Origin of the sequence: Streptomyces sp. NPDC052682, assembly GCF_040678435.1 — a bacterium.
Lineage (GTDB): Bacteria > Actinomycetota > Actinomycetes > Streptomycetales > Streptomycetaceae > Streptomyces.
Window position 1 is genome coordinate 393,970 of the sequence record NZ_JBFATS010000003.1, and the last position, 56,321, is coordinate 450,290.

General features: G+C 72.5%; 54 protein-coding genes (2 of these 54 only partly in view). 21 read left to right on the forward strand and 33 right to left on the reverse strand.

Annotated features, from left to right (window positions below; translation table 11 throughout):
- Positions 1–822: the 3' portion of a sigma-70 family RNA polymerase sigma factor gene (locus AB0K80_RS06640; protein ID WP_365666478.1), read on the forward strand. It extends 192 nt beyond the left edge of the window; only the last 822 of its 1,014 coding nucleotides appear in the window; the start codon falls outside the window, past its left edge; its stop codon occupies positions 820–822.
- Here the strand turns inward: AB0K80_RS06640 and AB0K80_RS06645 are convergent.
- The 9 genes from AB0K80_RS06645 to AB0K80_RS06685 all read right to left on the reverse strand — a co-directional run bounded on the left by AB0K80_RS06645 (position 706) and on the right by AB0K80_RS06685 (position 11,381).
- The gene (locus AB0K80_RS06645) at positions 706–1,092 is read right to left on the reverse strand and encodes an STAS domain-containing protein (protein WP_365666480.1); all 387 of its coding nucleotides are present in this window, start codon (positions 1,090–1,092) and stop codon (positions 706–708) included. The two genes, AB0K80_RS06640 and AB0K80_RS06645, sit on opposite strands and share 117 nt — an antisense overlap.
- A 95-nt stretch (positions 1,093–1,187) precedes the next feature.
- Entirely contained in the window at positions 1,188–2,471 is a 1,284-nt protein-coding gene (locus AB0K80_RS06650) for a thymidine phosphorylase (protein ID WP_365666482.1), read from the reverse strand.
- A gap of 65 nt (positions 2,472–2,536) precedes the next feature.
- Complete coding sequence (locus tag AB0K80_RS06655) at positions 2,537–2,932, reverse strand: cytidine deaminase (protein ID WP_365666484.1); 396 nt, start codon at positions 2,930–2,932, stop codon at positions 2,537–2,539.
- Entirely contained in the window at positions 2,929–4,206 is a 1,278-nt protein-coding gene (locus AB0K80_RS06660; protein ID WP_365666486.1) for an ABC transporter permease, read from the reverse strand. The genes AB0K80_RS06655 and AB0K80_RS06660 overlap by 4 nt, the downstream gene beginning before the upstream one ends.
- Positions 4,203–5,327, reverse strand: a complete 1,125-nt coding sequence (locus tag AB0K80_RS06665; protein ID WP_365666488.1) for an ABC transporter permease — start codon at positions 5,325–5,327, stop codon at positions 4,203–4,205. The genes AB0K80_RS06660 and AB0K80_RS06665 overlap by 4 nt, the downstream gene beginning before the upstream one ends.
- Positions 5,327–6,955, reverse strand: coding sequence for an ABC transporter ATP-binding protein (locus AB0K80_RS06670; protein ID WP_365666621.1), 1,629 nt, complete (start codon positions 6,953–6,955; stop codon positions 5,327–5,329). The genes AB0K80_RS06665 and AB0K80_RS06670 overlap by 1 nt, the downstream gene beginning before the upstream one ends.
- 162 nt (positions 6,956–7,117) lie before the next feature.
- On the reverse strand, positions 7,118–8,164 hold the full coding sequence (locus tag AB0K80_RS06675) for a BMP family ABC transporter substrate-binding protein (protein ID WP_365666490.1): 1,047 nt from the start codon (positions 8,162–8,164) through the stop codon (positions 7,118–7,120).
- A 660-nt stretch (positions 8,165–8,824) separates the two neighbouring features.
- Positions 8,825–9,871 carry a BMP family ABC transporter substrate-binding protein gene (locus AB0K80_RS06680; RefSeq protein ID WP_365666492.1) on the reverse strand — a complete coding sequence of 349 codons (1,047 nt, stop codon included), beginning with the start codon at positions 9,869–9,871 and terminating at the stop codon, positions 8,825–8,827.
- 277 nt (positions 9,872–10,148) lie between these two features.
- The gene (locus AB0K80_RS06685) at positions 10,149–11,381 is read right to left on the reverse strand and encodes a M20 family metallopeptidase (protein ID WP_365666624.1); all 1,233 of its coding nucleotides are present in this window, start codon (positions 11,379–11,381) and stop codon (positions 10,149–10,151) included.
- Between the two features lie 329 nt (positions 11,382–11,710).
- Here AB0K80_RS06685 and AB0K80_RS06690 point away from each other — a divergent pair, with 329 nt between their 5' ends.
- The gene (locus AB0K80_RS06690) at positions 11,711–12,373 is read left to right on the forward strand and encodes a class I SAM-dependent methyltransferase (protein ID WP_365666494.1); all 663 of its coding nucleotides are present in this window, start codon (positions 11,711–11,713) and stop codon (positions 12,371–12,373) included.
- An 84-nt stretch (positions 12,374–12,457) separates the two neighbouring features.
- Here AB0K80_RS06690 and AB0K80_RS06695 read toward each other — a convergent pair whose 3' ends face one another.
- The 4 genes from AB0K80_RS06695 to AB0K80_RS06710 are packed head-to-tail and all read right to left on the reverse strand — an operon-like array spanning position 12,458 to position 17,199.
- Positions 12,458–13,555, reverse strand: coding sequence for a hypothetical protein (locus AB0K80_RS06695; protein WP_365666496.1), 1,098 nt, complete (start codon positions 13,553–13,555; stop codon positions 12,458–12,460).
- Between the two features lie 47 nt (positions 13,556–13,602).
- The gene (locus tag AB0K80_RS06700; RefSeq protein ID WP_365666498.1) at positions 13,603–14,541 is read right to left on the reverse strand and encodes an N-acetylneuraminate synthase family protein; all 939 of its coding nucleotides are present in this window, start codon (positions 14,539–14,541) and stop codon (positions 13,603–13,605) included.
- A gap of 13 nt (positions 14,542–14,554) precedes the next feature.
- Entirely contained in the window at positions 14,555–15,820 is a 1,266-nt protein-coding gene (locus AB0K80_RS06705) for an N-acylneuraminate cytidylyltransferase (protein WP_365666500.1), read from the reverse strand.
- A gap of 38 nt (positions 15,821–15,858) precedes the next feature.
- Positions 15,859–17,199: a DUF6716 putative glycosyltransferase gene (locus AB0K80_RS06710; RefSeq protein WP_365666502.1), complete on the reverse strand. Its 1,341-nt coding sequence runs from the start codon at positions 17,197–17,199 to the stop codon at positions 15,859–15,861.
- Positions 17,200–17,397: 198 nt separating this feature from the next.
- On the opposite strand from AB0K80_RS06710, the gene AB0K80_RS06715 reads away from it, so the two are divergent.
- From AB0K80_RS06715 to AB0K80_RS06730, 4 genes are all read left to right on the forward strand, one after another.
- The gene (locus AB0K80_RS06715; RefSeq protein WP_365666504.1) at positions 17,398–18,378 is read left to right on the forward strand and encodes a glycosyltransferase family 2 protein; all 981 of its coding nucleotides are present in this window, start codon (positions 17,398–17,400) and stop codon (positions 18,376–18,378) included.
- The gene (locus AB0K80_RS06720; protein WP_365666506.1) at positions 18,375–19,709 is read left to right on the forward strand and encodes a polysialyltransferase family glycosyltransferase; all 1,335 of its coding nucleotides are present in this window, start codon (positions 18,375–18,377) and stop codon (positions 19,707–19,709) included. Before AB0K80_RS06715 ends, AB0K80_RS06720 begins: the two co-directional genes overlap by 4 nt.
- Before the next feature lie 249 nt (positions 19,710–19,958).
- Positions 19,959–21,062, forward strand: coding sequence for an acyltransferase (locus tag AB0K80_RS06725; RefSeq protein ID WP_365666627.1), 1,104 nt, complete (start codon positions 19,959–19,961; stop codon positions 21,060–21,062).
- Between the two features lie 83 nt (positions 21,063–21,145).
- Positions 21,146–22,063 carry a class I SAM-dependent methyltransferase gene (locus AB0K80_RS06730; protein ID WP_365666508.1) on the forward strand — a complete coding sequence of 306 codons (918 nt, stop codon included), beginning with the start codon at positions 21,146–21,148 and terminating at the stop codon, positions 22,061–22,063.
- Positions 22,064–22,180: 117 nt separating this feature from the next.
- On the opposite strand, the gene AB0K80_RS06735 is transcribed toward AB0K80_RS06730, so the two are convergent.
- The gene (locus tag AB0K80_RS06735) at positions 22,181–22,831 is read right to left on the reverse strand and encodes a TetR/AcrR family transcriptional regulator C-terminal domain-containing protein (RefSeq protein ID WP_365666510.1); all 651 of its coding nucleotides are present in this window, start codon (positions 22,829–22,831) and stop codon (positions 22,181–22,183) included.
- A gap of 69 nt (positions 22,832–22,900) precedes the next feature.
- On the opposite strand from AB0K80_RS06735, the gene AB0K80_RS06740 reads away from it, so the two are divergent.
- Positions 22,901–24,352 (forward strand): FAD-dependent oxidoreductase, encoded by a 1,452-nt coding sequence (locus AB0K80_RS06740; protein WP_365666512.1) that lies wholly within the window; start codon positions 22,901–22,903, stop codon positions 24,350–24,352.
- Here the strand turns inward: AB0K80_RS06740 and AB0K80_RS06745 are convergent.
- Positions 24,328–25,908 (reverse strand): methylmalonyl-CoA mutase family protein, encoded by a 1,581-nt coding sequence (locus AB0K80_RS06745; protein WP_365666514.1) that lies wholly within the window; start codon positions 25,906–25,908, stop codon positions 24,328–24,330. The two genes, AB0K80_RS06740 and AB0K80_RS06745, sit on opposite strands and share 25 nt — an antisense overlap.
- Positions 25,909–26,138: 230 nt before the next feature.
- Here AB0K80_RS06745 and AB0K80_RS06750 point away from each other — a divergent pair, with 230 nt between their 5' ends.
- Positions 26,139–27,011, forward strand: a complete 873-nt coding sequence (locus tag AB0K80_RS06750) for a L,D-transpeptidase family protein (protein WP_365666515.1) — start codon at positions 26,139–26,141, stop codon at positions 27,009–27,011.
- 261 nt (positions 27,012–27,272) lie between these two features.
- On the opposite strand, the gene AB0K80_RS06755 is transcribed toward AB0K80_RS06750, so the two are convergent.
- From AB0K80_RS06755 to AB0K80_RS06775, 5 genes are all read right to left on the reverse strand, one after another.
- Positions 27,273–28,352, reverse strand: a complete 1,080-nt coding sequence (locus AB0K80_RS06755) for a hypothetical protein (protein ID WP_365666517.1) — start codon at positions 28,350–28,352, stop codon at positions 27,273–27,275.
- Positions 28,352–29,026, reverse strand: coding sequence for an RNA polymerase sigma factor (locus AB0K80_RS06760; RefSeq protein WP_365666519.1), 675 nt, complete (start codon positions 29,024–29,026; stop codon positions 28,352–28,354). Before AB0K80_RS06760 ends, AB0K80_RS06755 begins: the two co-directional genes overlap by 1 nt.
- Before the next feature lie 346 nt (positions 29,027–29,372).
- The gene (locus tag AB0K80_RS06765; RefSeq protein WP_365666521.1) at positions 29,373–30,239 is read right to left on the reverse strand and encodes a hypothetical protein; all 867 of its coding nucleotides are present in this window, start codon (positions 30,237–30,239) and stop codon (positions 29,373–29,375) included.
- A 447-nt stretch (positions 30,240–30,686) separates the two neighbouring features.
- Positions 30,687–31,304: an RNA polymerase sigma factor gene (locus AB0K80_RS06770; RefSeq protein WP_365666523.1), complete on the reverse strand. Its 618-nt coding sequence runs from the start codon at positions 31,302–31,304 to the stop codon at positions 30,687–30,689.
- A 118-nt stretch (positions 31,305–31,422) separates the two neighbouring features.
- Complete coding sequence (locus tag AB0K80_RS06775; RefSeq protein WP_365666525.1) at positions 31,423–31,854, reverse strand: hypothetical protein; 432 nt, start codon at positions 31,852–31,854, stop codon at positions 31,423–31,425.
- Positions 31,855–32,133: 279 nt separating this feature from the next.
- Between AB0K80_RS06775 and AB0K80_RS06780 the strand changes: the two genes are divergently transcribed.
- Positions 32,134–33,285: a peptidoglycan recognition protein gene (locus tag AB0K80_RS06780; RefSeq protein WP_365666527.1), complete on the forward strand. Its 1,152-nt coding sequence runs from the start codon at positions 32,134–32,136 to the stop codon at positions 33,283–33,285.
- On the opposite strand, the gene AB0K80_RS06785 is transcribed toward AB0K80_RS06780, so the two are convergent.
- The 3 genes from AB0K80_RS06785 to AB0K80_RS06795 all read right to left on the reverse strand — a co-directional run bounded on the left by AB0K80_RS06785 (position 33,282) and on the right by AB0K80_RS06795 (position 36,215).
- The gene (locus tag AB0K80_RS06785; protein ID WP_365666529.1) at positions 33,282–33,683 is read right to left on the reverse strand and encodes a hypothetical protein; all 402 of its coding nucleotides are present in this window, start codon (positions 33,681–33,683) and stop codon (positions 33,282–33,284) included. The genes AB0K80_RS06780 and AB0K80_RS06785 overlap by 4 nt on opposite strands.
- Before the next feature lie 130 nt (positions 33,684–33,813).
- On the reverse strand, positions 33,814–34,377 hold the full coding sequence (locus AB0K80_RS06790) for a hypothetical protein (protein ID WP_365666530.1): 564 nt from the start codon (positions 34,375–34,377) through the stop codon (positions 33,814–33,816).
- A 176-nt stretch (positions 34,378–34,553) separates the two neighbouring features.
- The gene (locus tag AB0K80_RS06795; protein WP_365666532.1) at positions 34,554–36,215 is read right to left on the reverse strand and encodes a glycoside hydrolase family 20 protein; all 1,662 of its coding nucleotides are present in this window, start codon (positions 36,213–36,215) and stop codon (positions 34,554–34,556) included.
- 183 nt (positions 36,216–36,398) lie between these two features.
- Here AB0K80_RS06795 and AB0K80_RS06800 point away from each other — a divergent pair, with 183 nt between their 5' ends.
- The 5 genes from AB0K80_RS06800 (at position 36,399) to AB0K80_RS06820 (ending at position 40,541) form a co-directional block, all read left to right on the forward strand.
- Positions 36,399–36,914 (forward strand): 2-oxo-4-hydroxy-4-carboxy-5-ureidoimidazoline decarboxylase, encoded by a 516-nt coding sequence (locus tag AB0K80_RS06800; protein WP_365666534.1) that lies wholly within the window; start codon positions 36,399–36,401, stop codon positions 36,912–36,914.
- Positions 36,915–37,134: 220 nt separating this feature from the next.
- Complete coding sequence (sdhC, locus tag AB0K80_RS06805; protein ID WP_365666536.1) at positions 37,135–37,515, forward strand: succinate dehydrogenase, cytochrome b556 subunit; 381 nt, start codon at positions 37,135–37,137, stop codon at positions 37,513–37,515.
- 5 nt (positions 37,516–37,520) lie between these two features.
- Complete coding sequence (locus AB0K80_RS06810; RefSeq protein ID WP_365666538.1) at positions 37,521–38,006, forward strand: succinate dehydrogenase hydrophobic membrane anchor subunit; 486 nt, start codon at positions 37,521–37,523, stop codon at positions 38,004–38,006.
- Positions 38,007–38,025: 19 nt separating this feature from the next.
- The gene (gene sdhA, locus AB0K80_RS06815; RefSeq protein WP_365666539.1) at positions 38,026–39,780 is read left to right on the forward strand and encodes a succinate dehydrogenase flavoprotein subunit; all 1,755 of its coding nucleotides are present in this window, start codon (positions 38,026–38,028) and stop codon (positions 39,778–39,780) included.
- The gene (locus tag AB0K80_RS06820) at positions 39,780–40,541 is read left to right on the forward strand and encodes a succinate dehydrogenase iron-sulfur subunit (protein WP_365666540.1); all 762 of its coding nucleotides are present in this window, start codon (positions 39,780–39,782) and stop codon (positions 40,539–40,541) included. The genes sdhA and AB0K80_RS06820 overlap by 1 nt, the downstream gene beginning before the upstream one ends.
- 86 nt (positions 40,542–40,627) lie before the next feature.
- Here AB0K80_RS06820 and AB0K80_RS06825 read toward each other — a convergent pair whose 3' ends face one another.
- Positions 40,628–41,095, reverse strand: a complete 468-nt coding sequence (locus tag AB0K80_RS06825; RefSeq protein ID WP_365666541.1) for a DUF1877 family protein — start codon at positions 41,093–41,095, stop codon at positions 40,628–40,630.
- 314 nt (positions 41,096–41,409) lie between these two features.
- Between AB0K80_RS06825 and AB0K80_RS06830 the strand changes: the two genes are divergently transcribed.
- Together AB0K80_RS06830 and AB0K80_RS06835 are read left to right on the forward strand one after the other, a co-directional pair.
- A complete protein-coding gene (locus tag AB0K80_RS06830) occupies positions 41,410–41,820 on the forward strand; it encodes a VOC family protein (protein WP_365666542.1) in 411 nt (136 codons plus the stop codon).
- 40 nt (positions 41,821–41,860) lie between these two features.
- On the forward strand, positions 41,861–42,613 hold the full coding sequence (locus tag AB0K80_RS06835; RefSeq protein WP_365666543.1) for a TetR family transcriptional regulator: 753 nt from the start codon (positions 41,861–41,863) through the stop codon (positions 42,611–42,613).
- 7 nt (positions 42,614–42,620) lie between these two features.
- On the opposite strand, the gene AB0K80_RS06840 is transcribed toward AB0K80_RS06835, so the two are convergent.
- From AB0K80_RS06840 to AB0K80_RS06850, 3 genes are all read right to left on the reverse strand, one after another.
- Entirely contained in the window at positions 42,621–44,174 is a 1,554-nt protein-coding gene (locus AB0K80_RS06840) for an ABC transporter substrate-binding protein (protein ID WP_365666544.1), read from the reverse strand.
- Between the two features lie 205 nt (positions 44,175–44,379).
- Positions 44,380–45,831 (reverse strand): metallophosphoesterase, encoded by a 1,452-nt coding sequence (locus AB0K80_RS06845; RefSeq protein WP_365666629.1) that lies wholly within the window; start codon positions 45,829–45,831, stop codon positions 44,380–44,382.
- A 92-nt stretch (positions 45,832–45,923) separates the two neighbouring features.
- Positions 45,924–46,163: a hypothetical protein gene (locus tag AB0K80_RS06850; RefSeq protein WP_365666546.1), complete on the reverse strand. Its 240-nt coding sequence runs from the start codon at positions 46,161–46,163 to the stop codon at positions 45,924–45,926.
- A 91-nt stretch (positions 46,164–46,254) separates the two neighbouring features.
- Between AB0K80_RS06850 and AB0K80_RS06855 the strand changes: the two genes are divergently transcribed.
- Complete coding sequence (locus tag AB0K80_RS06855) at positions 46,255–47,553, forward strand: D-alanyl-D-alanine carboxypeptidase (RefSeq protein WP_365666547.1); 1,299 nt, start codon at positions 46,255–46,257, stop codon at positions 47,551–47,553.
- Here AB0K80_RS06855 and AB0K80_RS06860 read toward each other — a convergent pair.
- The 4 genes from AB0K80_RS06860 to AB0K80_RS06875 form a co-directional block, all read right to left on the reverse strand.
- On the reverse strand, positions 47,501–48,418 hold the full coding sequence (locus tag AB0K80_RS06860) for a YihY/virulence factor BrkB family protein (RefSeq protein ID WP_365666549.1): 918 nt from the start codon (positions 48,416–48,418) through the stop codon (positions 47,501–47,503). The genes AB0K80_RS06855 and AB0K80_RS06860 overlap by 53 nt on opposite strands.
- Entirely contained in the window at positions 48,406–48,846 is a 441-nt protein-coding gene (locus AB0K80_RS06865; protein ID WP_365666632.1) for a GtrA family protein, read from the reverse strand. The genes AB0K80_RS06860 and AB0K80_RS06865 overlap by 13 nt, the downstream gene beginning before the upstream one ends.
- 749 nt (positions 48,847–49,595) lie before the next feature.
- A complete protein-coding gene (locus AB0K80_RS06870; RefSeq protein WP_365666551.1) occupies positions 49,596–50,573 on the reverse strand; it encodes a decaprenyl-phosphate phosphoribosyltransferase in 978 nt (325 codons plus the stop codon).
- Complete coding sequence (locus AB0K80_RS06875; RefSeq protein ID WP_365666552.1) at positions 50,570–51,142, reverse strand: phosphatase PAP2 family protein; 573 nt, start codon at positions 51,140–51,142, stop codon at positions 50,570–50,572. Before AB0K80_RS06875 ends, AB0K80_RS06870 begins: the two co-directional genes overlap by 4 nt.
- A 133-nt stretch (positions 51,143–51,275) precedes the next feature.
- Between AB0K80_RS06875 and AB0K80_RS06880 the strand changes: the two genes are divergently transcribed.
- Together AB0K80_RS06880 and AB0K80_RS06885 are read left to right on the forward strand one after the other, a co-directional pair.
- Positions 51,276–52,631 (forward strand): FAD-binding oxidoreductase, encoded by a 1,356-nt coding sequence (locus AB0K80_RS06880; protein WP_365666554.1) that lies wholly within the window; start codon positions 51,276–51,278, stop codon positions 52,629–52,631.
- Positions 52,632–52,650: 19 nt separating this feature from the next.
- Complete coding sequence (locus tag AB0K80_RS06885) at positions 52,651–53,406, forward strand: decaprenylphospho-beta-D-erythro-pentofuranosid-2-ulose 2-reductase (RefSeq protein ID WP_365666567.1); 756 nt, start codon at positions 52,651–52,653, stop codon at positions 53,404–53,406.
- 9 nt (positions 53,407–53,415) lie between these two features.
- On the opposite strand, the gene AB0K80_RS06890 is transcribed toward AB0K80_RS06885, so the two are convergent.
- The gene (locus AB0K80_RS06890; protein ID WP_365666569.1) at positions 53,416–53,994 is read right to left on the reverse strand and encodes a 2'-5' RNA ligase family protein; all 579 of its coding nucleotides are present in this window, start codon (positions 53,992–53,994) and stop codon (positions 53,416–53,418) included.
- Positions 53,995–54,160: 166 nt separating this feature from the next.
- Positions 54,161–55,174: a tryptophan--tRNA ligase gene (gene trpS, locus AB0K80_RS06895; protein ID WP_365666572.1), complete on the reverse strand. Its 1,014-nt coding sequence runs from the start codon at positions 55,172–55,174 to the stop codon at positions 54,161–54,163.
- Positions 55,175–55,305: 131 nt separating this feature from the next.
- Between trpS and AB0K80_RS06900 the strand changes: the two genes are divergently transcribed.
- Positions 55,306–55,875 (forward strand): sigma-70 family RNA polymerase sigma factor, encoded by a 570-nt coding sequence (locus AB0K80_RS06900; protein WP_365666575.1) that lies wholly within the window; start codon positions 55,306–55,308, stop codon positions 55,873–55,875.
- Positions 55,868–56,321: the 5' portion of a hypothetical protein gene (locus AB0K80_RS06905; RefSeq protein WP_365666578.1), read on the forward strand. It continues 452 nt past the right edge of the window; the window shows 454 of its 906 coding nt (coding positions 1–454); the start codon lies at positions 55,868–55,870; its stop codon lies beyond the right edge, outside the window. Before AB0K80_RS06900 ends, AB0K80_RS06905 begins: the two co-directional genes overlap by 8 nt.

Below are 56,321 nucleotides of genomic sequence, written 5' to 3' on the forward strand. Positions count from 1 at the left end.
CGCATCGCGACGAACGTCTGCCTGGACATGCTGAGCGCGGGCAACAAGCGCGCCCGGCCCATGGACCTGACCGAGTCCACCCCGCTCGCCCAGGCGGCGCTGTCCCCCCGCCCGGACAACACCTGGCTGGAGCCCATGCCCGACGCCCGCGTGCTGCCCACCACCGACGACCCGGCGGAGGCGGCCGTCGCCAAGGAGTCCGTGCGGCTCGCCTTCATGGCCGCCCTGCAGAAGCTGCCGCCCAAGCAGCGGGCGGTGCTGATCCTGCGCGAGGTGCTGGCCTGGAAGGCGAGCGAGGTCGCCGAACTGCTGGGCACCTCGGTCGCGTCGGTCAACAGCGCGCTCCAGCGGGCCCGGGCGACCCTGGCCGAGCAGCGGGAGCCGGGCGCCGACGCGGCTGTCTCCGACCCGCTGGACGAGGAGCAGCAGCGGCTGCTGGAGCGGTACGTCGCGGCGTTCGAGGGCTACGACATGACGGCGCTGACCGCGCTGCTGCACGAAGACGCCGTCATGACGATGCCGCCGTTCGACCTGTGGCTGACCGGCGTGCGGGACATCACCGGCTTCATGACCACGCTGGGCGCGCCCTGCGCGGGCTCCCGGCTGGTGCCGGTGCAGGTCAACGGGCTGCCGGGCTTCGCGCAGTACAAGCCGGACCCGGAGGCGGGCGGCTTCGCCCCCTGGGCGGTGCAGGTGCTGGAGATCTCAGCGGGCCGGATCACCGGGTTCCACTGCTTCCTCGACACCAAGCGCTGGTTCCCGCTGTTCGGGCTGCCCCTCCACCTCGAAGCAGAGACCGACCAGGTCGAGCAGGGCCAGTAGGGCGGGAGCGGGGTCGCGCAGCCGGATCCGGCCCCCGGCCCGGCGGGCGGCCAGCTGCAGACGGGCCAGCAGGTCGACGGCACCGAGCCCCGGCGGCCCCAGCCCTCCCACATCGCACACGAGCACCCCGCCGCCGCTGGTGAGCAGCAGTGCCCGTGCCTGCTCGCCCAGCCCGCTCACCTCGTCCCGGGTGACGGGTCCGGCCAGCACGAGCACGGGGGGTGTCATCGCGTCCACGATCGGTAGACCGGGCGGGTGGGCGGAACTCATCGGGGCGTGGCCCGGACCTGCCCGGCAACCCCAGCAGGCCGAACGGGACCGGCGCAGGTGCCGATCCCGTTCGCCCGAGAGAAACGAACCCCAGGTCAGGCGATGCGCTCCAGCACCACCGGCGACGGTGTGAAGTCCGTGCCCGGGGCGGCGATGTCGTAGGAGCCCTCCACCGCCTCCAGGGCGTAGGCGAACCGCTCGGGGGTGTCCGTGTGGAGGGTCAGCAGCGGCTGGCCCTCGGTGACCGTGTCGCCCGGCTTGGCGTGCATCTCTACGCCCGCCGCCGCCTGCACCGGGTCCTCCTTGCGGGCCCGGCCCGCGCCCAGGCGCCAGGCGGCGATGCCGATGTCGTAGGCGTCCAGGCGGGTGAGGACACCGGAGGAGGGGGCCGTGACGACGTGCTGTTCGCGGGAGGTGGGCAGGGGGGCGTCCGGGTCGCCGCCCTGGGCCGCGATCATGCGGCGCCAGACGTCCATCGCCGAACCGTCGGCCAGGGCCTTCGCCGGGTCGGCGTCCTTCACCCCGGCCGCGTCGAGCATCTCGCGGGCCAGGGCGAGGGTCAGTTCCACGACGTCCGAGGGGCCGCCGCCCGCCAGGACCTCCAGCGACTCGCGGACCTCCAGGGCGTTGCCGGCGGTGAGGCCGAGCGGGGTGGACATGTCCGTCAGGAGCGCGACCGTTCGCACGCCGTGGTCGGTGCCGAGGCCGACCATCGTGGAGGCCAGTTCGCGGGCGTCGTCCAGCGTCTTCATGAAGGCGCCGCCGCCGACCTTCACGTCCAGCACCAGGGAGCCCGTGCCCTCGGCGATCTTCTTGGACATGATCGAGGAGGCGATGAGCGGGATGGCCTCGACCGTGCCGGTGACGTCCCGCAGGGCGTAGAGCTTCTTGTCCGCGGGGGCCAGGCCGTCGCCCGCCGCGCAGATCACCGCGCCGACGCCGTCGAGGACGGAGAGCATCTCCTCGTTGGAGAGCAGGGCGCGCCAGCCGGGGATCGACTCCAGCTTGTCGAGGGTGCCGCCGGTGTGGCCGAGGCCGCGGCCGGACAGCTGGGGCACGGCCGCGCCGCAGGCCGCGACCAGCGGGGCCAGCGGCAGGGTGATCTTGTCGCCGACACCGCCCGTGGAGTGCTTGTCGGCGGTCGGGCGGGACAGCGACGAGAAGTCCATGCGCTCGCCGGAGGCGATCATCGCGGCCGTCCAGCGGGCGATCTCACGGCGGTTCATGCCGTTGAGCAGGATGGCCATCGCGAGGGCCGACATCTGCTCGTCGGCCACCTCCCCGCGGGTGTACGCGTCGATGACCCAGTCGATCTGCTCGTCGCTGAGCTCACCGCGGTCCCGCTTGGTGCGGATGACGGAGATGGCGTCCATGGCCATGGTTTCCTTCCAGGGTCCAGAAGCGGTGCGGCCCCCCTGAGCTGCTCAGAGGGGCCGCACCGGAGTTACTTGGTGAGATGCCCGGGCCCGAAGGCCTGCGGCAGCATCTGCGACAGCGGCAGGATCCCCGCCGGGGTCTCCAGCAGCAGGTCCGGGCCGCCGAACTCGTACAGCAGCTGACGGCAGCGGCCGCACGGCACCAGGATGTCGCCGTTGCCGTCCACGCAGGTGAAGTGCGTCAGACGGCCGCCGCCGGTGTTCTGCAGCTCCGAGACCAGCCCGCACTCGGCGCACAGGCCGAGGCCGTACGAGGCGTTCTCGACGTTGCAGCCGGTGACGGTGCGGCCGTCGTCGACCAGGGCCGCCACGCCGACCGGGTAGCCGGAGTACGGGGCGTAGGCGCGCGACATCGCGTCCCGGGCCGCCTCGCGCAGCTTGTCCCAGTCGACCTGGCCGGTCACTTGCCCTGTCCCTTCCGGTAGGGCAGGCCGTCCGCCTTCGGCATGCGCAGCCGCTGCGCGGACAGGGTCAGCACCACCAGGGTGACCACGTACGGCGTGGCCGAGACGACCTGGTTGGGGACCTCGTTGGTGCCGGCGTACCAGGCGAAGACCAGGGCGCCGACGACCAGGGTGATCACGGCCCCGAGGAACTTCTTGCGGATCGCCAGCCAGACCGCGCCGATGATCAGCAGCAGGGCGCCGAGCAGCAGCAGCGCGTGGACGTTCTCCGAGCCGCCGCGCAGGTTGAGGCTGTCGGTGTAGCCGAACAGTCCGGCGCCGAGGGCGAGGCCGCCCGGCATCCAGTTGCCGAAGATCATCGCGGCGAGGCCGATGAAGCCGCGGCCGCTGACCTGGCCCTCCAGGTAGAAGGGGTTGGCGACGATGGAGAGGAAGACACCGCCGAGGCCCGCCAGGCCACCGGAGATGATCACGGCGAGGTACTTGTACTTGTAGACGTTGACGCCGAGGGACTCCGCCGCGACCGGGTTCTCGCCGCAGGAGCGCAGGCGCAGGCCGAAGGCGGTGCGCCACAGGACCCACCAGGTGCCCGGGACGAGGGCGACGGCGATCAGGGTCAGCCAGGAGACGTTGGTGACCAGGCCGCCGAGCAGGCCGGCGATGTCCGAGACGAAGAACCAGCCCTTGGCGTTGAGGTCGCGCAGGACGTCCGACAGGCCCGGGATCGTGAAGGTGCCGAGGGATTCCACCGCCGGGGACTGCTTGGCGGAGCCGCCCGGGTGGCCCTCGAAGGCCAGCGGGGCGAGGTAGCGGGTGGCGCCCAGGGCGAGGATGTTGATGGCCACACCGGAGACGATGTGGTTCACGTTGAAGGTGACGGTCACGAGGGCGTGCAGCAGCCCGCCGACGCAGCCGCCGATGACGCCGACGACGACACCGGTCCACGGCCCCCACTGGAAGCCGGCCCAGGCGCCGAACCAGGTGCCGAGGATCATCATGCCCTCGAGGCCGATGTTGACCACGCCCGCGCGCTCGGCCCACAGGCCGCCGAGACCGGCCAGGCCGATCGGGACGGCGAGCTGGAGGGCGGTGGACATCTGGCTGACGTTGGTGATGCCGTCGGCCCCGGTGATGATGCGGACGATCGAGGTCAGCGCCAGGGCTCCGGCGATGACCAGCAGCAGGGTCTGCACCGACAGGCGGCGGCCGGTGGGCGCCGTGGGCGTCAGCGTGGGCTGGTTGACGTCGGTCGCTGAGGTCTGCGGGGTGGTCATCGGCCAGCCACCTCCTTCGTGGTGTTGGTGTCGGCGCCCAGGACGTTGCCGGCGGCCAGTTCGGCGCCGACCCGGCGCTGCTGGCGGCGCAGGCCCCACTCGCGGACGGCCTCGTAGGAGACGACGACCGAGAGCACGATCAGGCCCTGCATGATGACCGCGATCTCCTTGTCGTAGCCGTGGAAGTCCAGCTCGGGCGAGGCCTTGTCGAGCCAGGCCCACAGCAGCGCGGCGAAGGCGATGCCGACGGGGCTGTTGCGGCCGAGCAGGGCGATGCCGATGCCGAGGAAGCCGATGCCGGTGGGGAAGTTCAGGCTGTAGGTGTGGGTGTCGCCGAGCAGGATCGGCAGGCCCGCGAGACCGGCGATGCCGCCGGAGATGAGCATGGCGGTGAGCACCATGCGCCTGGGGTCGACGCCGGAGGCCGCGGCGGCCGTCTCCGAGGCGCCGGAGGCGCGCAGGTCGAAGCCGAAGCGGGTGCGGTTGAGGACGACCCAGTAGCCGATGCCGAGGAGCACGGCGAGCAGGACCAGGCCGTAGATCTCGCCGGCGGCGCCCATGTCGATGCCGGGGATCCAGCCGGAGGAGTGCATCTCGCCGGTGGTGTTGTTGTTGCCGACCTTCACGCCGAAGACGCTGGGCAGCCACAGGTAGGCGATGACCGAGGTGGCGATGGCGTTCAGCATGATCGTCGCGACGACCTCGCTGACGCCCCGGGTGACCTTCAGGACACCGGCGATGCCGGCCCAGAACGCGCCGGTGCACACGGCGGTCAGGAGCAGCAACGGCACCTGGAGGAACGCCGGCAGGTTCAGGTGGGCACCGACCACGGCGGCCAGCATGGCGCCGAGCTGGTACTGGCCGTCGACACCGATGTTGAACAGGTTCATCCGGAAGCCGATGGCCACCGCGAGCGCGGCGATGTAGTACATCGAGGCCTGGTTGATGATCAGGACCTGGATGTCGGAGAACGACGCCTGCTCAAACATGATGGCGAACGGCTCGGCCGGGTTCTTGCCCGACGCGAGCAGCACGATCGCGCTGAGCACGAAGGCCACGGCGAGCGCGATGACCGGCCCGGCCACCGCCAGGAGCAGGCGCTCCTTGTCGAACTTCTTCATCAGCGGGCCTCGTCTTCCGGGGACTCGGGGGTGTGGGCCGAAGTCCCGGGGGTCTCCTCGGGGGTCTCTTCGTGCGCGAGGTGGCCGGTCACGGCACCGGTCATGGCCGAGCCGAGCTCCTCGGGGGTGATGGTGGCCGGGTCGGCGTCGGCGACCAGCCTGCCGTTGTAGATCACGCGGAGCGTGTCGGACAGGCCGATCAGCTCGTCCAGGTCGGCGGAGATCAGCAGCACGGCCAGGCCCTCGCGGCGGGCCTCGCGGATGTGGTCCCAGATGGCGGCCTGCGCGCCGACGTCCACACCGCGGGTGGGGTGGGCGGCGATGAGGAAGCGCGGCTTGTGGCTCATCTCCCGGCCGACGATCAGCTTCTGCTGGTTGCCGCCGGACAGGGAGGCGGCGGTGACGTCGATGCCGGGCGTGCGGACGTCGTACTCCGTGACGATCCGGCGGGTGTCCTCCTGGGCCGCCTTCGGGTCCAGCCAGACGCCCTTGGCGTTGGGCCGCTCGGTGACGTGGCCGAGGATACGGTTCTCCCAGAGGGGGGCCTCCAGGAGCAGGCCGTGGCGGTGGCGGTCCTCGGGGATGTAGCCGATGCCCTGCTCGCGGCGCTTGCGGGTGGGCCAGGCGGTGATCTCCTCCTCGGCCAGGGTGATGGTGCCCGAGTCGGGGTGCCGCAGGCCGATGAGCGCGTCGACCAGTTCGGTCTGGCCGTTGCCCTCGACGCCGGCGATGCCGAGGACCTCGCCCGCGTGGATGGTGAAGCTGATGTCGTCCAGCAGGGCCTTGCCGCCGGGGGCGGCCAGGCGGAGCTTGTCGACCGTGATGACCGGGCGGTCGGTGACCGTGGACTCGGCCGTCTCGGGCGTGGGCAGCTCGCTGCCGACCATCATCTCGGCGAGCTGGCGCGGGGTGGTCTCGGCGGGGACGGCCGTACCGACCGTCGTGCCGCGGCGGATCACGGTGATCTCGTCGGCGACGGAGAGGACCTCGCCGAGCTTGTGGGAGATGAAGATGACCGACAGGCCCTCGGACTTCAGCTCGCGCAGGTTGGCGAAGAGCGCGTCGACCTCCTGCGGCACCAGCACCGCGGTCGGCTCGTCCAGGATGAGGGTGCGGGCACCGCGGTAGAGGACCTTGAGGATCTCCACGCGCTGGCGGGCGGCGACGCCGAGCTCCTCGACCAGGCGGTCGGGCTCCACGCCGAGGCCGTAGCGCTCGGAGATCTCCTTGATCTTGCGGCGGGCCTTGGCGCCGATGCCGTACAGCTTCTCGCTGCCGAGCACCACGTTCTCCAGGACCGTGAGGTTGTCGGCGAGCATGAAGTGCTGGTGCACCATGCCGATGCCGCGGGCGATGGCGTCCGCCGGGGACGACAGGCTGACCTTCTCGCCGTCGATCGCGATGGTGCCCTCGTCCGGCTTCTGCATGCCGTAGAGGATCTTCATCAGGGTCGACTTGCCGGCGCCGTTCTCGCCGACGAGGGCGTGGACGGTGCCCTTGCGGACGGTCAGGTGGATGTCGTGGTTGGCCACGACACCGGGGAAGCGCTTGGTGATCCCGGCGAGTTCGACGGCGGTCTGCTGACCGTTGACCGCCGCTCCGGCCGGAGGGCTGCTGGACGCGTTGATGGCGCACTCTCCTGGGGACGGGGGTCGTCTACGCGCGTAGCGCCCCTACGGCATACAAAGGGGACGACGCACCGCGACAACGGGGTACGGGGAGCAGCTCCCCGTACCCCGTCGAGCGGGCGCAACCCCACGGTTACACGGTGCTCAGGGTGGAGCTGTGGGTCAGCTGCTCTTGACCTTGATCTCGCCGCTGATGATCTTCTCCTTGGCCGTCTCGATGGCTTTCTGGAGCTCGGCGTTGGCCGCGAACTTCGGGTTGGAGTTCGACAGGCTCACCTCGCCCGTCTTCAGATCGCCCCTGACGATACCGGTCTCGGGCTTGCCGTCCTTCACCGACTTCGCCAGGTTGTACACCGCCTTGGCGACGCCCTTCATCGCCGAGGTGAGGATCGAGTCCTTGTACTTGGCGAGCGCTTCCTGCTTGTACTGGTCGGAGTCCACACCGATGGCCCACACCTTGTGCGTGGCGGCGGCCTCGATCACGCCCTGACCGGACAGACCGGCGGCCGCGTAGACGACGTCGGCCTTCTTCTCGATCTGGCCCTCGGCAGCCGTCTTGCCCTTGTCGGGGCTGGAGAAACCGCCCTCCTCGGCCGTCTGGGTCAGGTACTGCGAGAGGACCTTGACCTTGGGGTCGGTGTCCTTGACGCCCTGCTCGAAACCGGCCTGGAACTTGTGGATCAGCGGAATGTCCACGCCGCCCACGAAACCGACCACGTTCGTCTTGGTGCTCTTGGCGGCGGCGACACCGGCCAGGTAGGACACCTGTTCCTCGGAGAAGACCAGGTCGGCGACGTTCTTGGCGTTGATGGTGGCGTCGTCCACGATGCCGAAGGTGGTCTTCGGGAACTTCGCGGCCGCGGCCTTCACCGCCGGGGCGTAGGAGTAGCCGATGCCGATGATCGGGTTGTAGCCCTGGCGGGCCAGGGACTCCAGGCGCTGCTGCTTGTCGGCGTCGGTCTCGCCCTCGGTGGGCTCGATGTCGGCGGTCTTGTAGCCGAACTCCTTCTGCGCCTGCTCCAGACCCGCGAACGCGGCGTCGTTGAAGGACTGGTCGCCCTTTCCGCCGACGTCGTACGCGATGGCGAGACCCTTGTCGCCCTTCGAGTCCGACGACCCGGAGGTCGACGTGCCGCCGCAGGCGGTGAGAGCGAGGGCCAGGGAGGCGGTCGCTGCGCCTGCGACCGTGATCCGGGAAATCCGGCGCATGTGTGGTGCTCCTGAGTCGGTTACGAGCGGGTCCGGAAAGGTGCGGTCGCGTTCCCGCGCCCGCCGCGGCAGCGGCTGGTGTCACAGCCGGTGCGTGCTCTCGGCGTGCTGGACGAAGGCCCTCGTAGCCGAGCTGCTCGGGCCCTTGACCGGTGCGGTGACAGTGCGTGCCGGGCGGCGTGGGGACGTGCCCGTACTTCTCCGGGGTCGCGCAGCGCCGCAGGCTTCAGCATCGGCGCTGGCTTCGCCGCAGATTAACGCGCGTAGACCTGCCTGAAAACCCCTTCTGTCCACCTTGTTATCCGCCCGTGGCCAAGGCATCACGAGTCCTTGGCCGGGGCGTTGCCGAGTGCGAACGGGGGGTGGCGGTGGGTGATGTCGGGGCCTCGAGGGCCGCGCGCCGCCCGGGGCTCCGAACCGCAGGCTTGGCCCCCGCTCGGCGGCAGCATGCGCGGGACAGCGCCCCGGTCCCCCGCGCAGGAGCACCCACCCAGGCCCGGCCGGCACCACGGGCTCGCCCCCCACCCGCTGGCAGAGAGCGGGTGACGTCCATGACGGCACGGCAGCGCCGCGGACAGCGCGGAAGCGGGCGGCCCTGGTAGGGGCCGCCCGCTTCCGGGTGTCGGGGTGGTGCGTCCCGGGCGTGGCCGGGTGAGGCGACTACTCGGTCTTCACCTTGATGGAGCCGTCGACGATGCTCTGCTTGGCCTTGTCCACGGCCGCCTTCAGGCCGGAGATCTTGGCGTACTCCGGGTTGCTCTCGGCGAGGCCGACGCCGTTGACCTTCAGGTCGAAGGTCTGGACGCCGCTGAGGGGCTTGTCGTCGTGGACCGACTTGGCCAGCGCGTAGACCGCGCCGCCGACGTCCTTCAGGGCCGAGGTGAGGATGGAGTTCTTGTACTTGGCGAGGGCGGCCTGCTTGTACTGGTCGGAGTCGACGCCGATCGCCCAGACCTTGGCCTTGGCGGCGGCCTCGATCACGCCCTGGCCGGACAGACCGGCGGCCGCGTAGAGGACGTCGGCCTTCTTCTCGATCTGGCCCTCGGCGGCGGCCTTGCCCTTGTCGGGGCTGGAGAAACCGCCCTCCTCGGCCGTCTGGGTCAGGTACTGCGACAGGACCTTCACCTTGGGGTTGGTGTCCTGCACGCCCTGCTTGTAGCCGGCCTCGAACTTGTGGATCAGCGGGACGTCCACACCGCCGATGAAGCCCACCACGTCCGTCTTGGTGGCCTTGGCCGCGGCGACGCCGGCGAGGTAGGAGGCCTCCTGCTCGGCGAAGACGAGGGAGGCGACGTTCTTGCCCTCGACCACGGAGTCGACGATGCCGAAGGTGGTCTTCGGGTACTTCGCGGCCACGGCCTTCATCGCCGGGCCGTAGGCGAAGCCGATGCCGATGACGGGGTTGTAGCCCTGGCGCGCCAGGGAGGCCAGGCGCTGCTCCTTGTCGGCGTCGGTCTCGCCCTCGGTGGGCTCGACGTCGTCGGTCTTGTAGCCGAACTCGTTCTTGGCCTTCTCCAGACCGGCGAACGCCGCGTCGTTGAAGGACTGGTCGCCCTTGCCGCCGACGTCGTAGGCGATGGCGAGGCCCAGGTCCTCCTTCTTGCCGCTGCCACCGTCTTCACTGCTGGTGCCGCCACAGGCCGTCGCGGCGAGTGCGAGCGACGCGACCCCCACCGCGACGCGGGTCAGGTTGGATATCCGACGCATCTGAGGTTCCCCATTCTCCAAAGCCCCGCACGGGTGCTCGGTTCGGCGCACATTAACGCGCGTAGACCCTCCTGGGAACGGGGTTCCGCGGGGCCGTTATCCATTCGTGCCGATGGCCGGTTACGTCCTTGTGAACCATGAGAGCGAAAGGTGTGTAGTCGGGGCACGGTGCGCATGCCTGATCGGCACGCGCACCACGTTGCCCCGCACCCGCTTGGGGCGCAACCGGAGGAAACCGGAAGGGTCCGGAAGAGAAGCCGGACGTGTGAGGTGCCGGCTAGCGGACGGAGTGCAGCAGGGCCGCCGCGGTGAACAGTTCCACGCCCACGGCGATCGCCGACTCGTCGACGTCGAAGTCGCCCTGGTGCAGGTCGCGCACGATCCGCTCACCGGGCGTACGCACACCGAGCCGGGCCATCGCGCCGGGCACGTGCTCCAGGTACCAGGAGAAGTCCTCGCCGCCGAGGCTCTGCTCGGTGCCCTCGACGGAGTCCGCGCCGCGCCGGGCGATCATGGCGTCGCGCAGCAGTTCGGTGACGCCGGGCTCGTTGACGACGGGCGGGACACCGCGGACGTAGTTGATCTCCGACTTGGCGCGGTGCAGGTTGGCGATCTCGTCGATCGCCGCGACGACCACGTCGGGAGCCTGCCGCCACGCCTTGAGGTCCAGGCACCGTACGGTGCCGGAGAGCTCGGCGTGCTGCGGGATGACGTTGGGGGCGTGGCCCGACTCGATCCGGCCCCAGGTCACGGCGAGCCCGCTGCGGCTGTCGAAGCGCCGGGCGACCAGGGCGGGTACGTCGGTGACGACGCGGGCGGCGGCGGTGACCAGGTCGGTCGTCAGATGGGGCCGGGCGGTGTGGCCGCCGGGGCCGTCGAGGGCGATTTCCAGCCGGTCGCAGGCGGAGGTGATGGGGCCCTCCCGCAGTCCGATCTTGCCGGCGTCCACCCGCGGGTCGCAGTGCACGGCGATGATCGCGCCGACCCCGTCCAGCGCGCCGCACTGGATGGCGTCGGCGGCACCGCCGGGCAGCACCTCCTCGGCGGGCTGGAAGATCAGCCGTACGGGGCGGGGCAGCCTGCCCTGCCGGTGCAGTTCGGCGAGGACGATGCCGGCGCCCAGGACGACGGTGGTGTGCACGTCGTGGCCGCAGGCGTGGGCGCGGTCGGGGACGGTGGACCGGTAGGGGCAGTCGGTCTTCATGTCCGGGATGGGCAGGCCGTCGATGTCGGCCCGCATGGCGAGCATGGCGGGCTCGCCGTCCGCCCGGTCACCGTCGACGCCGATGTCACAGACGAGGCCGGTCCCGACAGGAAGCACCCGCGGCTTCAGGCCGGCCCGCTCCAGGCGTTCCTTGATCGCGGCTGTCGTGCGGAACTCCTGGTTGCCGAGCTCCGGGTGCATGTGCAGGTCGCGGCGGAACGCGATGAGCTCGGCGCGCAGCGCGTCGGGAAGCGCGCCGGGAAGCACGGCTCCCTCGGGCAGTTCGACCTCGGACTCCAGTGACATCAATTGCTTCACCCTCTGAAGGGTAGGGCGCCAGGGTGGTCACCTGACCGGCGATCAACAGAATTTCAGTCCCTCAGGGGAAGAAAATCTGATCGCCTGACGCATACCAGTCGAGCGAGATGGGTAAACTCGCCCGCTTTTACGGCCGAGCAGGTGGCCGCCTCCACGGCGTGTGAGATCGGCCACACCGGGCCACCTCACCCGGTCCCCTCTCCTTCTCCACGCATACCACGCGCCGCGCGGGGAATGCTCACCGGTTCATCTGGCGGACGGTTGCCGGGGGCTTCGTCGGCGCCTCTGTTCGGGATGCTCCCGATAGGGTGCGGGCCGTGCCCACCGACCGCCCGGACTTCGTCGACGCGACCCGGACCTCGTACGACGCCATCGCCGAGGCGTACGCCGAGCGCCACCCCGACAGCCTCGCCGGCCGCCCGCTCGACTGTGCTCTGCTCACCGCCTTCGCCGAGCTGGCCGGCGGGACCGGTGCGACGGCTCCCGTCGCCGACGTCGGCAGCGGGCCCGGTCATGTGACCGCGCGGCTGCACGGCCTGGGACTGCCGGTGTTCGGGGTCGACGTCTCCCCGCGCATGGTGGACCTGGCCCGGCGGGCCCACCCCGGGCTGCGGTTCCGGGTCGGTTCGATGACGTCCCTGGACGAGCCGGACGGGACGCTCGGCGGCATCGTCGCCCTGTACTCGATCATCCACGTCCCGGACGACCGGCTGGCCGCGGTCTTCACGGCGTTCCACCGCGCCCTGCTCCCTGGCGGCCCGGTGCTGCTCGCCTTCCAGTCCGGGGAGGAGGAGGGCCGTCTCCGCCTCACCGAGCGGTTCGGACAGGCGGTCTGGCTCGACTACCACTGGCACACGCCCGAGGCCGTGGCGGGCCACCTGGCCGGGGCGGGGCTCGAATTGCGGGCCCGTGTCGTGCGGGAGCCGGACGACGACGAGGCCCGGCCGCGGGCGTTCCTGCTGGCGCGCAGGCCGCGGTGAGGTGAACGGCGGCCGGCGCCTCCCGCCCGTCGCCCGGCGGACGCCGAGGGGGCCGCGGGGCCGTACGGAAACGGCCGCTCGGCGTCAGCGGACCGCCGGCGCCGCCGCGCCCCCCGCTGCCGCCGCCGTCACCGCCGAGAGCCGGTAGACGTCCCGGGCCGTGCCGGTCACCCCGGACAGGAAGCCCTGGGCCCGGGGTGAGGCCGTCTCGGTGAGCCACCCGGGGTCGATGTCGCAGACCGCGACCCGTACGTCCGTGCCGGACAGGGCCAGGGGCAGGGTGTGGACCACCGTCGAGGGGAAACTGAGGATCGTACGGCCGATCGGGCCGCGGCGGGCGACCAGTTCCAGCGGGAGCTCGGGGCGGACGATCTCCAGGCCGGTCTCGACGGCGAGGCGGTGCAGTTTCCCGGCGCTCTCGCGGCGGTGGGCGAAGTAGCGGGTCGCGCCGTGGGCCCTGGCCAGGGCGCGGACGGCCTCCAGGTAGCGGTCGCCGTCCACCACGCCGGTCTCCACCAGGGAGGTGCCGACCATGTCGGCGCCCTTGGTGATGCGGGGCGGGCCGAAGCGGGCACGGGTCCAGGCGAAGGTGTGGGCGGACACCGTGACGCCCTCGGGCGTGTCCTGCATCGGCATGGCGGAGAAGATCTCCACCCGGCGCCGCCCGCCGGGCGTCAGGCGGCGCCGGGCCGAGGACGACACCGGCGCGAAGAGCAGGTCGCGCGGGCCCGGACGGCCGCCCTTGCGGTGCCAGCGCACCAGGCGCTCGCCCCGGGCCAGCTGGCCGACGAACTCCATCGTCGCCGTACCGTCGTCGACGACGATCAGGTCGCGGGCGCGTGTGATGGTCAGCAGCAGCTGCACATAGCGAGAGAAGGGGTCCCCTAGGACCACCCGGCGCGCGCGGCGCAGCAGGCCCGCCAGGGAGCCGATGGTGTGGAACGGCGCCGCCGGACCGCCCCGCGCCTCCTCCCAGCGGACCTCGTACCCCTCGTCGCGGGCCAGCTCGGACATGCGCCGCAGCTGGCCGCGCGTCATCGGGTCGACCGGGGAGAGCACCACGAGGGTGAGCTCCGCCCCGGGTGTGTGCGCGTGCGCCCACTCCAGCACGTTCAGCAGCTGTACCGGGCTCTCGACGAAGGCGAGAGTGTGGGGGCCGGCCTTCCCGGCGCGGGGGCTCATCGGCGTACGACCGTCCCGTCCTAAGGGGCTGTGAGGGGTGGGGTGGGTCAGACGGTCACCGGCTCGCCCGCCGCCGCGGCGATCTCCGCCTCGGCGACCACGCCGGTGACGCGGCGCAGCTTCTTCATCGGGCCGAGCTCGGACTCGTAGACCTTCTTCACGCCGTCGCCGAGGGACGCCTCGATGGTGCGGATGTCGCGCACCAGGCGCGTGAGGCCCTGCGGCTCGACGGAGGCGGCCTGGTCGGAGCCCCACATGGCGCGGTCGAGGGTGATGTGCCGCTCGACGAAGACGGCGCCGAGGGCGACGGCGGCCAGGGTGGTCTGCAGGCCGGTCTCGTGGCCGGAGTAGCCGATCGGGACGTTCGGGTACTCCTTCTCCAGCGTGTTGATCACGCGGAGGTTCAGCTCCTCGGCCTTGGCCGGGTAGGTGGAGGTGGCGTGGCAGAGCAGGATGTTCTCGCTGCCCAGGACCTCGACGGCGTGACGGATCTGCTTCGGGGTGGACATGCCGGTCGACAGGATGATCGTGCGGCCGGTGGCGCGCAGGGCGCGCAGCAGCTCGTCGTCGGTCAGGGACGCGGAGGCCACCTTGTGGGCGGGGACGTCGAACTTCTCCAGGAAGGCGACGGCCTCGGTGTCCCACGGGGAGGCGAACCAGTCGATGCCCTTCTTCTTGCAGTAGGCGTCGATCTGGCGGTACTCCTCCTCACCGAACTCCACGCGGTGGCGGTAGTCGATGTACGTCATCCGGCCCCAGGGGGTGTCGCGCTCGATGTCCCACTGGTCGCGCGGGGTGCAGATCTCCGGCGTGCGCTTCTGGAACTTGACCGCGTCGCAGCCGGCCTCGGCGGCGGCGTCGATCAGCTTGAAGGCGTTCTCAATGTCGCCGTTGTGGTTGATACCGATCTCGCCGGTGACGTAGACGGGGCGGCCGGGGCCGACCTCGCGGGTACCGAGCTGACGGATGCGGGAGTTGGTGCTCATGGCAGGAGGTTCCTTACGTGGTGAGGGGGTCGAGAGAGTCGAGCGAGGGTCCGAGAATCCAGCCGGCGATCTCCCGGATCGCGCCGTCGCCACCGGGGAGGGTGGTGACCGCGCGTGCGGCGCCGCGTACGACGTCGTGGGCGCTCGCGACCGCCACGGGCCAGCCGACGAGGGCGAAGCACGGGAGGTCGTTGACGTCGTTGCCGACGTAGAGCACGCGCTCCGGCGCGATGCCCTGCTCCTCGCACCACTGCTTCAGCGCGAGGTCTTTCCGGTCGATGCCGTGCAGCACCGGGAGCTGGAGCTTCCGGGCCCGGGCGGCGACGACCGGGTTCACTTCCGTGGACAGGATCAGCATCTTCAGGCCGCTCTTGCGCAGGGCCGCGATGCCGAGGCCGTCTCCGCGGTGCACGGAGACCAGCTCCCGTCCATCGGCGTCGATCAGCACCCGGTCGTCGGTCTGGGTGCCGTCGAAGTCCAGTACGACCGCGTCGATGTCGTCGGCGGTCGGCAGCGAACCGGGCCGGTCCGCGTCGAGGAGGGGCGCGAGGGCCCGGGCCCGCGCGAGGTCGTGCGGGTCGTCGACCTCCAGCACCCGCGCGGGGTCGGTGCGCACGAGTTCCGTACGGCCGAAGAAGCGGTGCCGGTGCGTGCGGAAGCCGGGCGCGTCCATCGCGTAGGCGGCGCCGGTCTCCAGGTAGTCCTGGGGGCGGTCCTGGCGGCGCGGGCGGAAGGACTTGTCGTGGTTGACGCCGTAGCCGCCCCCGGGGCGGGTGCCGGCCCCGGCCTCGACGGCCTCGTCGTCGGCGTCGCGCCACACGAAGCCGTGGAAGGGGGCCACGGTGAGCGCGGTGTCGGCGCCGCCCTCGACGACGGCGGCGACGACCGCGTCCACGTCCTCGCGGACCAGGAACGGGCTGGTGCACTGCACGAGCAGCACCACGTCCACGGGCGTGCCGTGCCGCGCCTCGTGGGCGTCCAGGGCGTGCAGCACGGCCGCCTCGGAGGTGGCGGTGTCGCCGGCGATGGCGGCGGGGCGCAGTACGACCTCGGCGCCGGCCTCCCGGGCGGCGGCGGCGATGGCCTGGTCGTCGGTGGAGACCACGACGTCGGTCACCAGCCGGGCCGCGCGGCACTCACGCACCGCGCGGGCCACCAGGGGCACTCCCCCGACGGACGCGAGGTTCTTCGCGGGCACCCCCTTGGAGCCGCCGCGCGCGGGGATCACCGCGAGCACCCGGCGCACCGTCGCGCCGTGGCCCGCTTGCGGGTGGGACATGGGATCTGCTCCTTGGGCGGTGAGGGGGGCGGCGGCGCTCACAGCTCGCCCATCCGCCGGATGACGGGCGCCACGCGCTGCACGCCGTGCCGGTAGGCGCCGCGCGCCGCCCGGCGCACGATCTGCCGGACCGGTCCGGGGTCCTTGTCGGCGGCCGGGGCGCCGGGCAGCGGCGTGCCGTCGGGGCCGAGGTGGTGGCGGGCGAGGATGCCGGGCAGGTAGCCGGGCGCGGTGCCGGGTGTGTAGTACGGGGTCAGCGGCGGCAGGCCGCCGGGCCGGTGCAGCAGCTTGGCGATGCGCTCGCGGGCGGCGTCGAAGGCGGTGGCGTACGAGCCTTCCCCGCCGGGGGAGCCCCCCGCCGCGACGCCCTGCCGGGAGACCCACTCCTCGTCGGGCACCGGCCGGTGCCCGGCGTCGAGCTGGTCCCAGGAGGCCAGGCAGCCGGAGCCGACGAAGTGGTGGTTGCCGAGGGCTTCCCGGATGCCGAGGTCGGTGAGGACGACGGTGGGGATACGGCGGTGCAGCGCCTCCAGCGCGGCCGTGGAGCTGACCGTGACCAGCAGGTCGGTGCGGTCGAGGACCTCGCCCATGTGCCCGTACACCAGGCGGAGGTTGGGCGGCAGGTCCCGCTTCTGCGCCAGCTTCTGGTAGGGCAGTTCCTCGATGTGCGTGGTGTGTTCGCCCGGCTTGGAGCGCAGCTTGAGCAGCACCTCGCGGCCGGGGTGCAGCCGGGCGTGCCGGACCAGCCGGTCGAGCAGGTACGTACGGTCCCTGCGGCTGTCCGGGACGGAGGGCTGGGCGGCGAACACCACGGTGTACGGGTCGTGTTCGCCTTCGTAGGGCGCGCCGCCGAGGAACGGCAGGGCGACCTCGGTGACCGCCGAGGCGTCCGCGCCCACTCCCTCGTACACGGCGCGGAAACGCTCCGCGTCCTGGCGGGAGTTGGCGAGCACCACGTCGGCGCCGTGCCGCAGCAGCAGGCCGTCGGCGAGCTTCTCGTAGACGACACCGACGTAGCCGGTGACGACGACGGGACGGTCGGTGCGGTCCTCCCAGAGCCGCTTGAGGCCGTGCAGCATCGCCTGCACCCCGCCGCCGACCAGGGCGAGGACCAGGATGTCGTACGACTCCCGCGCCATGGACCGCAGGAACTCGACGGCGGTGACCTCGCGGAGCGAGTCCGCCTGGACGCCGACTTCCTTCAGCTGGCGGGCGGTGGGGGTCGCACGGCCGCGCAGGAGATAGCCGTCCAGACGGATGTCCGTTTGTCCCGCGTTTTCCGGGGCGATGCGGTGCGCGGTGAGCGCGCCCCATTTCCAGCGGGTGTCGGAATCCGCGAGAACTGCCACTCGCAGGGCCTCAGTTGCACTTTCTGGCACGTCCCCGACGCTAGGAAGCCATTTCTAGGTTCCGCCCAACCTGAAAGCAACAAACGGTTAACAGCAGCCCGCCGGACGGCGAATCCGGCCCGGGCGCGCCCGGAAAAGCACTCGCTTCACCGCATCGTCACGCGGCGTTCACTGGTGATCAAACCGCAGGTAAAGACGCGGGCCGGGCCGCGGCCTAACGTCATCCCCGTGGTCAAGCTCTCCGTCATCGTGCCGTTCTACAACGTGCAGCAATACGCCCCCGACACCCTGAGGAGTCTGCGTGCGAACGCGCGTGACGACTTCGAGTTCATTCTCGTCGACGACTGCTCGGCCGACGGGACACCGGACCTCCTCGCGCGCGCGGAGCGCGAGCTGCCCGGCGCGGTGCTGGTCCGACACGAGCGCAACGGCGGCCTGGCGACCGCCCGCAACACCGGCATCGACCGGGCCCGCGGCGAGTACCTGACGTTCCTGGACGGCGACGACTGGCTGGCGCCGGGCTACTACCCGAAGCTTCTCGGCACGATCGAGGAGCTGGGCTGCGACTTCGTCCGGGTCGACCATGTGCAGTGCACGGCCCGCGCCCGCTCGGTGCACCGCGTCCCGCACGGTCCCCGCAACACGGTGCTCAGCCCCCGCGACGCGATCCTGCCCGCCCACCGCTCCACCTCCGTCGACTACGCCTACGCCTGGGCGGGCGTCTACCACCGCCGGCTGGTCGACCGCGGGCTGCTGCACTTCACCGACGGGCTGCGCACCGCCGAGGACCGGCCGTGGATCTGGAGACTGCACCGGGAGGCGGAGTCCTTCGCGGTGTCCGGGCTGCTCGGGGTGTTCTACCGGCGCGGGGTGGCCTCGTCGCTGACGCAGATCGGGGACGCCCGGCAGCTGGACTTCATCCGCGCCTTCGACCAGGTCGTGAAGGAGACCGCCGAGGACCCGGACGCGGTGCGGCTGCTGCCGAAGGCCGTGCGCACGTACTGCGCGATCATCTCCCACCACCTTGGATCCATCGAAAGGTTCGAGCCTCCCGTGGCCCGGAAACTGAAGCAGATGAGCGCCGCCGCGCTGCGGCGCATGCCGCAGGACGCCCTGGAGGAGGTCCTGGACTCGATGGACACCGAGCGGGCCACGCGCCTGCGCCGGCTGCGCCGCCGTCCGGTGCCCGCCACGGAGGTGGCCGCGTGACCACGCAGATCTTCCTGGCGTCGACGCTGTACGGCACCGCCACGCTCGCCGCCGCCCTGGACTCCGGCTGCTTCGACGCCGCCGACCGGCGCATCCTGCTGGTCTCCAACAACGCCACGACGCCGGAGACGTCGATCCCGGTGGACGCGATGCCGGGGTTCGACACGCTGCGCGGCCGGTTCGACGACGTGGTGTCGTGGAACGAGACCATCTTCCCCTTCCACCCGGGGGGTTGGGGGCCGCGCCCGGACGACACCCCGATGTGGGAGCGGTACGTACGGCTGGCCTGGGGCCTCGGGGACGACGACGTGGCCCTCGCCGTCGAGTCGATCCAGGTCAACCCGGCTCTCGGCGTGGCGCAGATCTTCACCGACGCGCCCGTCACGGTCTACGCCGACGGCCTGATGAGCTACGGCCCCACCCGCAACAAGATCGACCCGCTGGTCGGCACCCGCGTCGAGCGCCTGCTGCACCTGGACCTGGTACCCGGGCTCACGCCCCTGCTGCTCACCGAGTTCGGGGTGGAGCCGGAGATCGTGCCCACCGCCGCCTTCACCAAGGTGCTGGCCGAGCTCGTCGACACCGGGGACGAGCTGCCGCGGATCGAGGAGCCCGCGGTGCTGCTCGGCCAGTACCTGTCGGCGCTCGGCATCCTCTCCCCCGAGGAGGAGGAGAAGCTGCACGTGCGCATGCTGCGGGGCGCGGTGAACCTCGGCCACACCCGGGTGGTGTTCAAGCCGCACCCCTCGGCCCCGGCGCGCTGGTCGCGCGTCCTGGAGGCGGAGGCCGACAAGCTCGGCGCCGACCTCACCGTGCTGGACACGCCGGTGCTGGCGGAGGTGCTGTACCAGCGCATGCGGCCGGAGCTGGTGGTGGGCTGCTTCTCCACGGGCCTGCTCACCGCGTCCGCGCTGTACGGCCTGCCCGTCGCCCGGGTCGGCACCGAGCTGCTGCTGGAGCGGCTGACGCCGTACGAGAACAGCAACCGGGTGCCCGTCACCATCGTCGACGCGCTGCTGCCCGAGCTGACCGACCGGGCCGCCGTGCACGAGCAGCGCGCCTCGATGCAGGCCGGGGCGCTCGGTGAGCTGGTGCGGGCCGTGGGGTACGCGATGCAGCCCAAGGTGCTGCCGGAGCTGCGCGGCGAGGCCGAGCGTTACCTGGCGCGGCATCTGAATCCGCACACCCGGCGGTATTTCAAGAAGCGGCGCCTCACCTCGCTGGCGCTGCCCGGCGGGGTGCCCTCCCAGCTGTCGTTCCTGCCGCGTAACGCGACCGTACGGCGGGTCGCGCGCAAGGCGCGCAGCCTGAAGCGGGCGGTAACCCGCTGACCCTGTTCCGGGGCCGCTTCCATGCCTATTCCGGAATCGGAAACGACGTCCGGATGAACGCGCGGAAACCAGGTGGCGAATCGTTACGCCGGAATCGAATTCGGGTCCGGAACGCGGACTACCGTGCTGTCACATCCACAGGAGGGTGCTGTTCCGTCCACCGGAGAGACGGAAAAGGCAGCACGGCCCACACCACCCGCGAGGGGAAAGTCCGTGACCAGCACGACGGTTCGCCCGGCTCCCGATGTCATCGTGCGGACGCAGCCCGTACGGCCGCCGCGGCGCCAGGCGCGGCTGCGCGCCCTGGACGGGCTGCGGCTGGTCGCCGCGCTGATGGTGGCGGCGTACCACTACGGCGGGCGCGACGGCGAGGTCGCCGAGGCGTGGGGCAGCTCGCCCCGGGAGCAGTTCCCCACGCTCCACTCGTTCTTCGCCTACGGCTGCCTCGGCGTCCAGGTCTTCTTCGTGATCAGCGGGTTCGTGATCTGCATGAGCGGCTGGGGGCGGCCCCTGCGGTCGTTCTTCGCCTCCCGCGCCGCCCGCCTGCTGCCCGCCTACTGGGTGGCGGTGGTGCTGGTGACCGCGGTGTTCGCGCTGCCGGTGGTGGCCTACCAGGCGGTGTCGCCGAGCGACGCGCTGGTGAACCTGACGATGCTCCAGATGCCGCTGGGCGCCGACCGGGTGCTCGGCGTGTGCTGGACGCTGTGGGCGGAGATCCGCTTCTACGCGCTGTTCGCGCTGTGCGTGGTGCTCCCCGGGGCGAACCGGCGGCGCGTGGTCATGTTCTGCGCCTGCTGGACGCTGGGCGCGGCGCTCGCCCAGGCCGCGCACGAGCCCCTGCTCGACCTGGTCCTGATGCCCGAGTACGCCCCCTTCTTCATCGGCGGCATCGGGCTGTACCTCGTCCACCGCGACCACAGGGACGTGTACGCCTGGGGCATCGTGGCGGTGAGCTGGCTGATCGGCCAGCACTACGCGGTCAGCGCGCTGTGGCACGCGCCGGACGCGGGCGGCTTCTCCTACCGCTCCTCCCTCGGCATCGTCCTGGTCGTCACCGCCGGGTTCGTGGCGGTCGCGGCGATCGCGCTGGGCCGGCTCGACTGGGCGAACTGGCGCTGGCTGACGGTGGCGGGGGCGCTGACGTACCCGTTCTACCTGGTCCACGAGCACCTGGGCTGGGTGGTGATCCACGAGCTGCACCAGCGGCTGGGCCTGCCGTCGGCCGCGGTGTTCGTCCTGACGGCCGGCTCGATGCTGGGGCTGGCGTGGCTGCTGTACCGGTTCGTCGAGAAGCCGCTGACGCCGCTGCTGCGGTCGGCGCTGTCCAGGCCGCTGCCGGACGCCCGTCACTGATCCCCACCCGTTTGCGCCCACTTCTTCACGACACGTTCAGTTCGGTGCCGGATTGCCCCGCTTCCACGGAGCAGGCTCGTCACATGGCCAACGCACAACCCACCGACACACCCCCGGGCACCCTCGCCGACGTCCCCGGCTGGTTCCCGCCGCTGGACCAGGTGCTGTTCACCTGGTTCCTGGAACAGCAGGAGACCCACGCGGTACGCGGCGATCTCCTCGAACTCGGCGTCTACCTGGGCAAGAGCGCGATCCTGCTGGGCCGTCACCTGCGGGACGGCGAGAGGTTCACGGTCTGCGACCTGTTCGGCAGCGACGCCCCGGACGACGCCAACCAGGCCGAGACCTCGAAGTCGTACGCCTCCCTCACCCGGCAGGCCTTCGAGCGCAACTACCTCGCCTTCCACGACACCCTGCCCACGGTGATCCAGGGCCCGAGCTCGGTGATCCCCGCGCACGTCGCCCGCCGCACGTGCCGCTTCGTCCACATCGACGCCTCGCACCTGTACGAGCACGTCCAAGGCGACATCGCCGCCGCGCGCGACCTCCTGCTCCCCGAGGGCGTGGTCGTCCTCGACGACTTCCGCTCCGAGCACACCCCGGGCGTCTCGGTCGCCGCGTGGGAGGCCGTGCTCAACCGCGGGCTGCGCCCGGTCTGCCTCAGCACGCAGAAGCTGTACGGGACCTGGGGCGATCCGGCGCCGCTGCAGGAGGCGCTGCTCACCATGCTCCAGGAGCGCACCGACATCGGCATGAGCGTGCAGTGGGCCGCCGGCCACCGCCTGGTCCGCGCCCACGCCCGCCGTATGCAGCCGCCGCCGTTCCCCCACTCCCGCCACTACGCCCCGCCCGCGCCGGAGACCGCCCCGGTCCCCCGCCCCGCCCCCCGCACCGAGCCCTCCCGCACCCAGCCCTCCCGGGCCCGGCGCCTGGCGAGAGACCTGCTGCCGCCGATGGTGACCCGGGCGGTACGACGGGCCAGAGCGGCGGGCCGGGCGTAGGCGAGCGGCAGGGCGGGCCCGGGGCTGCCCCGGGCCCGCCCTGCGGCGCCCCGGCATCCGGCCCGGGGTCAGACGGCGTCCGGCAGCCCGTCCGGGCACTCCCCCTGGTTCCTGGAGTCAGGTGATGCCGTACCGGGCCCCGATGCCCGTGATCACCAGGGTCAGCCCTTCCTCGAAGTGCCGGTCGTAGTCGTCGAAGATCTCCGGGCCCGCCGCGGCCGACAGGGGGAAGTCGGCCATCCGGCGGGCCCGTTCCGCCATGTCGTAGCCCTCGCGCCGCTCACCCGGCAGCGGCCGGACGCCCTGCTCCTCGGTGACGAAGCCGAGGGTGTACAGGTACGTCGTGGTCAGCGCCCGTACCGCCTGGGACAGGGTGAAGCCGGCCCGGGTGAACAGGCGCAGGTTGTCCTCCATCTGCTCGGCGTGCTCGATGCCGGTGAACCTCGAACCGCTGAACACCTTCGCCCCGTCGCGGTAGCCGCGCAGCGCGTCCCGCAGCCCCCGGTTGGCCTTCAGCAGCCGTTCCTGCCAGGTGTCGGCGGGGTCGAGGTCCGCGCCGGCGACCATCCGGCGGTACATCTCCGTCGCCATCTCGTCCAGCAGGGCCTGCTTGTCCTTGAAGTGCCAGTACAGGGCGGGTGCCTTGACGTCCAGCTCCCGGGCGAGGGCGCGCAGGGTCAGGCCCTCGAGGCCGGCCTCGTTCAGCAGCTTCAGCGCCGTGTCGACGACCCGTCGGCGGTCGAGGGGGGCGCGGCGTTCCGTGCTCACCTTGACAGCTTAACAACGTTAAGGGCACGATCGGCCGCAGCGGAACTTAACAGCGTTAAGGGGGCGATCGTGCACACCGAAGTCCTGATCGTGGGGGCCGGCCCGACCGGGCTGGCCCTCGGTATCGACCTGGCCCGGCGCGGCGTGGACGCGCTGGTCGTGGAACGGGCCGACGGGCTGTTCCCCGGCTCGCGCGGCAAGGGGATCCAGCCGCGCACCTGGGAGGTCTTCGACGACCTCGGCGTCCTGGCCGCCCTGCGCGCGGCGGGCGGCCGCTACCCCGTCGGAATGCTCTGGCGGGACGGGCACCAGGCCGGCGAGCACCGGATGTTCGACCCGGCCGAGGCGACGGAGGACTCGCCCTACGAGGAGCCGTGGCTGGTGCCGCAGTGGCGCACGCAGGAGATCCTGTACGCGCGGCTGACCGAACTCGGGGGCCGGCTCGCCTTCGGCCGGGAGGTGGTGTCGCTCACGCAGGACGAGGACGGCGTGACGGCGCACCTCGCCTCCGGTGGTCGCGTGCACGCCCGGTACGCCGTCGCCGCCGACGGCGGCCGCTCGGCGGTCCGCCGTGCGCTCGGCATCGGCATGACCGGGCAGACGGTGGACCCGGCCCCGATGCTGGTGGCGGACGTACGGATCACGGGCCTGGACCGCGACCACTGGCACATCTTCCCGCCGGCCGACGGCACCGACGGTTTCCTGGCCGTCTGCCCGCTGCCGGGCACGGAGGACTTCCAGCTGGTCGCCCGGCTCCCGCAGGACACGGCCGTGGACCTCTCCCTGGACGGCGTACGGAAACTCGTCGCCGCCCGCTCCCACCTGACACCCGGGGCCGTGACCGAGGTCCGCTGGGCCTCGGACTTCCGCCCCCGGGCAGCCCTGGCGGACCGCTTCCGCGCGGGCCGGGTCTTCCTCGCCGGGGACGCGGCCCACGTGCACTCGCCCGCCGGGGGCCAGGGCCTGAACACCAGCGTCCAGGACGCCTACAACCTGGGCTGGAAACTGGGCGCCGTGCTGCGCGACGGCGCGCGGCCCGACCTGCTGGACTCCTACGAGGAGGAGCGCCGCCCGATCGCCGCCGGAATGCTCCGCCTGTCCACGAGCGTCCACCGGGGCGAGACCCGCCGTGGTGCGGCGACCCGCCAACTGTCCCTGGGCTACCGGGAGTCGTCCCTCACCCGGGAGACCCGTACGGCACCGGGCCCGCTGCGGGCGGGCGACCGCGCCCCGGACGGCACGGTGGCCGGCGTACGGCTCTTCGACGCGTTCCGCGGCCCGCACTGGACCCTGCTGGCCCTGGACACACCGGCCCCGGGCACCGAGCTGCCGGTGGTGTCCGGCCCCGCCCCGAAGGCGTACGGCCCCGGCCTGTTCCTGGTCCGCCCGGACGGCTACGTCGGCTGGGCGGGCGACTCGGCGGCAGGGCTCACGCAGTACGCGGCACGGTTCGGTCAGCCGTCAGCGTCGAGCGGGGTGCCCACGCAGAGGTCCGCTCAGAACGCATCGCTGGGCACGTAGGTCCCCCAGACCTCCCGCAACGCGTTGCACACCTCGCCCACCGTCGCCCGGGCCCTGAGGGCCTCCTTCATCGGGTACAGGACGTTGTCCTCGCCCTCGGCGGCCTTCTTCAGAGCCGCCAGGGCCGTGTCGACCGCCTGCTGGTCGCGCTCCGCGCGGAGCTTGGCCAGCCGTTCGGCCTGCTGGGCCTCGATGGCCGGGTCCACCCGCAGCGGCTCGTAGGGCTCCTCCTCGTCGAGCTGGAAGCGGTTGACGCCGACCACGACCCGCTCGCCGGCGTCGGTCTCCTGGGCGATGCGGTAGGCGCTGCGCTCGATCTCCTGCTTCTGGAAGCCGTGCTCGATGGCGTTGACCGCGCCGCCGAGGTCCTCGACCTTCTCCATCAGCTCCAGCGCCGCCGCCTCGACGTCGTCGGTCATCTTCTCGATGACGTAGGAGCCGGCGAAGGGGTCGACCGTGGCCGTCACGTCCGTCTCGTACGCGAGGACCTGCTGGGTGCGCAGCGCCAGCCGGGCGGACTTGTCGGTGGGCAGCGCGATGGCCTCGTCGAAGGAGTTGGTGTGCAGCGACTGGGTGCCGCCGAGGACCGCCGCCAGGGCCTGGACCGCGACCCGGACCAGGTTCACCTCCGGCTGCTGGGCGGTCAGCTGCACGCCCGCCGTCTGGGTGTGGAAGCGCAGCATCCACGACTTGGGGTTCTTCGCCCCGAACTCCTCCTTCATCACCCGCGCCCAGATCCTGCGGGCCGCGCGGAACTTGGCGACCTCCTCCAGGATCGTCGTACGGGCCACGAAGAAGAAGGACAGGCGGGGGGCGAAGTCGTCGACGTCCATGCCGGCCGCGACCGCCGTGCGCACGTACTCGATGCCGTCGGCCAGGGTGAAGGCGATCTCCTGCGCGGGGGACGCGCCCGCCTCGGCCATGTGGTAGCCCGAGATCGAGATCGTGTTCCACTTCGGGATCTCGGCCTTGCAGTACTTGAAGATGTCCGCGATCAGGCGCAGCGAGGGCTTGGGCGGGAAGATGTACGTGCCGCGGGCGATGTACTCCTTCAGCACGTCGTTCTGGATGGTGCCCGTCAGCTTGTCGGCGCTGACGCCCTGCTCCTCCGCGACCAGCTGGTACAGCAGCAGCAGGAGCGCGGCCGGGGCGTTGATCGTCATCGACGTGGACACCTTGTCCAGCGGGATGCCGTCGAACAGCACCCGCATGTCGTCGATCGAGTCGATCGCGACGCCGACCTTGCCGACCTCGCCGTGCGCGATCGGGGCGTCGGAGTCGTGGCCCATCTGGGTGGGCAGGTCGAAGGCGACCGACAGGCCCATCGTGCCGTTGGCGATCAGCTGCTTGTAGCGGGCGTTGGACTCCACCGCCGTACCGAAACCGGCGTACTGGCGCATCGTCCAGGGGCGGCCCGTGTACATGGTCGGGTACACGCCCCGCGTGTAGGGGTAGCGGCCCGGCTCGCCCAGCTTCTCGGCCGGGTCCCAGCCCTCCAGAGCCTCCGGCCCGTAGACCGGCTCGATGGGCAGACCGGACTCCGACTCGCGCGCCATGGTGTGATGCCTCCCGCTGAGCAGTTGCTGGGGTTACTCGCTGGCCACCCGCCCGTTACCCGCCAGTACAGACCGGCCCTTCGACGGACTGTAGCGGTGGGCGTGCACCCGGTGGAGGGGCACACGCTGGGACCTTCCTCACAGCCTTTCTGCGGCCCCCGTCACAACCATGCCCCGTAGTTCGCCGGCGGTCACGCCCGGGCACCCTCTCAGAAGACGAGGGGGGTCACATGCGTACGACGGGCCAGGGGAGAACGATCGCCGCGCTGCTCGCCCTGACGGGGGTGCTCTGCGGCTGCACGGTGCAGGGCGCGGACGGCAAGGGCGGGCAGGGCTCGCCCGTGCACATCGAGGTGCCGGGCAGCACAGCGTCCTCATCCGCTGCTTCCGGATCCGCTGCCGGCGACGAGGGAGGCGGGAGGGACGAGAAGGGCCGGCCGGGCACTCCGCCGCCCGCGGCGCCGTCGCCCGCCCGGGTGCTGTGGTCCCCCGGCGCCTCCGGCCGCGACGTCCGGGAGCTGCAGGCCCGGCTGCGCCAGGTCGCCTGGCTGTTCGACGGCCCCACGGGGACGTACGACACCGCCACCGAGAAGGCCGTGCGCGGCTTCCAGGGCAAGCGGGGGCTTCCCGTGACCGGCAGGGTGGACACCGTCACCTGGCAGCGGCTGCTGCGGATGACGCGCGAGCCCGGCAGGTGGGAGCTGTACCTCATGGGCGGGCAGCCGGCCGACGCGCCCGACCCGCGCTGCCTGACCGGCCGGGTGCTGTGCATCAGCAAGTCGAGCCGGACGCTGCGCTGGATGATCGACGGACGGACGGTGTCGACGATGGCGGTCCGGTTCGGCTCGCAGTACACGCCGACCCGAGAAGGTGTGTTCCGCATCTACTGGAAGTCCCGGCACCACGTGTCGACGCTCTACGACTCGCCGATGCCGTACGCGATGTTCTTCAGCGGCGGCCAGGCGGTGCACTTCAGCCGCGACTTCGCCGCCCGCGGCTACGCCGGTGCCTCGCACGGCTGTGTCAACGTACGGGACGAGGCGGCGATCGCGGAGCTGTACGCGCAGGTGAGGAAGGGCGACAAGGTCGTCGTCCACTGGTGAGACGGGCCCCGAGGCCCCGGTGGGGTGCGGAGAAAGCGGGGCGCGGGCGGGACCGGGGGAACGTGTCCCGCCCGCGCCGTGTGCACGAGCCGTGGGTACGGGGGGAACCCCGGCTCAGTGCGACAGCCGATGACCAGTCGGCTCACTCAGTACTGCGCCACGGCGGCGGAAAACGTCACACCCTCGCCGAAAAAATTTCCCGGGACCATGAAACCGCAGGTCAGAGGCTTGCAGCAGGGCGTGCGGAGCAGCCCGGCGGGCTCAGAGGGCGCTGTAGGTGGGGCGGGGCGACGTCCCGGGGAGGGTCGTCGTCTTCTGCGGCGACGCGGACTCGGGGCGCGCCGAGGGGGCGAGGAGACCGTGCGGGTGGCCGCGGCCCCGGCCGCCTCTGTGGCCCTCGCCGTCGCTCTTGCCGCTGCCCTTGCCGTCGTCCTGGCCCTTGTCCTGGCCGGGGCCCCGGTCGTCTCCCCGGCCCTCGCCGCCGCTCTTGCCGCTGCCCTCGCCGTCGCTCTTGCCGCCGCCCTTGCCGTCCCGGGCGGCGTCGCCGCCCGCGGCGAGGACCCCCTTGCAGTACGTCCAGACCCGGGCGGAGCCGCCCGCCGCCCGGTCCAGGGCGCGCTTGCGGCCGGAGTCCAGGCCCTTGCCGTCACGCAGGGCGCGGCACGCCGACTCGACGTCCTTGCGGAGGTCGCCGGATCCGTGGCCGCCGGTGTCCGGACGGGTGCCGGGGCGCGGGGTGGCGCCGCCGCTCGGCTCGTCCGCGTCGGGGCCGCCGGCGATGCCGTGGGAGGGCTCGCCCGAAGGGGCGCCCGAGGTGCCGCCGCCCTGGGCGGAGTCGTGCGGCGAGGGCGGCAGCAGGGGACGGCCGGGGGGCGTCACCTCGGCCGAGACCGAGGCGGCCGGGTCCGGCTCGCCGCCGACGAACGAGGGCGTCGGCAGGACTCCGGTTCCGGCCGCGACGGCCACCGAGCCGACCATGCCGACGGTCAGCGCGGCGGCCAGCCCGAGGCGCGCCGGCCGGGCCCAACGCGGACGCCGTACGGTGCGGGCGGGGCCGCCGATCCGGACCAGCCCGGCCTCGGAGAACTGGGTGCCGGAAGGCCGGCCGGGGGTGTCGGCCGCGGCGCCGCGCGCCGCGCGCGCCGCGCGGAAGGCCGCCAGCGCGGCGGCCTCCCCGGGCAGTTCCTCGCTGGCCGGCGGGGGTGCGGACAGCGCGCCGAGCGTCCTGGCGAGCCGTTGGGCCTGCTCGCGGGCGGCCGGGTCGACGGCGTCCAGTGGCTCTCCGCTCAGCAGACGCTCCGCCGTTTCGCGGTCCAGCCACCTGTACTGCTCGTCGGCCATCACATGTCCTTCTGCGTCCGCGTGCGCGTATGCGTCACTGTCGCGGACGTCACCGCGCGGCGGCGCGGTTCTCGCTGGGGCGGCAGGGCGTCGAGCACGCCGGCGGATTCCGGATCGGTCTGCGGGTTCTCGCCGAGCAGTTCGGCGAGCCGCTTCAGACCCCGGTGGGCGGCGGTGCGCACGGCCCCCGGACGCTTGCCGAGCGTCTCGGCCGCGGTCTTGGCGTCGAGGCCCACGACCACCCGCAGGACGACGGCCTCGGCCTGGTCCTGCGGCAGCCGGCCGATGAGGGAGAAGGTGCGGTCGGTGGCCAGGGCCTCGATGGCCTCCCCGGCGGTGTCGCACTCGGCGGCCCGGCCGGTCAGCTCGTCCTCGTCGCCGCCGATCGCGGGCCTGCGGCCCCGCATCCGTATGTGGTCCAGGGCCCGGTTGCGGGCGATCCGGGCCGCCCAGCCGCGGAACCGGTCGGCGTCGCCGCTGAACCGCTCCAGGTCCCGGGCGATCTGCAACCACGCCTCGGAGGTCACGTCCTCGGCGTCGGGGTCGCCGACCAGTGTGCGTACGTACCCGAGCAGCCGCGGGTGCACCGAGCGGTACACAGTCCGGAACGCGGTCTCGTCACCGTCCTGTGCCGCACGCACCGCGGCGGTCAGTTCCGCGTCGTCCCCCAGCACGCGCGCGCCCTTCTGCGCCCAAGCCGGCGCCGCTTGCGCGGACCGGGTTCTCGCCGTCGTGGTTCCTCGTTCGATGGTTGCGCGGTCTCAGGGCCGCGGGTGGTGCCTGTGGTCGTCTGCCCTCCGCGGTCTGGCGCGAAAGGCACGTTACGACCTGAAACCGCTCTTCGTCCATGTGGGTACAGGATGCAACCAACCCGTGACTAGGTGGGTGTGACACAAAACGCTCCCCCGACGCTGTAGGGAGTACGGGCCGTCGCGGCCCGTGCCGCGCGACGGCCGGGGCCTCTCCTGTGGGGGGTGGCGGCCCCGGCCGTTGCCTTCCGGGCCGGGGCGCGCGGGGTGCTTACGGCTTCTTGCCGCCGTCGGCCCTGTTGCCGTTGCCGTCGCTGCCGCCGTTGCCGTCGCTCTGCCCCTGGTCCCCGTTCTGGTGCTGGGGCGGTTCCTGGCCGTTGCCGTCGGCGCGGCCGGTCTCCTTGCCGTTGCCCGGGCCGGGTGCGGCGGGCTGGTTGCCCGCGGCGCTGTTGCCCGGGGCGGGGGTGCCGTTCGCCCGGCCCGGCCTGTCGTCGGCCGCCGCGTCCGCCAGGGCCCGGGCGCAGTACGCGGCGACGTGCCGCTCCCCGCCCGCCGCCGCGACGAGCCGTTCCCAGGCCGTCGCGTCCAGAGCCCTGCCCCGGCCCTCGACCTGCTCGTAGGCACGGCACTGGGCTTCGGTGTCCTGGGCGGTTCCGGGGCGGCCGGAGGGCCCCGAACCCGGGTGGGACGGGGATGCCGAAGGGCCGGCCTCCCGGGGCCGCGTGGTGCCTGTGGCGGGGCGGGTGGTGTGCTGCCGCTCACCCCCGGCCCTGTCGTTGTCCGAGTCGGCCACGCCGATCGCCGCGACGGCGACACCGCCCAGCGTCAGGCTCGCGAGCGCCACGGACAGCGCGGTCCGCACCGAGCGCCCGGTACGCCGCGGGCGGGCCGGCCGCCAGTCGTCCCGACGGCGGGTGCGCGCCCCCTGCGCCCCCGCCTGACGGGCGGCCCGGAACGCGGCCACGGCCCGCTGCTCGGCCTCGGCGTCGATCACGCCGCCGCGCAGGGTGGCGACGAGCAGCGCCTCCAGCGCGGCGCTTTCGGGAACCGCCCGCCGGACGCCCGGGCCGGCCGCGGAGCCGCCGGGGTGCACACGCCGACGGCCGGTGAGCCCACCGTCACTCTGCCGATCGCCCATGTCCGTTCCCGTCCTGCTCACTCAGTACCACTGCCGTGCCCTGCTGGGCCGTGCCCTTCTTCCTGCTCCGTGCTCGGCGGAGGACCGACCGGCGTGCGGGCCGCGCAGTCCACCTGTCCCGTCCCGAGCCCGGGTCCCGGCGAGCCCGGGCCGGGCTCGGCTGCGGCTCGGGGCGTGCCGGTGCACCGAGCGGGTCCGCGGCCCGGTCGCCGCGCTGCCGCCCGGGTCCGAGGACGGGGCCGCTGCTCCCGCGCCGCTCAACCCCGCCGGCCGGCCGGTCCCGGCCCGCCCTTGCTCGGCCAGACCCGGCCGTGCGTGCGGTGCGGGCGGCGGACGCCCCGGCCGGGGCCGGTCGTGGCCGGTGCGGCCGACTGCAGGCCGATACGCCCGGCGCCTTCGTTCCGTTCAGACGGACACGTCCGGCCGGCGGTACCGGGGCGGCCCTGTTCACTTCGACTCACCCAGCGTCCGCGGCGCCTCATCCGTCACACCCTCGGCGCCGAGCTGCCGGGCCAGGCGTTTCAGCCCCCGGTACGCGGCCGTCCGTACCGCGCCCGGCCGCTTGCCGAGGACGCGTGCGGCGGCCGGCCCGTCCAGCCCGACGACCACGCGCAGCAGCACCGCCTCGGCCTGGTCGCGGGGCAGGCCGCGGACCAGTTCCAGGGCGTACTCGGTCGACAGGGACTCCAGCGCCTGTTCGTGGGTGCTCTGCGGCCCGGGCAGTTCCAGGACGTCCTGTTCGAGGGTCGTGGCCTGGGGCCGTACCTTCCTGCGCCGCAGATGGTCCAGCGCCCGGTGCCGGGCGATGGTCGCCGTCCAGCCCCGGAAACCGGCTCCGTCCCCCCTGAACCGCCCCAGGTCCCGGGCTATCTCCAGCCAGGCGTCGGAGGCCACGTCCTCCGCGTCGTCCCCGACGAGCCCGCGCAGATAACCGAGCAGGCCGGGCTGCACCAGCCGGTACGCGACCGCGAAGGCGGCCTCGTCGCCCTCCTGGGCCCGCGCGACGGCCGCGGCCAGCTCACCGTCGTGCGGCTGCACGCGGCGGGGTTCTCCTCCTCGGCCCAAGAACTGTCCTCGTCCGTACGGGTTCACAGCGGGGCAGGCCCCCTGTGACACGCCCCCACGATCATCAGCGCCGGGCTGCACGGAAGTGTCACAGCGCGTCAGGAACCGCGCGTCCCCGTCACGCCGCGGTCCGCCGGGCCCTGCCGTGCAGGGTCAGGTAGAAGGTCTGGAGGGACTCCTGCGGGCCGCCCACCTCGAAGCGGTTGTGGACCTTGCCGAGCGGGTTCCACACCCGGCCGTCGGGCATCCGGACGCCCACCGCCTGGCCGAAGCAGGCGCGCTGGCCGGCGTCGAGGTCCACCCACACCGCCCCGGCGCGGCGCACGAGCACCTCACCGACGTACGCGCCGAGCGCGAGCAGCGGACCGCGCACCCGGTCGCGGTCCGCTCCGCCCTTGCGCAGTCCGTCGATCAGGAAGTCGACGACGCGCAGGCTGGCCACGGAGTAGTCGAGCGGCAGCCGGTTGCGGGCGGTGACCTGGGCGACGAACGCCGCCGCGCAGGCTCGCATCTCGCCGGCGCGCGGCGTGTGCTCCTCGGCCCCACCCATGGGACATCCCTCCACCTCGGCTCCGGGAGCCCGGCCGGGCCCCCTGGTGACCCAGCGCCGGTCACACCGTGAACATCACGGGCCGGGTGTGTGTCGATGCCCACACGGGCGGCCCACAGAACCCGCGCAACGGCACGGCCGGCCTGCCGGCTTCCCGGGCGAGCCCGTCGAACACCGCTCGATTGCGCGCGCGTCGGTGCCGGACTTTCGCCTCCCGCGCCCGTTCCATGCGAAAGGAGCCGTCCGGCGAACCACCGCACGAGAAAGGGACCGCCACCGATGCGTCGTCTCCTGGCCCGCACCGCCCTCGCCGCCGCCCTAGTGGCCGGCGCCCTGCACCTGGCCGCCCCGGCGCACGCCGACCCCGCCGGCAGCGTGCGCAGCATCGCCGTGCCGGGCGACGATCCGCTCCAGCGGGTCCTGCCGGCACGGACCACCGAGCCGTTCAGCCTGGTCGGCATCACCTGGGACGACCCGGCCGCCCGGCTCACCGGCACCGCCGAGGTCCGTACCCGCTCGGCCGCCGACGGCCGCTGGAGTCCCTGGCGGGCCCTCGACACCGACGTCCGGACGCCCGAGACGGGCCCCGACCGCGCCGACGGCAGGGTGCGCGGCGGCACCCAGCCGCTGTGGGCGGGCCGGTCCTGCGGCGTCGAGGTCCGGGTGACGGGCAGCGCCCTGCCCAGGGGTCTGCGTGTGGAACTGGTCGACCCGGACCACGGCACGGCCCCCCGCACCGGCACCGCCCCCCAAGCCCACGCCCGCGCCCACGCCACAACCCCCGCCACCCCCCGCATCCGCCCGGTGATCCGCACGACCGCCGCCGCCCCGGCCGCGCCCGGCCGCCCGGCGATCACCCCGCGCTCGGGCTGGGGCGCCGACGAGTCCCTGGTCAAGAACCCGCCCACGTACACCACCGACACCAAGGCGGTGTTCGTCCATCACACCGCGGGCAGCAACGACTACACCTGTGCCGAGTCGGCGTCGATCGTGCGCGGGATCTTCCTGTACCACGTGCAGGGCAACGGCTGGAACGACATCGGCTACCACTTCCTCGTCGACAAGTGCGGCACCGTCTTCGAGGGCCGTGCGGGCGGTATCGACAAGCCGGTCCTCGGCGCGCACACCTACGGCTTCAACACCGACACCAGCAGCGTCTCCGTCCTCGGCGACTACAACACGGCCACCGTGAACACCGCCGTGCGCGAGTCCGTCGCGAAGGTCGCCGCGTGGAAGCTCGGCCTGTACGGCCTCGACCCGGCCGGGACCGTGGTGCTGACGGCCGGTGCCGACAACGGCAAGTACACCGCCGGGCAGAAGGTCACCCTGCACCGCATCTCCGGCCACCGCGACGGCTACCCCACCGAGTGCCCGGGCAACAACCTGTACGCCGCCCTGCCCGCGATCCGCTCCCTGGCGGCGGTGTCCTAGGACCGGGGAGACGTCACCCCGCCGGTGGCGTCCCGGCACAGCAGCCGCAGCGAGCCGTGTCCGGCGAAGCAGCGGCGGGCCTCGTCGATGGGATCCCACAGCCGGCCGTCGGGGGTGCGGATCCAGTGGTCGCCGCCGGTGGCCCACCACTCGGCACCGGTCTGACGCACGATCACCTCACCGGCGTACGCGCCGAAGCCGCGCAGCACCTGTTCCACGGCGTCCCGGGGCGCGCCCTCGCTCCGGATGCCCTCGATCATGCGGTCGACGCTCCACAGGCTCTGCGCCGAGTAGTCGAGCCGCAGCCGCGCGCCCTCGCGCATCGTCGCCACCGTGTCCGCCGCCCACCGCACCGGCTTCGCCGCCGCCGCGGGCCTGGTCTCCTGCTGGGTCGTCACAGTCGTCACAGTGGTTAGAGCGCTCCCGGCCGGGCATCCGTCACGCGGATCCGGCGGCTTCCCGGAACCGGTGCAGGACCGCCCCGGCTCCGCCCCACGACGGTCACAGGACTCCCCCAGCCGGGGCGTTTCAGGCGGGGCCGACCTTGTTCCGGGTCCGGCGGGAGACCACCGCGCGCAGCACCCGCCGCCCCTCCGTGGACACCTCCAGCGCCCGGCGCAGCCCGGCCGGACCGTGGCCGGCCACCACCTCCAGGACCGTGATCTGACGGCGCAGTTCGGCGGCGACGAGCGGGGACATGCCCTCCGTACGGCCCTCCCGCCGGTCGTCCACGCAGGACGCCTCGTCCTCGGCGGGGTCCAGCAGCCGGTGGATCTGGAGGGCGGCGACGGAGCAGGCGTCGGCCCACACCCGGATCTGGGGCAGAAACCTTTCTGCTGGTGCGGCGGCCAGCATCCGGCGGGCGAGCAGCGCTGCCTCGTCGTGCGGGTCGCTGCCGTCCAGGCCGGCGCGGGCCTGCTCCAGGCCGAGGCCCCAGTCACCGCTGTCGGCGGCCTCCGTGAGGCTCTGCCACAGCGGCCGCAGGATGTCGTCGTCGCCGCCCAGCAGGGGCACGCACCGATCCAGACAAGCCAGCCCGCTCACGGCCAGCCCGCGCTCGTCGGCCTGTGCGATCAGTTCCACCAGGCTCATCCACGCCTCCCTCTGCGGGCCTCCACAGGCCGTCGCCGGGCGCCGTCCTTGACGGAGCCCACACTTCCCCTTACTGCGTGCAACGGTCCGGGAGTGTCACTGGGCCACCGCACCGAGCCGGTCGAGCGGCCGGAGGAAGAGGGTCGCGAACCTCTCGCAGGGCCCCTCGTACGGGATCAGCCGAGCCGGTCCGCCAGCGCGCGGAACTGCGTCCAGGACAGCTCCGGCCGCCCCGGGTCCCACAGCTTCTGCACCGTCGCCCGCAGCGGCATCCGGATCCCGGCCGCGACCTGCTCCTGGCTCTGGGCGTCCGCGATGTCGCACCAGACGGCGAAGGTCCCGCCGAGGATCTGTCCGTCGTAGCGGGACGGCACGGCGGAGGTGCCGCGCAGCACCCGTGGGTTCCACTGCTCGTAGATCCGCTGTCCCGTCGGGTAGACGAAGGTCTGCGGCTGGCCGAGCACGTAGTACAGGAACTCGTCGTTGTAGTTGATCACCTTCCGGCCGGCGTCCAGGTACTGCGTCGGTGGCCGGGCGCCGATCTCCTTGCCGGTCCAGTAGGCGACCTGGAGGTCCTTCGCCGGCTGGACGGAGGTGTCGCGGAAGAAGCCGTCGTTCCAGGCGCGCGGGGTGCGGTCGTGGGCGCGGACGGTGGCGGCGCGGTCGTTGAGCCAGCCGGTGGCCAGGTCGGCGACGGTGGCGCCGGAGCCGTACTTCTTCCGCGCGGCGGTGGCCAGCTGCGGGAACGAGGCCTGCGGATCGGAGTAGAGCAGCGCCTGGTACTCGTCGCCGCCGAGGTGCCACGGACCGCCGGGGAAGAGACCGGCGTACTCGTTCAGCAGGTCGTCGACGATCCTGGCGGAGGCGGCCTGGGAGATGTCGATCGCCCCGCGCACCGCCGTGCCCCGCGCGGTGCGCAGCTGGAGGTCGGGATGGGCGGCGATGACCGCCCCGAGGTGCCCCGGCGAGTCGATCTCGGGCACGACCGTGATGTGCCGGTCGGCCGCCAGCCGCACGATCTTCCTGACCTGCGCCTTCGTCAGGTGGTCCCGGGAGACGATCTCCGGGTGGGTGGAGGACTCGATCCGGAAGCCCTGGTCGTCGGAGAAGTGCAGGTGCAGCTCGTTGTACTTCAGGTCCCCCAGCTCCCGCACCCGGTCCTCGATCCAGCCGGCGGTGAAGGGCTTGCGGGCGATGTCCAGGGAGAGGCCCCGCACCGGCTTGGCCGGCTCGTCGCGCACCACGCCCTCCGGCGCCCTGCCGCCGCCGCGCACCGCCTGCTTCAGCGTGCGGGTGCCGTAGAAGACCCCGGCGTCGGCGGGCCCGCTGATGTTCACCCGCCCGCCGCGCACGGTCATGGTGTACGACTCCGGGTCCGCCCCCTCGTCGCCGTTCAGCGCCAGCCGTACGTCCCCGGGGCGCACGTCTGCCTTCTCGCCCGCGTACGTCAGCCCCAGCTCGCCGGCGATCAGCCGCCCCTCGTCGGCGAGGTCGGCGTCGTTGACGACCACGCGCTCCCCGCGCTGCGGCTTCCAGCCCGGCCCGCGCGCCGGGGTGTGGGCGCGGACGGCGGGGATCGTGCGGGGCGCCTCGGAGAGCGGATAGGAGCGCGTGGGACTCGGGGCCGGGGACCGCTCGCCGGTGGGTGTGGGCGCCGACCGGGCCTCGGAGGTCCGCCCCGCCGCACCCGCGGGCCCGCCGCCCCCGTCCGAGAACGTCGCCCACAGCCCCAGACCGACCCCGGCGGACACCACGGCCAGGGCGGCGGTCACCGCCACGGTCAGCGTCCGCCGCTGTCTCACCTTCTGCGCCGGCACCCGGCGCCTGTGCTGGCTCACCTCGCCAACCTACGACTCGATCCGGAAGACCGCCGTCCACCACACGTTCCGAAACTCTCCCGCGCGGGTGAAATTCGGGCATCCGTCGGACACGTCATGCCCACTCTCGATAACGTTGCGCCACATCTCTCACAAGATCCGCAACCGACACACACGTGACGCCCACGAGGACCCACGCTGGCTGTGCACCGCCTCCCCGACCTCCCCGGCCGTACCGCCATACCGGTGGAGCACTTCAACACATCCCCCGCGCAGGAAGCGGAAAGCCTTCTGCTCGACTGCCTCCACAGCCCGAACTGGGCCGCCCGGGTCGCAGACCACCGCCCGTACCCGGACGTGGCCGCCCTCCTGGCCGCGGCGGACGAGGCGGCGTACGACCTGACCTGGGAGGATCTGGCGGAGGCCCTGGCGGCCGAGCCCCTGCCGGCGCTCCCGGCGGGCACCTACTCCGCCGCCCACACGGCCCTGCGCGCGGCCCACGCCGCCTACGAGGCCCGGTTCGGGCATGTGTTCGTCATCTGCCTGGACGGTGTTCCGCCCGCCGAGTCCCTGGACCGCGTCCTGGAAGCCATCCGGTCACGATTGACCAACGATCCGGAGGAGGAACGCGCGGTCACGGCGGAGCAACTCCGGCGCCTCGCGAGGGGCAGGCTGATGAGAAACCTCAGGGGCGCCGGGAACTGCGCGACCAGCCACTGACCGCCCGCACCCGGCAAAACACAGCAAACCGCCCACCCCGGCGGCCGCAGTAGCCCACCCGGACCCCTTTGCGTGCCAGTTTGATCACACCCCGGGACCCCCGCTCAGCCCTACGGCGGCGCCTCGCTACGATGCTGGGGGCCGGTGGACCGTACCCGGCCGGGCCCGACCGACACCGACGCCGGCGCGGCCCCAATCCCCGCTCCCGGAGGAAACTTCCGTGCCGGCTGGAACGCTGTACCGCGGCCGGGAAGGAATGTGGTCCTGGGTGGCTCACCGAGTCACCGGCGTCCTCATTTTCTTCTTCCTGTTCGTTCACGTGCTGGACACCGCACTCGTCCGTGTGTCCCCCGAGGCCTACGACAAGGTCGTGGCCACGTACAAGACGCCCATCGTCGCGCTGCTGGAGTACGGCCTCGTCGCCGCCATCCTCTTCCACGCGCTCAACGGTCTGCGCGTCATCGCCGTCGACTTCTGGTACAAGGGCGCGCGCTACCAGAAGCAGATGCTCTGGGCCGTCGTCGCGCTGTGGGTCGTGCTGATGGCGGGGGCGATCTACCCCGTCCTCGGCCACGCCGCTCGTGAACTGTTCGGGAGCTGACGCACATGTCCACGACTGAAAAGACCGCGGCCTCGGGCATCGGCCCCGTCGAGGGCGCCTCCGGCTACTCCGTCGACAACCCGGCGCCGTACATCGAGGCCCCGCGCAAGCGGACCAAGAAGACCCCGAAGTCCACCCGGGGCAACTTCGAGATGGCCGCCTGGCTGTTCATGCGCCTGTCCGGCGTGGTGCTGGTCGTCCTGGTCATCGGCCACCTGCTGATCCAGCTCGTGCTGGACGGCGGTGTCTCCAAGATCGGCTTCGCCTTCGTGGCGGGCCGCTGGGCGAGCCCCTTCTGGCAGGTCTGGGACCTGCTGATGCTCTGGCTCGCGATGCTGCACGGCGCCAACGGCCTGCGCACGGTCATCAACGACTACGCGGAACGCGCGAACACCCGGCTGTGGCTCAAGGGCCTGCTCTACACGGCCACGGTGTTCACCATCCTGCTGGGCACGCTGGTGATCTTCACCTTCGACCCGAACATCCGCTAGATCCGGGGCTGCGAGACTCATGAAGATCCACAAGTACGACACCGTCATCGTCGGCGCCGGCGGCGCCGGTATGCGTGCCGCCATCGAGGCGACGAAGCGCAGCCGCACGGCCGTGCTGACGAAGCTGTACCCGACCCGCTCCCACACGGGCGCCGCGCAGGGCGGCATGGCCGCCGCGCTCGCCAACGTGGAGGAGGACAACTGGGAGTGGCACACCTTCGACACGGTCAAGGGCGGTGACTACCTGGTCGACCAGGACGCCGCCGAGATCCTGGCGAAGGAGGCCATCGACTCCGTCCTCGACCTGGAGAAGATGGGCCTGCCGTTCAACCGCACCCCGAACGGCACGATCGACCAGCGCCGCTTCGGCGGTCACAGCCGTAACCACGGCGAGGCCCCGGTGCGCCGCTCCTGCTACGCGGCCGACCGCACCGGCCACATGATCCTCCAGACGCTGTACCAGAACTGCGTCAAGCACGGCGTGGAGTTCTTCAACGAGTTCTACGTCCTGGACCAGCTGATCACCGAGGTCGACGGCGTGAAGCGCTCGGCCGGTGTGGTCGCCTACGAGCTGGCCACCGGCGAGATCCACATCTTCCAGGCGAAGGCCGTGATCTACGCCTCCGGCGGCTGCGGCAAGTTCTTCAAGGTGACCTCCAACGCGCACACGCTGACCGGTGACGGCCAGGCCGCCGTCTACCGGCGGGGCATCCCGCTGGAGGACATGGAGTTCTTCCAGTTCCACCCGACCGGCATCTGGCGCATGGGCATCCTGCTGACGGAGGGCGCCCGCGGTGAGGGCGGCATCCTGCGCAACAAGGACGGCGAGCGCTTCATGGAGAAGTACGCGCCGGTCATGAAGGACCTCGCCTCCCGTGACGTCGTCTCCCGCTCCATCTACACGGAGATCCGCGAAGGCCGCGGCTGCGGCCCCGAGGGCGACCACGTCTACCTGGACCTGACCCACCTGCCGCCGGAGCAGCTGGACGCCAAGCTGCCCGACATCACGGAGTTCGCGCGGACGTACCTCGGCATCGAGCCGTACACGGACCCGATCCCGATCCAGCCCACCGCGCACTACGCGATGGGCGGCATCCCGACCAACGTCATGGGTGAGGTCCTGGCGGACAACACCACGGTCGTCCCGGGCCTGTACGCGGCCGGCGAGGTCGCCTGCGTGTCCGTGCACGGCGCCAACCGCCTCGGCACCAACTCGCTGCTGGACATCAACGTGTTCGGCAAGCGGGCGGGCATCGCGGCGGCGGAGTACTCGCAGTCGGCGGACTTCGTCGAGCTGCCGGAGGACCCGGAGGCGTTCGTCGTCGGCCAGATCGAGATGCTGCGCGACTCCACCGGCAACGAGCGGGTGTCGACCCTGCGCCGCGAGCTGCAGGAGACGATGGACGCCAACGTCATGGTGTTCCGCACCGAGCAGACGATCAAGACGGCGGTCGAGAAGATCGCCGAGCTCAAGGAGCGCTACAAGAACGTGGCGATCCAGGACAAGGGCAAGCGGTTCAACACGGATCTCCTCGAGGCGATCGAGCTGGGCAACCTGCTCGACCTGGCCGAGGTCATGGCGGTGTCCGCGCTGGCCCGCAAGGAGTCCCGCGGCGGCCACTACCGCGAGGACTACCCGAACCGCGACGACGTCAACTTCATGCGCCACACCATGGCGTACCGCGAGGTCGGCGCCGACGGGACCGAAACCGTCCGTCTCGACTACAAGCCGGTCGTCCAGACCCGCTACCAGCCGATGGAGCGTAAGTACTGATGGCAACCCCTGTTCTGGACAAGGCGGAAGCGGCGTCCGCGGCCTCGCCGTACATCACGGTCACCTTCCGGATCCGCCGCTTCAACCCGGAGGTCTCGGCCGAGGCGACCTGGGAAGACTTCCAGATCGAGATCGACCCCAAGGAGCGCGTCCTCGACGCCCTCCACAAGATCAAGTGGGACGTCGACGGCACGCTGACCTTCCGCCGTTCCTGCGCCCACGGCATCTGCGGCTCCGACGCCATGCGCATCAACGGCAAGAACCGCCTGGCGTGCAAGACCCTGATCAAGGACATCAGCCCCGAGAAGCCGATCACGGTCGAGCCCATCAAGGGCCTGACGGTCCTGAAGGACCTGGTCGTGGACATGGAGCCGTTCTTCCAGGCGTACCGGGACGTCATGCCCTTCCTCATCACGAAGGACACGAACGAGCCGACGCGGGAGCGCCTGCAGTCCGCCGAGGACCGGGAGCGCTTCGACGACACGACGAAGTGCATCCTGTGCGCGGCGTGCACGACCTCGTGCCCGGTCTTCTGGAACGACGGCCAGTACTTCGGCCCGGCGGCCATCGTCAACGCGCACCGCTTCATCTTCGACTCGCGTGACGAGGCGGCCGAGCAGCGGCTGGAGATCCTCAACGACCGCGACGGCGTGTGGCGCTGCCGCACGACCTTCAACTGCACGGACGCCTGCCCGCGCGGTATCGAGGTCACGAAGGCGATCGCGGAGGTCAAGCGGGCGCTGATCACGCGCCGCTACTGATCTTCCCGGCCTGCGGAAAAGGCCCCGTTCCCGGAACGCACCGGAGAACGGGGCCTTTTCCCTTTCGCTTGAATCTCCGCTCGCTCTCAGCCCTCGTAGACGAACGCCATACACAGCCCTGCGCGGGCGGCTCGGCCGTACACGTCGCGCAGGTCGGCCAGGTACTCCGACAGATCTTCCAGATAACCGTCGGGGACCGGTCCGCGGATGATGCCGGAGAGCACCTCCGGGGCGGTGCGCATCACGTCGTCCACCCGGATGCCGGACAGGAAACCGTCCACGCGGGCCACGTCGCCGGCCAAGAGCACCGTGCACACCGTTCCGGCACCGTCGTCCCCGAGCAGCGTGCCACCGGAGACGGCCGGTTCCGCGAGGTCTCCGGCCCCCGCACGGAGCAGCAACTGCCGGAGGATGTCCCCTTCCTCGCCCAGATCGCAGTACGCGTCCTCGAAGCCGTGGTCGTCGGCGTCCTCGGCGGCATGGAACAAGCTGAGCACCCGATCGAAGCCGGCGTCGATCTCCGCCTGGGAAAGCGGAAAGAGGGACATGTTCATCGCTCGCTGCAACCTTCCGGAGGATGGAAGGGTACGGTGCGGTTCTACTCACCGAGCAGGACGGACACCGGATCCGGATCCGAGGTGGTCGGCCCCACGACCTGGTGGCAGAAGCGCATCGCCGTTGGATGAGGCACCCGCCGCTTCGGCCGGCCAGACCGCCGCGCGCCTGGGCCCGTTTCCCTCCGGAAGCGGGCCCAGGACCGATGCGCGGTCGTGCTGTCCGCGCTCTGGTGCACATCCCATGCCGCCGACCGTACGAGGCACCACTGACAATCACCGGTTCCGGCCGATCATCGGCCTACTCTGACGGTATGTCAGATGACGAGTCGTACGAGCTGCTCGGGTTCGACAACGTGCTGGTGCCCGTCGGCGATCTCGGCGAGGCCGTCGCCTTCTACGAGCGTGCCGGGTTCCCGCTGGAGTTCCGGCTCGACGAGGCCGGGATCGCGCTGCTGAAGGTCGGTGGGGAGACGCCCGGGATCCTGCTGCGGCACGAGGAGGGGCTCGGGCACCGGCCGCCGCCCTGGCCCTCCGCGCGGGTCTGGCTGGAGGTGCCGGACGCCCGGGCGGCGGCGCGGGCGTTGCGCGAGGCGGGCGTCGAGCCACTCGACGAGCCGTCCGCCGTGGTCACCGGCTGGGCCGTGGAGATCGCGGACCCCTGGGGGAACGTCGTCGGGTTCACGGACTACACCAAGCGCCCGGAGCTCGGACGGCGGCCCTGACCGCACCAGGGCGTGAGGGCAGGGCCTAGGCTCTGTCTCCGTGCCCGCGAAGAACGACGGCCCCGGTGAGGGGGCTTCTCACGACCAGTCCGCGCAGACGCCCGGCAAGTCCGCGCAGACCCGTGCGCTGATCCTTCAGACGGCCATGCGGCTGTTCCAGGAGCGCGGGTACGACCGGACCACCATGCGGGCCATCGCCCAGGAGGCCGGGGTCTCCGTCGGGAACGCGTACTACTACTTCGACGGCAAGGAGCACCTGATCCAGGGCTTCTACGACCGGATCGCCGCCGAGCACCAGGTGGCGGTGCGGGAGGTCCTGGACCGGGAGACCGACCTGGAAGCACGTCTTTCGGGTGTGCTGAAAGCCTGGCTGGACATCGCGGCGCCCTACCACGAGTTCGCGGTGCAGTTCTTCAAGAACGCCGCCGACCCGGACAGTCCGCTCAGCCCGTTCTCCGCCGAGTCGGAGCACGCGCGCCGGGAGGCCATCGGCGTCCACCGGGAGGTGCTGCGCGGTGCGAAGACCAAGGTGCCGGAGGAACTGCGGGACATCCTGCCCGAGTTGATGTGGCTCGCCCAGATGGGGCTCGTGCTGTACTGGATCTTCGACCGCACCGAGGGGCGCGCGCGCAGCTACCGGCTCGCCGAGCGCGGGGCGCGGCTGACCGCGCGGGGTGTCGCACTGGCCCGTTTCCGGGTGCTGCGGCCGCTGGTGCGCGAGGTGCACGAGCTGTTCACGGACTTCCTGCCGGGGATGAGCAAGCCGCTGCCCGACCCCGGCACGGCGTCCTGAGCACCGGTCACAGGTTGGTCAGGCGCCAGAGGCGGAAGACGCCCGTGCCGTCCGACAGGTACTGCCCGCCGCCGACGTCCTCGCTGGTGACCACGTACTGCTTGGCCTGCCACAGCGGGATGACCGGCACGTCGTGCGCGAGGGTCTGCTGGAGGTCCCCGATGTCGTTGACGGCCTGGCTGCGGTCGGCGTAGCGCTGGCTGGACCGGATGAGCCGGTCCACGGTCTTGCTGCTGTAGCCGGTGTTCATGGTGCCGTGGGTGCCGACCAGGGGCCCGCCGAAGGTGTCCGGGTCGGGGAAGTCGGCGACCCAGCCCACGGCGTACGCGTCGAGCTTGCCGCTCGCCCACTGCTTCTGGAAGTCGGCCCACGGGTAGCCCTTGAGCGTGACCTGGAACAGGCCGCTCGCCTCCAGCTGCCGTTTGATCTCGGCGGCCTCCTGGGCCGCGGAGCCGCCCTTGCCGTAGCCGTAGGTGAAGCGGACCGGCAGGGACACCCCGGCCTCGGTGAGCAGCCGGCGCGCCTTGGCGGGGTCCACCTTGGGGTAGCTGTCGAAGAACGACGCGGTGTGGCCGGTGATCCCCGTCGGGACCAGCGAGTACAGCGGGTCGACGGTTCCGTCGTACACGGTGGCCGCGAGCTGGCCGCGGTCGATCAGCCAGGCCACGGCCTGCCGGACCCGCGGGTCGTGCAGCGGCTTGCCGGGGCGGGTGTTGAGGTACAGGTTGCGGGTCTCGGAGCTGTCGGCCTCGGAGACGCGCTGCCTGGGGTCGCTCGGGTTGAGGGCGGCGAGGACCTTGGGCGGCAGCTGGTCGGTGGCGACATCGACCTTCCTGGCCTGCCATGCCCGGTTCAGGGCGTCCGGGTCCGCGTAGTAACGCACCTCGACCGGCCCGCCCTTGTCCTGGACGGCGCCCTCGTAGTGGCTGTTGGGGGCGAGGACGGCCTTCTTGCCCTTGGTGAACGAGGTGAGGGTGTACGGGCCGCTGCCGTCGGCACCGTTGTCGGTGCGCAGCTTGTCCGCCGGGTACGTGGCGGGGTCGACGATGGATCCGGCTCCGGTGGCCACCTTGAACGGGAAGGTGGCGTCCGGTGAGGACAGCCGGAAGGTGACGGTCCGCCCGCTCGCGCTCACCGACGACAGGGTGTCCAGCAGGGAGGCCGGGCCGACCGGGGAGTCGATCTTCTTGACGCGGTCGAAGGAGTACTTCACGTCCTCGGCGGTCACGGCCTTGCCGCCCGCGAAGGTGAGGCCGTCGCGCAGTTCGCAGCGGTAGGTGCGCAGGTCGGTGCCGACGAAACCGCAGCTTCGGGCCGCGTCCGGGACGGGTGTGGTGCCGCCCGGCTCGAACGTCAGCAGCGACTGGTAGACGCTGCTGAACAGCGCCCAGGAGCCGGCGTCGTAGGCGCCTGCCGGGTCCAGCGAGGTGACGGAGTCCGTGGTGCCGACAATGATCGTTTTGACCTGGCCGTGCCGGGCCGGCATCAGCTGCCAGGCGCCCACGCCGGCGACCGCGAGAACCAGCAGTCCCACGAGTATCCGTATGCGGACCGATCGCATCGGCCTTGCCTCCCCAGGCCCTGTCCGGGCCACCGTGCACATGCCACTCCCTGGTGGCGCGGCTCACCTAATCACACGGGTCTGACCTGGGGGAAGAAGGATCTGGTGAGTTGGGAAAGAACTTACCCAACGGTGGGTTTCGGCCCGTTTTGCAGGGTGGCGTGCGCTAGCGGCGCGGTCCGTGCGCCGTGGCGGGGCGGGGTGGTCAGGCCTGGCGGGACGCCAGCTCGATGACCGTGATGTCCGAGGGTGCGCCCACGCGGGTGGGCGGGCCCCAGGCGCCCGCGCCCCGGCTGACGTACAGCTGCGTGTCGCCGTAGCGCTCCAGACCCGCCAGGGTCGGGTTGGCGGCGGCCGCGAGGAGGTTGCCGGGCCAGAGCTGGCCGCCGTGGGTGTGGCCGGAGAGCTGGAGGTCGACGCCGTGCTCGACGGCCTCGTGGATCTGGACCGGCTGGTGGGCGAGGAGCACGCACGCGCGTGCCCGGTCCCGGTCGCCGAGCGCCCGGGCGAAGTCGGGGCCCTGGCCCTCCTGTTCGCCTGCCACGTCGTTCACTCCGGCCAGGTCGAAGTGCGGCAGCTCCGTACGGGCGTTCTCCAGCGGGCGCAGGCCCAGGCGGCGGACCTCCTCGACCCACTGCTCGGCGCCGGAGAAGTACTCGTGGTTGCCGGTGACGAAGTAGGCGCCGTGCCGGGCCGACAGCTGCGCCAGCGGGGCCGCGGCCGGGCCGAGGTTCTTGACGCTGCCGTCCACCAGGTCGCCGACGACCGCTATGAGGTCGGGCTGGGTCGCGTTGATGGTGTCGACGACCTTCTGCGCGAAGCCCCGGCCGAGGACCGGGCCCAGATGGATGTCGCTGACCACGGCGATGCGGTAGCCGTGCGCACCGCGCGGCAGCTTGGCCAGCGGCACGGTGACCCGCTTGACCCGCGGGCCGCGCAGCACGCCGTACGTGCCGTAGCCGACGGTCCCGGCCGCGGCCGCCGCGGCGGCACCGGCGACGACCCGGGAGACGAAGAGACGGCGGGAGGGGCCGGTCGGAGCCGGCCCGGTGGTGGCGCCGGACGGGTCGGCGGCCGGCCCGGACGGCGGGGTGGCGCCGGGGGTCGGGGCCGGCTGCGGTGGGGCCGGGGCGGTACGCCCCTGCGGTTCGGCCGGGGCGGGCTCGGGGTGGGGCGCGGACCCGGCCTCCAGGGAGCCCTCGGTTGCCTCGGCGCCCCGCTCCCGCTCGGCCTCGCCCTGCGCGGCTCCCGGCCGCGGTCCGGCCGTCCTCACCGGGGCTCCCGCCGTGACCGGTTGCGGCTCGGGGCTGGGCCGGTGTGCGGCCGTGCCGGCCGCCCGCCGCTCCAGGAAGCGGCGCAGCAGGGGGCGTACGAGCTCGCCCGCCAGGACCGCCAGCACCAGGTAGAGCGACAGCGCGAGCCAGAGGAAGCCGGGCCAGGCCAGGGTCTGCTGGAGCCAGAACGGGGCGCCGCCCCGCTCGGCGACGAGGGCCCCGACCGTGAGCGCCCAGCCGCCGGCGATCAGCACGGCGCCGGCGCGGCGGATGCGGCCCGGGCCGCGGGTCGTGTCGCGGAACAGGCGACGCCACACGAACCAGTTGGCCGTCACCAGGACGGCCACGACCAGCAGTGCGACGAGCGCGAAGACGATGACCACGCGACGCATTCCCCTTCGGTTGCAGTGCTGGGTGAACGACCCGGAGATCCGTCCGGTTCCGGCGCTTGCTGTGCCCTGCGCGGCGGTGCGCGCTATGACGTGCGGCGCAGTGCGCGCAGACCGCGCAACCCGATGACCCCGATGACCGTCCCCCATACGAAGGAGACGACCGCGAGCAGCAGGTGGACCCAGAAGTACGCCGTCGGGTGACCGTCGTCGAACGCGAGCCCGCTGCCGTCCTTGATCAGGTTTTTGACGAAAGTGATCCAGATGACCCAGCTCCACACCCCGAAGGCGAGCAGGAACCAGGAGACGGGGCGGCTGAGCTTCATGCCTTCAGTATCGCGGCCGTCTGTCCGGTTCCGTTCCCGGGGTGGGGGCGGAAGCGGGACTTCCCCCCACGCGCCAGGTACCTTCTCGCTCGTGCCCGCACCCAAGAAGACCCACAGGCGATCCCTGCTGGTCACTTCCGCCGCCCTGTTGTCCACCGCGCTGACCGCGCCCACCGCCCTCGCGGCCCCGAAGCCGTCGGACAGCCCGTCGGCGAGCCCGTCCGTCACGCCCCCGGCGTCGATGTCGACGGTGGGCGGCGCCCGGCTCGGGCAGCCGGGGACCCAGGTCAACCTCGCGAGCGGCGTGCCGGTGCTGCCCAAGGACGTCACGGCGCGGTCCTGGATCGTCGCCGACGCCGAGTCCGGCCAGGTGCTCGCCGCGCACAACGCGCACTGGCGGCTGGCTCCGGCCAGCACGCTGAAGATGCTGTTCGCGGACACGCTGCTGCCGAAGTTCCCCAGCACGCTGAAGCACAAGGTCGCGCCCGCCGACCTGGCCGGCATCGGCGCCGGCTCGAGCATGGTCGGGATAAAGGAGGACGAGACGTACACCGTGCACGACCTGTGGCTCGGAGTCTTCCTGCGCTCGGGCAACGACGCGGTGCACGTGCTGTCGGCGATGAACGGCGGCCTCGAGCCCACCGTGCGGGAGATGAACGAGCACGCCGAGGAGCTGCAGGCCTTCGACACCCACGTCGTCACCCCCGACGGCTACGACGCCGAGGGGCAGGTGTCCTCCGCGTACGACCTGACGCTGATCGCCCGCTCGGGACTGCAGAAGAAGGACTTCCGCGCGTACTGCTCGACGGTCTCCGCCAAGTTCCCGGGCGAGACGAAGAAGGACAAGAAGGGCAAGACGGTCCGTAAGTCCTTCGAGATCCAGAACACCAACCGGCTGCTGGCCGGCGACTTGGACCTGCCCGTCTACCAGGGCATCGCGGGTGTGAAGAACGGCAACACCACCAACGCGGGCGCCACCTTCACGGGCGTCGCCGAACGCGGCGGCAAGGTGCTGCTCGTGACGGTGATGAACCCGGAGAAGCACGAGCACAACGAGGTCTACAAGGAGACCGCCCGGCTGTTCGACTGGGGCTTCAAGGCGGCCGGCAAGGTTCAGCCGGTGGGCGAACTGGTGCCGCCGAGGAGCGCGGTACGGGCCGGCGCCGAGCCGGGCGGGGAGCCCTCCGGTCAGGCGGGCGGCACCGGGGACGGCACGGCGGGCACGGGGGCCAAGCCGGTGGCCAGCGCCCCGGCCGCGCACGGTTCCAGCGGCGTCGGCGTCGCGCTCGGCATCGCCGGCGGGGTGCTGGTGCTGCTCGCGGGCGGCGCGTTCCTGGTCAACCGCCGCTGGCCGCTGCCGGATCTGGTGCGCCGCCGGACACGCCCGTGACGTCCGGGAGTTCGTCCTGCTTGCTCCGCGTCGCCGTCCAGGCGGCGCAGAACAGCACCAGCTTCGAGGTGAAGTTGATCCACAGCAGCAGCGCGACGGGCACGCCGAACGCGCCGTACATGCTCTTCGCGGCCACCTCCTGGAGGTAGCCGCTGAGCAGCAGCTTCAGCAGCTCGAAGCCGACCGCGCCGGTCAGCGCGGCCACCACCAGGCGGCGGCGCGGCGGTTCGACGCCGGGCAGCAGGGTCAGGACGTACAGCAGGAGCAGGAAGTCGGCGAGTACGGCGATCGCGAACGCGGCGACGTACAGCAGCAGCCCGCCCCAGCCGCCCTCCGGGATGCCGAGCTGCCGGGTGATCCGGCCGACCAGCGCGGAGGCGACGGTGGAGGCGGCGAGTGTCACCAGGACGGCGCCGCCGAGGCCGAGCAGGATGCCGAGGTCCTTGGCCTTGCGCAGGAAGGGGTTCTCCTCCTCGTCGGGCAGCTCCCACACCGCGCGCAGGCAGTCGCGGGTCAGCCCGGCCCAGCTGATGCCGGTGAAGAGCAGGGCGGCGCCCGCGATGAGGCCGACGGTGCCGGCGTTCTGCACCAGGCCGTCGATGTTCAGCTGCTCGGAGATGCCGGGCACCTGCTGGGCGAGCTTGTCCTCCAGCGTGTGCTGCTGCCCGGTGCTGAGCGCGGCGGCGGCGACCGCGGCGGCCACGCTCAGCAGCGGGAAGAGCGCGACGAAGCTCGTGAACGTCATCGCGGCGGCCAGCCGGGTCCACTTGACCCGGTCCAGCCGTTCGTACGACCGCCACGCGTGCGTGGTCATCAGCCGTGCCAGCCACGGCCCGACGACCGGGAGCCTTGTCAGCCAGTCCATGATCCGACTCTGCCCTCCTGGCGGAAGACCCATGTCCGGGTTCCCCAGAACCGCAGAATCGTCGCCAGCGCCATGCCGACGACCGCACCGGAGACGGTGTCGGCGCGCTGCGAGGTGAGGCCGAGACCGTAGTGGCTGACCGCGAGGCAGAGCAGCTGGACGGCGGCGCCGGCGAGGTTCACCGCGCAGAAGGCGGCGTAGGCCCGCGGGCCCCGCACGCGCGTGCCGCGGTACGTGCCGCACGCGTTGCCCACGTACGCCACCGTGCATCCCGCCACGAAGGACAGCACCTTGGCGGTGAGCGGCCCGAGGCCGGCGGGACCGCGCAGCCAGGTGAAGAGCGCGAGATCGACGCCGTAGGCCAGCAGCCCGGCAGCGGCGAATCCGAGCAGCTCGCGGCGGTCCGGCCGGCCACCGCCGGCCCGCAGGGGCGGAGATGCCGGTCCGCCGGGGCCCGCAGGGCTCGGCAGCCCTCCGGCGTCCGCGCACGCGCGCGCGCCGTCCCGGCCCCATGCGCCGGGCGACGAACGGCCTCGGGGCACCGCGACGGGGCCCGGCCGGGGCGTGGCCGGTGAGGCCGGCGGGTGGGTTCCCTTCGGCACCGGGTCGGCGGGGGCGGGGCCGGGGTGGCGGGTTGTGCCCGATGAGGCCGGCGGGCTGGTTCCGTTCGACGCCGGGTCGGCGGGGGCGGGGCCGGGGCGCCGGGTCGTGCCCCGTGAGGCCGGCGGGCTGGTTCCGTTCGACGCCGGGTCGACGGGGGCGGGGCGCCGGGCTGGCCGGGGCGTGCTCGGTGAGGCCGGCGGGTGGGCTCCCTTCGGCGCCAGGTCGGCGGGGGCGGGGCCGGGGCGTCCGGCGGGCCGGGGCGTGCCCGGCGAAACCACCGGGCCGGTTCCGTTCGACGCCGGGACAGTGGGGGCGGGGCGCCGGGCGGGCCGGGGCGGGGCCGGTGAGGTCGGCGGGCCGCTTCCCTTCGGCGTCGGGGCGACGGGGGCGGGGTCCGGGCGGCGGGCGGGGCGGTCGGCGGACCGGCCCGGGCGGTCAGGGGTGCGGTCAGGGTCCCCGGGCCTGTCCGGGGGCCTCCGTCGGCCGGGCCAGAGGTACCGGCCCAGGGCCCGGCCGCGGCCCGGCTCCGGACCGGCGCTCTGCCCGCCGTCCAGGCCCGCCCGCGGGAGTGCGCTCACCAGTCGGCCACCGCGAGGCCGTACATCGCCAGCCAGCCCAGACCGATCAGGGCGAGCGCGCGGTCGTGCAGGACGACGTCCTCGGGTTCGCCGGCCGTGCCGCGGTCGGCGAAGACGGCGTAGCGCAGGACCGCCAGGACGAAGGCGACCATGGACAGCTGCCGCCAGGGCAGCACGCTGGTGTGCGGGACACCGCCTTCCTCCAGGGCCCACAGGCAGTAGCCGAGGACGGCGACCCCGGCCGCGAGCTGCCAGACGAAGCGGAGGTAGCCGGTGGTGTACTCGGTGAGCAACGCGCGCGTGGCCCCTGCTTTTCCGGCCATCTGCACGGCCTCGGAGTAGCGCTTGGCCGCCACCATGAACAGCGCGCCGAAACCGGTGGTGATCAGGAACCAGCGCGACAGCGGGATGCCGAGCGCGAGCCCGCCCACCACCGCCCGCATCAGGAACCCGGTCGTGACGACGGCGAGGTCGACGACCAGGACGTGCTTGAGGCTGACGCAGTACGCCAGTTGCAGCGCCAGGTAGGCCACCAGCAGGGCGCAGACGGCCGGGGAGCAGCGCCAGGCGGCGATGGCCGGGGCGAGGACGGCGAGGCCGGCGCCGACGGCGTACGCGACGGGCACCGGGACCTGTCCGGCGGCGACGGGCCGGTGGCGTTTGACGGGGTGGGCGCGGTCGGCCTCGGCGTCGCGGGCGTCGTTGACGAGGTAGACGGCGGCGGCACAGGCCGTGAACAGGACGAAGACAAGCGGGAGTTGCAGCAGGGCGGGGCGGGAGAAGAGCTCGCCCGCGGCGGCGGGGGCGGCGATGACCAGGAGGTTCTTGACCCACTGCTTGGGGCGTGCGGTCCGCAGCAGACCGCCCAGGAGGGTGCCTTCACGGCGGGGTGGTGCCGGGGGGCGACGGGGCCCGCGCTGCTGCAGCAGCGCGGCGCTGCGCGCGGGTCCCGTCATCGGCGCGGCCTCGGTCATGCGCGCCCCTCCCCACCTGTGGTGCCCCCGCGCATCCAGCGCGCGCCCACGCCCGCCGTGAGCGCGCCGAGGGCCGCGCCCGCCGCCACGTCCGACGGGTAGTGGACCCCGGCGACCAGTCGGGACAGGCACACCGCGGCGGCCAGTGGCGGCACCGCGTACGCCCCCAGGGCGCCGAAGGCGACCGCGGCGGCCGCCGCGGAGGTGGCGTGCGAGCTCGGGAAGGAGTGCCGGCCGGCGGTGCGCACCAGGGGTGCGACATGCGGGGGGCGCGGGCGGCGCACGATCCGCTTCACGCCCATGCTGGCGAGGTGCGCGCCCGCGGTGAGCGCCGTGCCGCGCAGCCAGGCGCGGCGCCGGGTGCCGTCCACGGCGGCTCCGGTGAGGCCGGCCGCGAGCCACAGCGCCCCGTGCTCACCGGCCCAGGACAGGGCACGCGCGGCGGCGGCCACCCGCGGGTCGACACCGCGGGCGCGGAGCGCCGCGACGATCCGGTGGTCCCAGTCGTCCTTGTGGTCGAGGTGGTCCCGATGGTCGTGGTCCCGATGGTCGTGGTCCAGGTGGTCCATGGGCACTCACTGTTCACGCCGACCCGCCCAGAACTCCGGCAATATTGAGCGACATCCCATTAATCACCCATTTCGGGGAAGCTTGCCATGTTCTCGAACTGATTACTCGAATCAGGGCGATACGGTCACCGCCATGTCTGCCGACATCGTTTCCGTCACGGGGTGGGGCCGCACCGCCCCCACCACAGCCCGCCTGATCCGTCCGCGGACGTACGAGGAGGCCGCGGCCGCCGTCCGGGACTGCGGGGCGCGCGGCGGCATCCCCCGGGGCCTGGGACGGGCGTACGGCGACGCGGCACAGAACGCCGGCGGGGCCGTGCTCGACATGACGGCCCTGGACCGCGTCCACGCGATCGACGCGGACGGCGGGACCGCGCTGTGCGACGCGGGAGTCTCCCTGCACCGGCTGATGGAGGTGCTGCTGCCGCTCGGCTGGTTCGTGCCGGTGACGCCCGGCACACGGTACGTCACCGTCGGCGGGGCGATCGGGGCGGACATCCACGGCAAGAACCACCACGTCTCGGGCTCCTTCTCCCGGCACGTGCTCTCCTTCGAGCTGCTCACCGCCGACGGCACGATCCGCACGGTGCGCCCCGGCACGCCCCTGTTCGACGCCACGGCGGGCGGCATGGGCCTGACGGGCGTGATCCTCACGGCGACGGTCCGGCTGCTGCCGGTCGAGACCTCGCTCATGGCGGTCGACACCGAGCGCGCCGCGGACCTGGACGACCTGATGGCCCGCCTGACGGCCACCGACCACCGCTACCGCTACTCGGTCGCCTGGATCGACCTGCTGGCGCGCGGCGCGGCGACCGGCCGCGCGGTCCTCACCCGCGGCGACCACGCGCCGCTGGACGCCCTGCGCGAGGGCACGCGCGCGTGGCGCGACCCGCTGGCCTTCCGCACGCCCCGCTTCCCGGCCGCCCCCGCCTACGTGCCCGAGGGGCTGCTCACCCGGCGGACGGTGGCCCTGTTCAACGAGCTCTGGTACCGCAGGGCGCCCCGCGCGCGTACCGGCGAACTCCAGCGGATCCCGGCCTTCTTCCACCCCCTGGACGGCGTCCCCCACTGGAACCGGGTCTACGGCCGCGGCGGCTTCGTGCAGTACCAGTTCGTCGTCGGATACGGCCAGGAGGAGGCGCTGCGCCGGATCGTGCACCGCATCTCGCGGCGCCGCTGCCCGTCCTTCCTGGCGGTCCTCAAACGGTTCGGCGAGGCCGACCCGGGCTGGCTGTCGTTCCCCGTGCCCGGCTGGACGCTCGCGCTGGACATCCCGGCGAACCTGCCCGGCCTCGGCGCCTTCCTCGACGGACTCGACGAGGAGGTGGCCGCGGCGGGCGGACGGGTGTACCTGGCCAAGGACTCCCGGCTGCGGCCGGAGCTGCTCGCCGCCATGTACCCGCGCCTGGACGACTTCCGCGCCCTGCGCGCGGAGCTGGACCCGCGCGGGGTGTTCACCTCCGACCTGTCCCGCCGCCTCCGTCTCTGAGCACCCTCTAGGAGCTGTCGTGAAGGACGCCTTCGGCCTCCCCCAGTCCCTGCTCGTCCTCGGCGGTACGTCCGAGATCGCGCTGGCCACCGCACGCCGTCTGATCGCCCGCCGCACCCGCACGGTCTGGCTGGCGGGCCGCCCCTCCCCCGCCCTGGAGCAGGCCGCCGAGGACCTGCGCCACCTGGGCGCGGACGTGCACACCGTCGCCTTCGACGCGCTCGACCCCGGCTCCCACGAGAACGTGCTCGGCAAGGTCTTCGCCGAGGGCGACGTCGACCTGGTGCTGCTGGCCTTCGGCGTGCTCGGCGACCAGGCCCGCGACGAGCGGGACCCGCAGGCCGCAGTCCGCGTCGCGCAGACCAACTACACCGGCGCGGTCTCGGCGGGCCTGGTGTGCGCCCGGGCGCTGCAGTCGCAGGGTCACGGCTCGCTGGTCGTGCTGTCCTCGGTCGCGGGCGAGCGGGCCCGCCGCGCCAACTTCATCTACGGCTCCAGCAAGGCCGGCCTGGACGCCTTCGCCCAGGGCCTGGGCGACGCGCTGCACGGCACGGGCGTGCACGTCATGGTCGTACGCCCCGGGTTCGTCCGGACGAGGATGACCGCCGGTCTGGAGGAGACGCCGCTGGCGACGACGCCGGAGGCGGTCGCCGCGGCCGTCGAGCTGGGGCTGCGGCGGCGCTCGGAGACGGTGTGGGTGCCGGGCGCGCTGCGGGTGGTGATGTCGGCGCTGCGACACCTGCCGCGCGGGGTGTTCCGCCGGCTGCCGCTGTGAGGGACCGGGTCAGCCGGTGGTGAGCGAGCCGCGCTCCACGGGCCCGCCCTGCGGGGGCACCACGGCCGACCCGAAGGGGAACTCGCGCAGTTTGCGCCACACCCCGTCGGCGCCCTGCTCGTACAGGGCGAAGCCGGTGCACGGCCACTGGGCCTCGTAGTCGGCGAGTTCCTCGTACGCCCGGTCCATCGCGGCCTCGTCGATGCCGTGCGCGACGGTGACGTGCGGGTGGTAGGGGAACTGCAGCTCGCGCGCGACCGGGCCGGAGGCGTCGCGGACCTGCTTCTGGAGCCAGGTGCAGGCCTCGGCGCCCTCGACGACGCAGACGTACACCACAGGCGACAGCGGCCGGAAGGTGCCGGTGCCGGACAGCCGCATGGGGAACGGCCGGCCGGCCGTGGCGACCTCGGTCAGGTGCGCCTCGACGGCCGGCAGGTCGGCCTCGTCGATCTCGGTCGGCGGCAGCAGGGTGACGTGCGTGGGGATGCCGTGAGCCGCGGCGTCGCCGAAGCCCGCGCGCAGCTGCTGGAGCTGGCTGCCGTGAGGCTCCGGGACCGCGATCGAGACACCGATCGTTACGGTCCCCACGTCGTCTCCTGTCGTTGTGTAGGTGAAGCTCGTCTCGTTGCTGAGCGCGAGTGGCCGCCGGCGCGTCACCCGGTTATCGACTGTACGGCCACGACCGGGCCGCGGGCAGGCGCAAGCGGAGTGATGTGCAGCGCTCTCGGTGGTGCGCCTGGCGCGGCGGGCGGATTCAGTGCTTGGCGGGCAGGAATCCGACCTTGTCGTACGCCTGGGAGAGGGTCTCCGCGGCGACGGCACGCGCCTTCTCCGCGCCCTTGGCGAGGATCGAGTCGAGCGTCTCGGGGTCGTCGAGGTACTGCTGGGTGCGCTCCCGGAACGGTGTGACGAACGCGACCATCACCTCGGCGAGGTCCGTCTTGAGCGCGCCGTACATCTTGCCCTCGTACTCCCGCTCCAGCTCGGCGATCGACTTGCCGGTGAGCGTGGCGTAGATGGTGAGCAGGTTGGAGACGCCCGGCTTGTTCTCGACGTCGTAGCGGATGACGGTGTCGGTGTCCGTGACCGCGCTCTTGACCTTCTTGGCGGTGGTCTTCGGCTCGTCGAGCAGGTTGATCAGGCCCTTCGGGGTGGACGCCGACTTGCTCATCTTGATCGACGGGTCCTGAAGGTCGTAGATCTTCGCCGTCTCCTTGAGGATGTACGGCTTCGGCACGGTGAAGGTCGGGCCGAACCGGGCGTTGAAGCGCTCGGCGAGGTCGCGGGTCAGCTCGATGTGCTGGCGCTGGTCCTCGCCGACCGGCACCTCGTGCGCCTGGTAGAGCAGGATGTCCGCGACCTGGAGGATCGGGTACGTGAACAGGCCGACGGAGGCGCGGTCGGCGCCCTGCTTGGCGGACTTGTCCTTGAACTGGGTCATGCGGGAGGCCTCGCCGAAGCCGGTGAGGCAGTTCATGACCCAGGCCAGCTGGGCGTGCTCGGGAACGTGGCTCTGCACGAAGAGCGTGCACCGCTCCGGGTCGAGCCCGGCGGCCAGCAGCTGGGCGGCGGCCAGCCGGGTGTTGGCCCGCAGGTCCTTCGGGTCCTGCGCAACGGTGATCGCGTGCAGGTCGACGACCATGTAGAACGCGTCGTGGGTCTCCTGCAGGGCCACCCACTGGCGGACGGCGCCGAGGTAGTTGCCGAGGTGGAACGAGCCGGCGGTGGGCTGGATCCCGGAGAGCACGCGAGGGCGATCAGAGGACATGCCCACCATTCTCTCAGGTCGCGCGGCCCGGTCCGGAACTGGCCCGAAACAGGTGGGAACCGATCCGTGCCCTGCGGTGTAACAAGACTGTGAGGACGCGGGAGGGGGGCCGCATCGTCGATGAGGCCGCGGTGATCGCACGCGTACGCGCCGGAGAGCCGGAGGCGTACGCGGAGCTGGTGCGCGCCCATGCCGGCATCGCGCTGAGGGCGGCCACCGCGCTGGGGGCGGGTGCGGACGCGGAGGACGTGGTGCAGCAGGCCTTCGTCAAGGCGTACTGCGCGCTGGGCCGGTTCAGGGACGGCATGGCGTTCAAGCCGTGGCTGCTGGCGATCGTCGCCAACGAGGCGAGGAACACCGTGCGCGCGGCGGCGCGGCAGCGTTCGCTGGCCGGGCGTGAGGCGGCGTTCGTGGAAGCGGAACCGCTGATACCGGAGTCGGCGGACCCGGCTCTGGCGACGCTGCACACGGAGCGCCGGGCGGCGCTGCTGGCTGCTCTGGAGAAGCTCAGCGAGGAGCATCGCCTGGTCGTCACCCACCGCTATCTGCTGGAGATGGACGAACCGGAGACGGCCCAGGCCCTGGGCTGGCCCCGGGGGACGGTGAAGTCCCGGCTGAACCGCGCCCTGCGCAAGCTGGCCCGGTTGCTGCCGGACTTCCGTCCCGGGGAGCCTCGGAAGGGGGGTGAGGGGCGTGAGTGAGCCGTACGGCGGTGACGGCCCCGGCGGTGCGGGGCGGCGGCGCGCCGAGGCCGCCCGGTTGCGGGCGGAGCTGAGGGCGCTGGGGCGGTCGATGGGCGCGCCGGCCAGCGGGCCGGAGACCATGGTCGAGCGGGTGCTGGGGCAGATACTGGCCGAGCAGGTGCCGGTGCCGGTGGCCGAACAGCCGGGGGCCGGGGAGCGGCTGCGCGCGGTGCGGCGCTGGACGCGGGCACGGTGGCGGTCGCTGACGGCGGCGCTGTGCGGGCTGCTGACGGTGCTCGCGCTCACGCCCCCGGTGCGGGCCGCGGTGTCCGACTGGTTCGGCTTCGGCGGGGTCGAGGTGCGGTACGACCCGTCGGCGGTGCCGTCACCGGGTGCCCGGGTGCCCGGCTGCGGCGGTCGTCCGGTGTCCCTGGCACAGGCGGAACGGCGGGCCGGGTTCAGCC

Coding starts and splice junctions, on each gene's coding strand:
- AB0K80_RS06830 (WP_365666542.1), top strand. CDS start 41,410: ATGTCAGATGACGAGTCGTACGAGCTGCTCGGGTTCGACAACGTGCTG.
- AB0K80_RS06810 (WP_365666538.1), top strand. CDS start 37,521: ATGTCCACGACTGAAAAGACCGCGGCCTCGGGCATCGGCCCCGTCGAG.
- AB0K80_RS06850 (WP_365666546.1), bottom strand. CDS start 46,163: ATGAAGCTCAGCCGCCCCGTCTCCTGGTTCCTGCTCGCCTTCGGGGTG.
- AB0K80_RS06820 (WP_365666540.1), top strand. CDS start 39,780: ATGGCAACCCCTGTTCTGGACAAGGCGGAAGCGGCGTCCGCGGCCTCG.
- AB0K80_RS06745 (WP_365666514.1), bottom strand. CDS start 25,908: ATGGCGCGCGAGTCGGAGTCCGGTCTGCCCATCGAGCCGGTCTACGGG.
- AB0K80_RS06840 (WP_365666544.1), bottom strand. CDS start 44,174: ATGCGATCGGTCCGCATACGGATACTCGTGGGACTGCTGGTTCTCGCG.
- AB0K80_RS06825 (WP_365666541.1), bottom strand. CDS start 41,095: ATGAACATGTCCCTCTTTCCGCTTTCCCAGGCGGAGATCGACGCCGGC.
- AB0K80_RS06775 (WP_365666525.1), bottom strand. CDS start 31,854: ATGGGTGGGGCCGAGGAGCACACGCCGCGCGCCGGCGAGATGCGAGCC.
- AB0K80_RS06705 (WP_365666500.1), bottom strand. CDS start 15,820: ATGTCCCACCCGCAAGCGGGCCACGGCGCGACGGTGCGCCGGGTGCTC.
- AB0K80_RS06650 (WP_365666482.1), bottom strand. CDS start 2,471: ATGGCCATGGACGCCATCTCCGTCATCCGCACCAAGCGGGACCGCGGT.
- AB0K80_RS06660 (WP_365666486.1), bottom strand. CDS start 4,206: ATGACCACCCCGCAGACCTCAGCGACCGACGTCAACCAGCCCACGCTG.
- AB0K80_RS06750 (WP_365666515.1), top strand. CDS start 26,139: ATGCGTACGACGGGCCAGGGGAGAACGATCGCCGCGCTGCTCGCCCTG.
- AB0K80_RS06695 (WP_365666496.1), bottom strand. CDS start 13,555: ATGAGCCCCCGCGCCGGGAAGGCCGGCCCCCACACTCTCGCCTTCGTC.
- AB0K80_RS06870 (WP_365666551.1), bottom strand. CDS start 50,573: ATGACCGAGGCCGCGCCGATGACGGGACCCGCGCGCAGCGCCGCGCTG.
- AB0K80_RS06780 (WP_365666527.1), top strand. CDS start 32,134: ATGCGTCGTCTCCTGGCCCGCACCGCCCTCGCCGCCGCCCTAGTGGCC.
- AB0K80_RS06680 (WP_365666492.1), bottom strand. CDS start 9,871: ATGCGTCGGATATCCAACCTGACCCGCGTCGCGGTGGGGGTCGCGTCG.
- sdhA (WP_365666539.1), top strand. CDS start 38,026: ATGAAGATCCACAAGTACGACACCGTCATCGTCGGCGCCGGCGGCGCC.
- AB0K80_RS06685 (WP_365666624.1), bottom strand. CDS start 11,381: ATGTCACTGGAGTCCGAGGTCGAACTGCCCGAGGGAGCCGTGCTTCCC.
- AB0K80_RS06765 (WP_365666521.1), bottom strand. CDS start 30,239: ATGGGCGATCGGCAGAGTGACGGTGGGCTCACCGGCCGTCGGCGTGTG.
- AB0K80_RS06700 (WP_365666498.1), bottom strand. CDS start 14,541: ATGAGCACCAACTCCCGCATCCGTCAGCTCGGTACCCGCGAGGTCGGC.
- AB0K80_RS06875 (WP_365666552.1), bottom strand. CDS start 51,142: ATGGACCACCTGGACCACGACCATCGGGACCACGACCATCGGGACCAC.
- AB0K80_RS06675 (WP_365666490.1), bottom strand. CDS start 8,164: ATGCGCCGGATTTCCCGGATCACGGTCGCAGGCGCAGCGACCGCCTCC.
- AB0K80_RS06645 (WP_365666480.1), bottom strand. CDS start 1,092: ATGAGTTCCGCCCACCCGCCCGGTCTACCGATCGTGGACGCGATGACA.
- AB0K80_RS06860 (WP_365666549.1), bottom strand. CDS start 48,418: ATGGACTGGCTGACAAGGCTCCCGGTCGTCGGGCCGTGGCTGGCACGG.
- AB0K80_RS06790 (WP_365666530.1), bottom strand. CDS start 34,377: ATGAGCCTGGTGGAACTGATCGCACAGGCCGACGAGCGCGGGCTGGCC.
- AB0K80_RS06755 (WP_365666517.1), bottom strand. CDS start 28,352: ATGGCCGACGAGCAGTACAGGTGGCTGGACCGCGAAACGGCGGAGCGT.
- trpS (WP_365666572.1), bottom strand. CDS start 55,174: ATGTCCTCTGATCGCCCTCGCGTGCTCTCCGGGATCCAGCCCACCGCC.
- AB0K80_RS06665 (WP_365666488.1), bottom strand. CDS start 5,327: ATGAAGAAGTTCGACAAGGAGCGCCTGCTCCTGGCGGTGGCCGGGCCG.
- AB0K80_RS06880 (WP_365666554.1), top strand. CDS start 51,276: ATGTCTGCCGACATCGTTTCCGTCACGGGGTGGGGCCGCACCGCCCCC.
- AB0K80_RS06730 (WP_365666508.1), top strand. CDS start 21,146: ATGGCCAACGCACAACCCACCGACACACCCCCGGGCACCCTCGCCGAC.